The organism is Ensifer sp. CCNWLY38, assembly GCF_037120565.1.
Taxonomy (GTDB): Bacteria; Pseudomonadota; Alphaproteobacteria; order Rhizobiales; family Rhizobiaceae; genus Ensifer; species Ensifer adhaerens_H.
In genome coordinates, this window is record NZ_JBBBBO010000025.1 from 1 (window position 1) to 44,763 (window position 44,763).

A 44,763-nucleotide genomic window follows, 5' to 3' on the forward strand; every position below is an offset into this window, starting at 1 on the left:
CCATAGAGTGCAGTGCAGTGATGCGCTCGCCGCCTGCCGCTCCTCCTAGTCATGGAAGGTTCCTGGTCGAATTTGAGCTGGACAGCTAGAAGTTCCGCCGCAGGCAGGATGATGCCGTTTTCACGCCAGCGTCGTTGGCGCGGAGGTGGTGAAGTTTGTCGTTCAACACATGTTCCCGCTTTGAGCTTCTGGAATCGCATAATGTATCGAGTGGAATTGACGCCTCTCATGCCACCGCCTCGAGCGACCGAAACCCGCGACCTTAGCGCGCCAATCGCACTCCCGGACCGCCGTCCGGTCCGGGACCGCTCTCAAAGAAGATGACGCCTCGATCCTCGTAGACGCGTTTAATCGCCTCAACGGTCACAGGTTGGGGTCCTCTCGGCCCCGCCTCATCTTGCTCAACGCGGCTCACTGTATTCGCCGTGACCTTGGCCAGCTCAGCGACTTCCCGGACACCGAGCTTCAGAATAGCACGCGCAGCTCGAGCTTGGGCAGGATTCACGGAGACCTCGTATTTATTTCGATACACGGTATTGACAAATACCCAGACGCTATATAGATACACTGCATCGATATCTCCTTCAACGATTCCGCGTTGTTCGCTGGGCGTAATTCGTCCTGCGCGAACGCTTGCCCTGTTAGAATGTCGGAGCGTTAAGATGGAACTTCGCCAACTCTCGTTCTTCGTTGCGGTTGCCGAGGAGCTGCACTTCAACAGGGCAGCGGCGCGGATGTGCATCGCTCAGCCGGCGTTGAGTTCGCACATCCAGGCGCTGGAGAAGGAGCTCGGTGTTCGGCTGCTCGAGCGGTCGACGCGCCGGGTCGAGCTGACGCGGGCAGGGGAGGTGTTCTATGACCGCGCAGTCCGGATCATCGGCGATGTCGGGCTGTCGGCCGAGGTAGCACGCTCGGTTGCCGGAAAGGCAGCGCGGACGATCAGGATCGGAACCGTCTATCCGGCGACGACCGGCGTGCTGCCGGCATTTCTGGCGCGCATCGGCCGGAAGTTTCCCGATGTCGCTTTGCATGTGAGGAGCGGCTCGACCAGCGACATCATACGCTCAATCGAAAACGGCCAGATCAATCTCGGCTTCATCCGTCCGGTCGAAAACATCGGCTCGTTGCGGTTCTTCTCGATCGCGCATGAGCGCTATCTGCTGGCCGTCGAAAAGACGAGTCCTCTAGCCCTTCGAAGCGAGATCGACATCGAGGAACTACGCTCGGAAAAGATCATCGCCTTTTCCCGTCAGAACCTTTCTTACTCGGAGCGCTACTTCTCCGAGATGTTCGAGACACACGGTCTGAACGGCAACATAGCCTATAGCTGTGATGACACGTTCTCGCTGGTGTCGCTCGTTTCCGCGGGGCTTGGCGTTGGCTTTGCACCGGAATGGACGAAGGATCTGCCGAACCGCAACTTCGAGCTTCGGCCCGTGCGCGGTGTCGATCTCAAGATTGGTCTCGGCGTCGCTTGGAACAAAGAGGATCCAACGGCGTCTCGCGACGACATCATCGACATTGCCCGGTCGCTGGCGCGGCCGGGCAGGTGAGTTAAACGGCCGAGATTGCTCGTGTCGCATCAAGAGCGAAACTTGACGCCGGCGGCAGAAGTTCTGCCGCCGGCTACCCAGCCGCTCGGGAGGTGTAACGTTACCAGCGGCCAGATTGCGAGGTATGCTCATTCAGCCGACAGGTGCCTTTGGAACCATTCCGCGCTCTTGGGGATCAACACGTCGTCGACGGTTTGGGTCGCAGTGGCCGCATTCCAATCGTGGTCGGAATCGATCTCGACCAGATCCTCGACCCCTTCGTGATAGTCGAGCAGAGTTTGACCGGCGGCCGGCTGAGGCGTCACAATCGTCTCACGCTTTCCGACGATCACTCGGAGCGGACCTGGGTATTTGCCGATGGCTCCGACCGGCGTGACAGTCGGCAATTCCTTGAAGAAGGCCGCTTTCAATTTGGTCTCGCCGCCCCAGGAGAGTTTCGCCGTCACGATTGCGTCCGGCGATTGCGCGAGCGCGCTTTGAACAGTTTCGCGACCCATGATCGTGGCGTACGTCGAAAGCGGGTTCGTCACGGGAGCCCATAGCACGACACCGGAGGCCTCGGGTCGTTTCGCCGCTAAGTGGCCCCCTACAAGACCGCCCTGGCTGTAACCTAAAATGCCGATTTTACTGTTATCGACTGAGCTGAGAGCCTGCAGATAGTCGAACGCAAGAACAGCATCCTGGATCTGCCCGGACAACGTAGTCTCTTCCCACTTTCCGTCGCTTTCGCCGGAGCCGTGAAAATCGATGCGAAAGCTGGCAATGCCAACCTCGGCCAATCGCACCGCGGTGTATGCAAACAAGCCGGTTTGAGATGATGCCATCGGGAATTCGTCCTTCTGGCCAGTGAATCCGTGGAGCATCAAGACCACCGGTGGGTTTGCGGAACCATCGGGCAAATTGAGTACTCCGACTATTCCGCGTCCGCCGTTCTCGATGCGAACTTTGCTCTCCGCTGCAAGAGCGCATGTCGCCGCAAGCGTGGCGGAGACCGATGCAACCAAGGACAACCAATTCATTCCCACTGCTCCTCTCAGAGTGATGCATTGCTTCGTCGAGCACCAAACTGAAGGCGTGGCGAGACTTCGACAATTTCGCACAGGACGGCTTGGTGACGCTGATAGACGCGACTTGCGCGCACAAAAGATGCACGCCTGCGCCTGGGCAACTTGCGTCATCTTGCGCCACGTGTTTGCGGAGTGCGAAGTTGCTCCTGATTTCCCGATTGCTAGAAGATCGCCTGCCGCAAAGGCAAAAGCTCGCCGAACACCTTTCGTTGTCGAGCAACCTGGCTTTTTGTTTAACTGGAACTTCAGAATGATCAGCAGCAGTTTCTCCCCACGCGCGCTTGCGACATCGAGGCGGGTTCGCTGCGGTCTCTTCTTTTTTGCCGGCGGTATCGGCATCGGTGCCTGGGCCGCGAGCCTGCCGTTGCTTTCCGCCAAACTGAACATTGACAAGGGGGAACTCGGCGCTCTCTTGCTGTGCTTTGCTCTGGGCGCGATCGCAATGATGGTGAACATCGGGCGGGTCAGTGACCGGTTCGGCAGTAGCCATCTGCTGAGTCTCGGCGGCAGCGTAGTATTTGGCGTCTCGATCCTGACGGTCCCCTTGGTCGATGGGCTGCTGCTCGTTGGTGCTCTTATCGTGGTTGCAGGCGCGGGTTTCGGGACGCTCGATGTTTCCATGAACATCGAGGCTTCAGAAATCGAGCGCGGATCGGGTCGCCACCTGATGTCGTCGTTTCATGCGATGTTCAGCATTGGCAACATCGTCGGTGCCTCCTTGGTTGGCGTAGTCGTATCCTTCGGTGGCCAGATCCACGAGTGTTTGGGAGGGGCTGGGCTCCTTGTCGTCATGACTGCGCTCATCTCTCGTCTCATCGGCCACGAGGCGAGCGGGAAAGTGATGCCGGCGGCCACAAACACAGGCCCCGCGGGAAAGCCTTCGCTCAGCAGACAGCAAAGGGTACTGGTACTGACGTTTGGTGCCATCGGCTTTTTGGCCTTTCTTGCGGAGGGAGGTATTATCGACTGGTCCGCGGTATACATGGTGGGAACCTTGGGTGCCTCCGAAAGCGTCGGCGCGTATGCTTTTGCGGTGTTCTCGGCGTCAATGGCACTTGGCCGGCTGCTCGGGGATATCGTCACGCAGCGGGTGGGGCACGTGAGCATCCTCAGAATTGGTGGGGTTGTCTGCGGATTGTCGATTCTTGCTATGCTCATCGCTCACAATGTAGTGGTTGGCATAGTGGCGCTGGCCATTTGCGGATTTGGTGTCGCCAACATGATACCGGCCGTGTTTGCATCCGCGGGGAAAATTGGCTCGCAGGCTACCGGACGGGCGATGTCGATTGTGACCACTCTTGGATACAGTGGTCTGCTCATTGGGCCTGCCTTGCTTGGATTTATTGCTCAGATTTCCAGCCTCACCATCAGTCTTGCGCTTGTGGCTCTTTCTTTTGGTGTCATCTCCGTAGGCACGGTCTACCTCAAGCGCTTGACTGCGGAGTTTCAGCCAGAGATGAAGGGCACGAAGCACTACGCCTGATGGGGCGTTTCAATGGCATGCCGCCGATGGAGTTTGGCACCAGCCTCCTCGAGCATCCGGCTCAGCAGCGCACCAATATGGGGCTAAAAGAGCGATCCTGGCACACTCTGGGCAACCTTTGCATGACGCGTGGCACTCTCCACCCTATCGTTTTTTGCCGGGTGCGCGGGGCGACGGCGCTCGAAATTAGGCTCCGGATAGGTGTGTTGGGGATCAATCCAGGATCATTCGCTCCATCAGCGTCTTTAGGTCCCGCGCCACATTGTAGCTGTTGTCTTGATGCTGCCGATTGCAGAACAGTTCGCAGCTCCACCAGCCGCGATAGCCCGTTGCCTTCACGGCATCGACCCAACTTTGGAGGTCGAGAACTCCATTTCCCGTAGGCACGTCGCGTAGCACAGCTTCGTTTGGGAGCCCTCCAGTGTAGGGGAGGGAGTCGCAGACATGCACGCCATAAATGAGATCCTTATCCAGACGCGCAATGCGCTCTGGCGTGTCTCCGGAGGTGTACGAGTGCCAGAAATCGATGACCAAGCGGACGTTGTCCCGTCGGCAAGCCTCGATGATCCGAAGTTGGGCGTCCATTGTATTGAGCGGCGTCCAGGAGAGAGATTCCAGATAGACAATGAGCCCGTGCTCTGCCGCAATGTCAGCGACGGCGCCTAAGTTCTTCGCAGTGAGCGTGATCTGGGTATCCCTCGGCACATCGATCAGGCCACGATAGAGTGTGGGGTAGCGTTGAGCAGAGCCAGGTTCGAAGGCCCTTAGATCGAGTGGCCCAGTAATTGCTTCGATGCCCTTTGCTCCGATCGCAACCGCAAGCCTGCAGAGGTCTTCCGCCTCCCGCAGCATCTCTTCCCGACCGACTTCCTGGCGCTCAAGGTCGATGAGAAAGCCAATGCCAGGAACTTCAAGGGCTTTCAGACTTGCCTTGAGATCGTCCTGTGTGAAGCCGGATTTCAGAAATGCCGCGATTTTCGATCCCGACGTTTCGAGGCCGTCGAAGCCAACTGTTTGAGCGATATCGATATCGATCGAGAGCGTGTTGAACTTCGAAGCCATGGAGTGAAATATGAGCTTGTCTCGGCTGGCCATGACTCTGGTTCCTGTTGTTGAATTGAACGGGCTATTTGGATTGGACGGGTACGGTCCGCTGGCGCTTGTTCGAGGCTTGGATCGCCTCCGCAGCCTTCAGGGCAATGACGTTGTCATCGCCTCGACAAAGCCAGTCGGAAGAGGTTCGCGTGGAGGCGAGAAACCCCTCGATCGTGGTTGCATGTAGTTCCCTTTCCCTGACAGGCACCAGTTCGTTGCGTGCGTTTGCGCGCCGCGTCAGCGTTCCCGCCTTGCCGTTCAATGTGCCCTGAGCGATCAAGGCCCCTTGATCGCCGGCCAGCATGACCACGCTTTCGATTTCTGCGGTCGTATAGCTTTCGAACGCCTGGAACATCGCGCCTTCAGACATGCGCATTGCATATGAGATTTGCTGTTGGCTTGCGCCGTTTGGCGCCGCGGACAGTGCCGAGACTTCGACGGGCTCCTGTCCCGTCAGAAAGCGCGCCAGGTCGACGTCTTCGACAGAGACGTCGAGCAGCAACTCCCCTTGAGGTGACATTTCCTCACTCCTTCGGTTTGGCGGGGAGTGATAAGGCGCGCCGCGGACGATCAAGAGCGATTGAAGTGTCCCGATATGTCCCTCCATCATGAGGCGCCTCATCGTCTGATGGACGATTGAGGCCCGGGAAGGCTGATTTACCGCCAGCGCCACTCCTGCCTTCCTGCAGAGCTCAACCAGTCCGCCTGCAATTCGGCTGCTGTGGGAAATGGGAGCGTCGCAAAGGATGTGTTTCCGTGCTTCTGCGGCCGCCGATATGTAGTGCTTCCGACGATCTCTGGCGGCGCTCACGTAGGCGAAATCCACGAGCGGGTCGCTGAGCGCCTGGCGAGCTTCAGTCGACGTTTGCGGGATCCTCAGGTCTTCGGAGAAGAATTTGGCGTATTCCTTGTTTCGGCTGACGACCCAACGAGCTTCATGGCCGATCGATCGGATCGCGGCCACCATGTGCTCCGTGGCGATGGTGCCAGTCCCCATCACCGACCATCCTGGTTTTCTCGAAGAGGTCACCGGCGTTTCCTTCCGTTGCTGTGCAGAGATTGGCCGGAAGAGTGCTTGTTCACAACTTCGCAAGTTGTTGAAGTCCTTCGCAAGATGAAGTATATTTCGCTTCATGTTGCTTCACTCTTTGAGGATGAGTCTGGATGGAACACTTGGGGAGAGACGCAGCGGCGCTGGCAGCAAACCTCCGCACGCTGTGCGAGCGGCATGGGTCTGTGGCTGCAGTATGCCGGAAGATTAACGTCAACCGGCAGCAATTTAACAAGTATCTGTCCGGAGCTCACATTCCTTCTGCCGCAAATCTAAGGATTATCGCTAACTATTTCGGTCTCAGCGTCCCGATTTTGTTCGCAGATCCGGATGAGTTCCGCACGCTCGTTGACGGGAATTTTTTCCATGCGATGCAGACTGCGCGGCAATTGCCTGAGTTCTCGCGATTTGTTTCCAACATGATCGTTGAGAGCAAAGCGGACCACAACGATATTGTCGGTATCTACGATCGCTACCAGTATTCCTCCATTTACAAGGGCTTTGTGCTGCGATCCGCGTTCTGTATCTATCAGAACAAAGAATTCCTGCAGCACTACTATGTAGAGAGATTTCCAAGTTTCGACGATCCAAGAAAAACAGAATACGTCTTCAAATACTATGGCTTCTGCTTTCCGGTGGCCGATCGTTTATTCACGGCCGATTTCGAGGGAATTCAGTCAAACGAATTGACGTTTGGCGTCTACGCTCAGGTTAAACGCAACGCGAAGAAGTTCATGTTTGGGATTTCGAGCGGGATTGCAGCAAATGTTTTCCGCCAGCCGTATTCTACCAAGGTTGCTCTTCATTACCGCGGTCCCGGTCTGCTGCGCCGCGAACACCTGAAGAACCTCACGGTTATGGATCGCAATGATCCCGCAATTCCGCGAGAAGCGCTTCAATATCTGGGGGATGGCTCTGATATGATCCAGATGAACTGACGCTCTCAGCGCGCCAGTTCGTTCAGTCTCGATGAATGATGATCTATGGGTGAAGCTCGATCGCGAGCCACACGCTGTCGGTGTCGGCGTAGTAGCGATGCCAGGGATACGTCCATTCGTTGTGGCCGGTCACCCGGCAGAAGGGATCGTGCGAGTATCCAATCGGCATCAGGACGTCCTCATAGATGGTCGCCTGATCGCGATGCTTGAATTTCTGCATCCGGCCAATGCCATGGATCTGAGTATGGGTCTCAAGGAACGGATGCTCGTTGTGGATGAAGCAGTCCGTATCGCCCGGCGACCACCACAGATTTAGCTTCAGGGTGAAATCCTGGGATTCCCTCGAGGTGGCGCGTTCGTTAGTGAACACGCGGGGGTCCAACGAGACCTTTCCGATCTCATCCTGCGCGGAGATGTACAGCGGGGTATCGCGGGGAAAGCTGCGGATGCGATTTCCAAGCCAGTCCCAACCCCGGAACATGCAACCGCCAAGATTTGTAGGCTTAACGACCTTGATAAGGGCGGCGCGTTCGGCGGACTTGATCTTTCCGCCTTTCAGCCATGTCGATTTCCAGGCCGGCACGATCGCGGGGTGTTCATCGCCTGTGACCATGACCGACGGGCTCAGGTTGACGACCACCGCATCGTCCACGTCGTAGTCAACCGCATTCTCAACGAGCTTCGCGACGATGAACTCATCTGCGAAGGCAAGGTTTCTGGTCGCGTTCTGCACGTCGGATGTCCTTCCAAGCATTTAGATTTTTTACAGGAAGCCACATCGCATTTCGTTACATAATTGCGCGCCTTTATGAATCTGTACGCGTCTTGAAGCGAACTCCGCTTCATATTGCGAAGTGCTTGGTTCCTCCGCCAAGCGTGCGATCGGTTGACAATGCTCTCTCGCTGGGCCGGCGGCCATGCAATTCGGCGATTATCGTATGAGGTTGGCTTTCCCCCCGTTGGGAATTTGATGCACTTGGAAACCACGAGTGCGTCACCCTGCGTCGGTGATTTAACTCCTGCGAACTTGAAGCTTCAGCCGTCTGGTCGAGAATAGTGCGATCGTTGGGGCGGGTGCTTACTTCCAAAAGCCCTCCCGTTGAGAAGCATAACAATCAGAGGGTCGATCAAATGAAGCTCACAGGTGGCCAGGTAGTCGCGAAAGCGCTGAAGGAATATGGTGTTGAATATGTCGCCGGTGTGCCTGGGCATGGCATTTGGTCGCTTTTCGATGCCTTTTTGCAGGAAGGCTCTGAGATCCCGTTCATCCAGGTGATGCATGAACAGAGCGCGGTGCACATGGCTGACGGCTACTATCGCGCATCGGGCAAGCCAATGGCCTGCTCAACCTCGGTTGGACCGGGTGCCGCCAATACCATCATTGGCCTGGCAACCGCCTATTGTGACTCGACGTCGCTGTTTTACGTCTCCGGCTCGCCGCAGACCTATATGCATGGCCACGGCACCATGCAGGAACTCGAACGTCAGCAAGACAACGCCTTCCCGCGCATCACCGAACAGGTAACCAAGCGCGCTTGGCAGGCCAATTCCGTAGAGGTGCTCCCGAGCATCATGCACCGCGCTTTCAGCGAGATGCTTACTGGCCGTCCCGGACCGGTTCACGTCGAAGTCCCGATGAACGTCCAGGTCGAAGCGGCCGACGTCGCCATTCATCCCCTTCAGAAGCGCTTGCCGATCGGCGTTGCCTATCCCGATCCGAAGGCGATCGAGGCTGCTGTAAAGGTCCTGCTTTCCGCCGAGCGTCCGGTCATCGTGGCCGGCGGCGGTGCGATCACTTCAGGTGCGTCCAAGGAGTTGACGCGTCTTGCTGAAAAGCTCGGGGCGGCCGTCTCCATTACCTGGAACGGGAAGGGCGCCATTTCCGAGGACCATCAGTTGTTTGTCGGTGCGGTCGGCCAGACGGGAACGACGTGCGGCAACAAGGTGACCGCCTCTGCAGATGTCGTGGTATCGGTTGGTTGCCGGTTTACCGACTGGTCTGCATCGTCCTATGCGAAGGGTGTGTCCTTCTCGATCCCTTCAGCGAAACTGATCCACATCGACTTGGATCCGCGCGAGATTGGCAAGAACTATGAAACCGAGGTTGGCGTCGTCGCGGACGCGAGGGTCGCTCTTGAGGCTATTCTCGCGCTGATTTCCGACGCCGATAGCAAGAAGATGATTTCGCGCCGTGAAACGTTCTTGGCCGACGTCCAGAAGGCAAAGGCGGAGTGGCGCGCCCAAGTCGAGCCGCGCGAGAACAGCCGCGAAACGCCCTTCACCTCCCAGCGACCGCTTATGGCGCTCCGCAAGGTGCTCGACAGGGACGGCATCGTCGTGGTCGGCTCCGGCAACACCCAGGGCTCCGTCAAGCAGAGCTTCCCCGTCTACGAGCCCCGCACGCACCTCACTTCAGGTTCGTACTCCCCGATGGGCTGGGCAGTGCCCGCGGCGCTTGGCGCAAAGCTCGCGTGCCCCGATCGCCAGGTCGTAGCCATCGTCGGCGACGGGGATTTCATGATGTCACTGCCGGAAATGGGCACTGCTGTCATGAACGGCATCAACGCCGTCTTCCTTGTGCTCAACAACCAGGGATACATGTCGATCCGTGGCGGGCAGCGGAAGTTCATGGGTCGCCACATCGCCTCGGAATTCAATCACCACGCCGGAAACGGCGCGCCGTATTCAGCCGATATCGCAGCTTCGGCCCGCGCGTTCGGACTGGCCGCCTGGAAGGTCGAAAGGGACGAGGATCTCGAAAGCAGCCTCAAGGCAGCTCTCGAGTGCGGCGGCCCGGCGCTCGTGGAGGTCATCGTGTCTCGCGACGCAGCCGGACCGTTCGCCACCGGTTGGTGGGACTTCCCGTCGCCTGCCTACTACGAAAAGGAACAGGCTGCGTACGCAGAGATGCGTGCACGTGAGCAGCATCTGTAAGTAACTGCAAAGGGGTGCGTGCGCTGGCCCGCACCCCGCCCATTCCATCCATATCCCCTCGGATCGCGGAGCATCGTGCTTCCGCAAACGAAGAGCTATTGTCATGATACGACACTTTAAAGCCGCGCAAGCTTCGGTCACCGGCAGCACCGATAGCGCAGTCACCAAGACCGTAGAGGCCCTGCTTGCAAAGGTGGAGGCCGGTGGCGACAAGGCGGTGCGCGAACTCTCCCTGCAATTCGACAAGCTCGACCGCGAGTCCTACCGCCTGACAGAGAATGAAATTGCCAACTGCATCAACTCGCTCACAAAGCAGGAGCGCGAGGATCTCGACTTCGCGCAGGAACAGGTCCGCAAGTTCGCGGAGGCGCAGAAGGCCGCGCTGCTGGATATCGAAGTTGAGTCGCTGCCAGGCGTGATCCTTGGCCACAAGAACGTACCGATCCAGAACGTCGGTTGCTATGTTCCAGGCGGCAAGTACCCGCTGCTGGCATCTGCGCACATGACCGTTCTTACTGCCCGCGTCGCCGGGTGCGAGCGGGTGATCACCTGTGCGCCGCCATTCCAGGGGAAGCTCGCCGAGAAGATTGTCGCAGCCCAAGCGCTCGCCGGGGCCGACGAGATCTACTGCCTGGGCGGTGTCCAGGCCATTGCCGCAATGGCCTATGGGACCGAGACCATCGCACCCGTTGATATGCTTGCGGGGCCGGGAAACGCCTACGTCGCTGAAGCCAAGCGCCTGCTCTTCGGCAGGGTTGGCATCGACTTGTTCGCTGGCCCGACGGAGACGCTTGTTATTGCCGACGACAGTGTCGACGGCGAGATCGTGGCGACTGACCTTCTCGGTCAGGCCGAACACGGAGCCAACTCTCCAGCCGTTCTCATAACCAATTCGGAAAAGCTTGCCCGCGAAACGTTGTCCGAGATCGACCGCCTGCTCAAGATCCTGCCGACCGCGGCGGTCGCTGCCAAGGCCTGGGAAGACTACGGCGAGATCATTGTCTGCGACACCGTCGAAGAGATGGTCGAGGAAGGCGATCGGGTCGCCTCCGAGCATGTCCAGGTCATGACGAGGGACCCCGACTACTTCCTGAACAACATGAAGAACTACGGCGCATTCTTCCTCGGCGCACGCACGAATGTCGCATTCGGGGACAAGGTGATCGGCACCAACCACACCCTGCCGACGAACAAAGCCGCCCGCTACACAGGTGGCCTCTGGGTCGGGAAGTTCCTCAAGACTTGCACCTATCAGAAGATTCTCACCGATGAGGCGTCCGCCATGATCGGTGCATACGGCTCCAGGCTCTGCCTCATGGAAGGCTTCGCCGGACATGCCGAACAGGCAAACATCCGCGTCCGTCGCTACGGCGGAAAGAACGTTGGATACGCGATGCCTGCTGACCCCAACTAAGAACGTTCGCCGAAGAGCCTGTGAAGGGCCGGCGTTTTGAACCCAACCAGAGAGGAATGTCTAATGTCAAAGTTTTTTCCCGCCCTCATCGCTGCGACGATGCTTGTTCCGGTGGGAGCACGCGCAGAAGGGTCGATCGAAGTTCTGCATCACTGGGTCTCGCAAAGCGAAGTTGACGCTTTGAACGTGATCCGCAAGGACCTGGAAACCAAGGGCTTCCAATGGAAGGATTCCGCCGTCGGCGGCGCAAGCGGCGCGAACGCACAGCAAGCTCTGCGGGCGCGGCTTACCGCCGGCAATCCGCCGGGTGCGATGCAGTTTCTCGGTTGGGAAGGCGTGCAGTGGGCAGAGCAGGGCGTCGTCCGCGACCTGAACGACCTCGCCGCAGCAGGCGGGTGGCGCGAAGCTCTCGCTCCGCAGCTTCTGCCTTTCGTGACTTCGGGCGACGCCTTCATCGCTGCGCCGATCAACATGCACCGGCAGAACTGGGTCTGGGCCAACAAGAAGCTCTTTGACGATGCCGGAGTATCGGTTCCAAAGAATTGGGCGGAACTCATCGACGCGGGCAAGAAGCTCAAGGAAAAGGGCGTTGTCCCGATCGCAATGGGTGACGAGCCCTGGCAGATCGGCATCATCTTTGACGCCCTTCTGTCGGACATCAACGGTCCGGAGTTTTATCAGAAAGCAGCCATCGATCTGAACCCGGAGACGCTCGCCAGCCCCGAGATGGCAAAGGTGTTCGACACGTTGCGCGAAGTGCGCGGTCTCGTCGACGCCAACTTCGTTGGCCGAGACTGGGCCGTTGCGACTGGCATGGTCATCAATGGCGAGGCCGCCATGCAGTTCATGGGCGACTGGGCGAAAGGCGAGTTCCTTGCAAAGGGCCTGAAGCCGAACCAGGACTTCTACTGCTTCGCGACGCCCGGCCAAGTCACCGCTTTCCAGTACGTCATCGACAGCTTCGGCATGTTCACGGTCAAGGACGAGAACCTGCAAAAGGCCCAGGCCGCACTTGCCGAAACAATCATGGACCCCAAGGTTCAGAAGGGCTTCAACCTTATCAAGGGCTCCATTCCTGCACGTATCGATGTGTCGGTCGACGAGTTCGATGATTGCGCAAAGCTCGGCTACAGCGAGCGGACGGCAGCGATCGAGAAGGGCAGCATGCAAGGCGCCATGACCCATGGCTTCGCCGCGAAGCCGGAATTCGCCGCGGTCTTCAGCGACGTTGCCGCGCAGTTCTTCGTTGGCAACATGAGCTCCGAAGACGCGGTCAAGATGCTGGTCGAAGGCATCGACAACGCCCGCTAACCCGAACTCACCTTGAGAGCGGGCCGGGGCGTGACAACCCGGCCCGACATTGAAATTCGCCATCGGAGCAGATCCATGAGCGCCTACAAGCGCATGTCCTCACGATTGGCCAGCTGGCTTCCGCGCCTTGTCGTTGCTCCCAGCCTGCTGATCGTCGTCATAACAGTCTACCTGTTCATTCTTTGGACTGGGCTGATTTCCGTCACTTCCTCGAAGTTCGTGCCCATCTACGACTTTGTGGGCCTGGAGCAGTATGTGCGTCTTTGGGCGACGCCGCGGTGGCACACCGCAGTAGCCAATCTGTTCATCTTCTCCGCGCTGTTTCTGGCGCTATCGACGGCTCTTGGCCTTCTCCTGGCCATCCTGCTCGATCAGAACATCCGTGCTGAAGGGGCCTTGCGGGCGATCTATCTCTATCCAATGGCGCTATCGTTCATTGTGACCGGCACGGCCTGGAAGTGGATCCTGAACCCGGGTCTTGGAATTCAAAAGGTCGTCAATGACCTCGGCTGGGAGACGTTTCGCTTCGACTGGATCACTGATCCCCAGATGGCTATCTACACGGTTGTTATCGCCGGCGTCTGGCAGTCCTCCGGTTTCGCGATGGCCATCTTCCTCGCAGGACTGCGCGGGGTCGACAACTCGGTGATCAAGGCAGCGCAGATAGAAGGAGCGAGTCTTCCGCTCATCTATCGCCAGATCATCATACCGATGCTGCGTCCGGCGATGCTCAGCGTAATCGTGCTTTTGAGCTACATCGCCATCAAGAGCTTCGACCTTGTGTTGGCGCTCACAAATGCCGGGCCGGGCGCGGCCACCGAACTGCCGTCAACTTTCATGTTTGCTGCCACCTTCCGGCGCAACCAGATGGGAGTAGGTGCTGCGAGCGCGGTGATGATGCTCATGACGGTTGCGGCCATCATCGTGCCGTACCTCTATTCCGAACTTCGGGAGCGCAACAATGGCTGAAGTACTTTCTCAATCCGGAAAGGCGCGCCTGGGACGGTTGGTGGTCTACGCCTGCCTTCTCACTGTAGCGTTGCTCTACTTGATGCCCTTGTGGGTTATGGTGGTGACGTCTCTCAAGTCGCTCGACGAGATCTACGCAGGCTCCTTTATCGGCCTTCCGAAGACTGTGACCCTTGACGCCTGGCGCGCCGCCTGGTCGCAGGCCTGCATCGGAACGGAGTGCACCGGGCTTAAGCCCTACTTCGTGAACTCGCTGCTGATGGTGATCCCCTCGGTAGTCCTTTCAACGGGCATCGGCGCCATCAATGGCTACATCCTGACGAAGTGGAAGTTTCCCGGTGCAAACTTCGTGTTCGGCCTGCTCCTGTTCGGCTGCTTTCTGCCTTACCAGGCGGTCCTGATCCCGATGGCACGCACCCTCGGCCTACTTGGGCTCGCCGGAAGCATACCGGGCCTGATCTGCGTACACGTCGCCTATGGCATCTGCTTCACGACCCTGTTCTTCCGGAACTACTTCGTGTCGCTTCCGGACGAATTGACCAAAGCAGCGATGGTGGACGGCGCGGGCTTCTTCCGGATTTTCTGGAGCGTCATCCTTCCGACGTCGATCCCCATCATCGTGGTGTCTTGCATCTGGCAGTTCACCCAGATCTGGAACGACTTCCTCTTTGGTGTCTCGTTCACATCAGGGGCAAGCAGTCCGATAACGGTTGCGCTCAATAACATCGTCAACGTGACGACCGGGCGCAAGCAATACAACGTCGACATGGCAGCTGCCATGATCGCCGCGATCCCCACCCTCTTTGTCTACATCGTCGCTGGACGCTACTTCGTCCGCGGGTTGACCGCTGGCGCTGTGAAAGGCTGATACCATGTCTACTCTTGAAATCGATCGCGTTCGCAAGGCCTACGGGAGCCTCGAGGTTCTCAAGGAAGTCTCGATATCGATAGGCACCGGTGATTTTCTTGTGTTGCTCGGCCCTTCCGGCTGCGGAAAGTCGACGCTTCTCAATATGATTGCCGGACTGGAAACCATCAGTGGCGGCGACATTCGCATAGCTGGAAGGGTCGTAAACCACCTATCTCCGAAAGACCGGGATATCGCCATGGTGTTCCAGTCCTATGCGCTCTATCCCACCATGACAGTGCGCCAGAACATCGAGTTCGGCATGAAGATCCGGGGGCTGTCGCAGGCCGAACGCGATAAATCGGTTAAAACGGCCGCTGAACTGCTGCAGATCACGCACCTCCTTGACCGGAAACCGTCGCAGCTTTCCGGTGGTCAACGGCAGCGCGTGGCAATGGGGCGGGCCATCGTGCGGCAACCGAAGTTGTTTCTGTTCGATGAACCGCTGTCGAACCTCGACGCGAAGCTTCGCGTGGATATGCGGACCGAGATCAAGCGCCTGCATCAGCGTCTTGGCACGACCATCGTTTACGTGACGCATGACCAGATCGAAGCGATGACGTTGGCAACGCGCGTCGCCGTCATGAAGGACGGTGTGGTTCAGCATTTGGATGAGCCGCAATCGGTCTATGACCGCCCGGCCAATGTCTACGTGGCGCGTTTTGTTGGCTCGCCAGCCATGAACATCGTGCCCGGCGTTCTGGAGGTCCAAGGCGAGAACGTTACGGCGAAAGTCGACATCGCGGGCAAACCGCCAGGCAGGATTTCCGGGATTCCGCTGTCGGCCGCAGCGGCCCGCAAGTACGCCGGAAAGAAGGTTCTCGTCGGAATACGGCCGGAGAACTTCTCGGTCGCCAACGGGGCGGGCGCGATGCTTGCCGTCAATGTCGACGTTGTCGAGCCCACAGGGCCGGACACACTTGTCGTCTTCCACCTTGGCGGGGTCGAAGTCACGGCCCGGTTGCCGCCCAAGCAAGCCGACGCTGGCCGAGAAGCCGTCTTGTCGATCGACACGTCCAAGATTGTTCTCTTTGACGCAGACACCGAAACTCGCATCGATTGAGTACAGCAATGACACAGACCGCTGACATCGTCATCGTAGGGTCAGGTATTGGCGGCGCATCGCTTGCCTCCAGCCTGGCACCGTCCGGCCGGCGCATCGTTATCCTCGAGAGAGGTGACTTCTTGCGGGATGCCCCGCAAGCCAGAGACGACATCGAGATCTTCCAGAAGGGCTTTTATCGCAACACCGAAGAGTGGTACGCGACAGACGGACAGAGCTTCCTGCCTGGAAACTACTACTACGTGGGTGGAAACTCGAAGTTCTTCGGTGCGGTGATGTTTCGCTACCGCAAGGAGGATTTTCATCCGCGAAGCCATATGGACGGGGCTTCGCCGGGGTGGCCGATCTCTTACGACGAATTGTCACCGTGGTACGACGCGGCAGAAGCTGTCTTTCGGGTGCGCGGAAGCACCAGAGACGACCCGACGGAGCCTCCTCACGCGAAGCCCTATGGCTATCCACCGGTTCCCGACGAACCGGCAATCGCTGCGGTGCGCAAGCGGCTTGAAAGGGCGGGTATTCATCCCTCACCCCTGCCGCTTGCGATCGACATCGAAACCTGGTTGCGGCGCGCGAAAACCGGATGGGACGCGTTTCCCAACACAGGGCACGGCAAGATCGACGCAGAAGTCGGGCCGCTCTCGCAGGCATTGGCGCATGCGAACGTCAGCCTGATAACAGGCGCGAACGTATCCCGACTGGAAACGGACGGCAGCGGTAGGAGGGTCGTCGCGGCCATCTTCACGAAAGATGGCGTGGAGCATCGGATTTCGGCGGACACTTTCGCGGTGGCCGCCGGGGCGGTGCAATCCGCGGCTCTGTTACTCCGATCGGCCAACGGGGCTCACCCGACCGGCATTGGCAATAGTTCCGACCAGCTCGGCCGCAACTTCATGAACCACAATACAAGCGCAATGCTGACGATCGATCCGCTCGCGCCCAACACAAGCGTCTACCAAAAGACAATCACTTTCAATGACTTCTATAACGAAGACAATGAATTCGGTTTCCCCCTCGGCAACGTTCAACTGCTTGGGCACATCACCGGTAACATCCTGAAGGCCAATTTCCCGGTTCCGGCTCCCGCCTGGTTCACCAGGGTTCTCGCGCGCTACGCCTACGGCTGGTTCCTGACGAGCGAGGATCTGCCGAATCCGCAGAGCCGGGTGATGGTCCGTGACGACCGAATTGTCATGAATTGGGTTCGCTCGAATATGCGGGCCCACGAGGCATTGATCAAGAAGACCCGCGCTGCCATGCGAAAGGCGGGCTTTCCAATCGTGCTGACACATACGTTTGGTCGGAAAACGACGTCTCATCAATGCGGCACTGCACGCTTAGGCAACGATCCGAAAACTTCAGTCGTCAACCTGGATTGCCGCAGCCACGACGTTGAGAACCTGTACGTCACCGATGCCTCCGTCCTGCCGACGTCGGCTGCGGTAAATCCCGCGCTTACAGTAGCAGCCCTGGCCATCAAGGCCGGCTTTTCCATCGCGAGGTGACCCTGATGTCGTTTTCTGATTGGGTATCAGCGCGGTTGGGAATTTTGCCTCCCGAGCCAGACGAGCTTTTTACGTACGACTACATCGTGGTCGGAGGGGGATCGACGGGATGTGTCATTGCCGCCCGTTTGTCCGAGGATCCGAGCGTCAATGTCTTGCTGCTCGAGGAAGGCCCTAGAGACCTCAATCCTTACATCCATATTCCCGGCGCCTACTATAAGACGGCTCAGGGCTCGCTCCTGAAGCGGATCCCATGGGAGCCGATGCCCGAGCAAGGCCGCACTGCCAATCCGACCATGGTCCAGGCAAGGGTCCTCGGCGGCGGAAGTTCCGTCAACGCCATGATCTACATCAGGGGCGTACCTTCGGACTATGACCAATGGGCCCAAATGGGGGCGGATGGCTGGGCCTATTCCGACGTGCTGCCCTATTTCAAGCGTGCTGAGAACAACAATCGGTTCTGCAACGAAGCGCACGGTGTGGGCGGCCCGCTTGGCGTATCCGATGTGGACTACATCCATCCTTTGACGCGCGCATGGCTGCAAGCCTGCCAACAGGCTGGCCTGCCGTACAATTCGGACTTCAATTCCGGCGACCCGACCGGCTGCGGCCTGTACCAAATTACCGCACAGGATGGTCGCCGCAGCTCGGCGGCCATCGCCTACCTCAAGCCAGCCCGCAACCGCCGCAACTTGCGTGTTGAAACAGGCTCGACCGTCACTCGAGTAATCATCGAGAAGGGACGGGCGGTCGGCGTCGAGTGCATGAGGGGCAAGCACAAGGTCACACACAAGGCGAAGCACGAGGTGGTCCTCTCAGCCGGTGCGATCGCGACGCCAAAACTGCTTATGCTGTCGGGCATCGGGCCAGCCGAACAGATTCTGCGCCAAGGCATAGACGTTCACGCCGACCTGCCGGGCGTTGGGCAGAACCTGCAGGATCACATCGAGATATCACTCGTATACCAACTCAACGGCCCGCACAGCTACGACAAGTACAAGAAGCTGCATTGGAAAGCGGCGGCCGGATTGAACTATGCGCTGTTTCGAAACGGCCCGGCCTCCTCAAACCTCATAGAGGGAGGCGCGTTCTGGTGGGGAAACAGGAACGAAACGGTTCCCGACATTCAGTACTTCATGGTGGTCGGAGCAGGTATCGAAGAGGGCATTGACGCAGTGCCGGGCGGCAACGGCTGCACTGTAAACCTTGGGCAGATAAGGCCGAGATCCAGAGGCGAAGTAACGCTCGCCAGCTCGGACCCACTTGCAAATCCGCGCGTCGCTCCACGGTACTTCTCGGATCAATACGATCTGGAGGCGATTACTGACGGGACGATGGCCGCGATCGATATCATGTCGCAGCCAGCTATCGCGAAATACGTGGCAGCGAGGCATACTCCACAGCCGAGAATGAAGACGCGCGAGGAGATCAGGACTTTCTGCCAGCAAGATGCGCACGCAGCACTGCATCCGTCAGGAACGTGCCGGATGGGCAAGGACGAAATGGCCGTCGTCGACCCCCACCTCCGTGTACGTGGCATTGAAGGTCTCCGCGTTGCAGACGCTTCAATCATGCCAACACTTATCTCCGGGAACCCGAACTCCGTTTGCATCATGATCGGTGAACGGGCGGCAGACTTCTTGCGAGCCTAGAGGTTCTCGGCGGGCCTCGTCGGGCTCTGGCCGGGGACAGGGGCTCTGTGCGACAAGTCGGCTGCCCGTGGGCAGTCTGTCCGCTTCGCCGATGTTGGGCGACGAACTCCCGAGTTATGCCCGGGACGGGCCGCGACCGACTGGACGCGCCGTGTCCATCGCGCGGCGGAGTGATCTCTGCGAGCACCCCGCCGGCACTTGTTTCACCGCAGAGCAGGATTGTCTTTCCAAAGGGTTCCAGCGGCAAGCTCGGCGTATCCTAGATTGTAGACTGCCCGCATGTATTCGGTATTGAACGGGTCGGACATCGAATAGGGGAGTTGGACGTCGATGGACGCGAGATGGAAACGCGCCCCGGTCAACTTGGAATAATTGTAGAGGGCCATCAGCGCGCCCTGTGTCTGCGACTTCACGAAGATCGAGTACGCCCTTGCGATAACGGACAGGGTTTTGTCCGGTGTAGTGGCAAATTCCGGCATCAGCGCATTGTTGACAATTACGTAGAAGTTGACGCTCTGCCGTCTGGATGGCACGAGGCTCTTGTCGCTCGCCAAGAGAACTTGCGGAAGCATTAGGACCTGCGAAGCGGAACCCCCATCCGAATGCATCTCCTTGAATTTGCGCCCAGCCGACTCGGCCTCGATCATCACCGCAGGGTAAACGCCGGGGATACTCGCCGACGCCACCAGAACGTCCTGAAACAACTTCAACGCCTCTGGGCGACCACTGTCGGCAATGGCACCCATGTTCCAGATGACGGCCCGCTGTGTGTCAAGGTTGGTCGTTAGCACAAAAAGGCGGCGACCTTTCCGGTGTTCGACTGCAACCTGCGCCAGGATCGTGGGGGTAATGATCCGCGCGACCATCCGCGTGAGCGGCCCGGAACTCAATAGGCTGGGACCCAGCACTCCAGCTAGGCTCTTGCTTGCAGCGAGACCCTTCGCAACGCCACTCGTGTACAAATGCACCAGTGTGCCGTCATAGGCGGACCCGAGGAACGCCAGCGGTGCGATCAGGGCTCCTGTGCTCACCCCGGTGACGATGTCGAACTTAGGGCGGGTCTGCGCAGCGCTCCACGCAGAAAGAACGCCCACACTGAAGGCTCCGCCCGAGCCGCCGCCAGAGATCATGAGGACGTCGAGGCCACCCGGCTTAACCGCAGGTGCCCACTGCTCGCCATTGTTGGGAAACTCACTGAACTGGGCGTCGAGGTAGCTGCGGATCTCGCCGTAGCCGGTGATGGAGGCCTTTGCTGCCTCCTTAGCGTCAACGGCTCGGTCCAGCGTCTGCATGCAACCAGTGAGGAGGAGGGCGGCCGGAGCCACGACCATCAGCAGTCTGACCATATCGGCCGCCAAACGTGTGGCGGCCATGACCACCGCAAAAGCGGGCACCAAGCCGAAGTCACCTCGACCACGGAGAATTTCTTGCCGAGCCGTAATCATCTTTGGGCATAACCTCGGTTCGTTGCGCCGCGCTCGAAGGCGATAGGCTCGCGAACGTTGGGTGGGTCGGCTTCCGGCGCAGGGAGATCGTTTACAGGCTTTGTCAATCGTACAAGGCGTTTGACTACCTCGACTCCGTCGTCGATGAGCGTGAAGATTATCGGAATGACAATGAGGCTAAGCAGCGTCGATGCTATCACACCACCAATCACCACAATTGCCATCGGTTGCCGGAAACTTGAATCGCCACCCGTCAAACTGAGTGCGACAGGAAGCATGCCCGACGCCATGGCGATGGTGGTCATGACGATGGGACGCGCGCGCTTGTGGCAGGCGTCTATGAGAGCATCGAACCTGGACATGCCCTGACGGCGCGACATGATTGCGTACTCGACGAGGAGGATCGAGTTCTTAGTCACCACGCCCATCAGCATGAGCAAGCCGATGACAACCGACATGGAGAAGCTCGTTCCGGTTGCCACCAATGGAAGCAGTGCGCCACCGATCGAGAGCGGAAGGGCCATCAAGATGGTGAACGGCTGCAGGAAGTCATGGAAGAGCAGAACGAGTACCGCGTAGATGCAGAACACACCGATCGCCATTGCCAGGGCGAAACTCTGCATCATCTCTGAACTGCGTTGGAGTTCGCCCTGCTGCACCAGGGCCACACCCGCTGGCAGGTTCTGGAGGGCGGGAAGCCCCATCGCCTCGCGATTGACATCTCCCAGGATGCGGCCGTTCAGCTCGACCGAAAGAGTGACGTTGCGCATTCGATCAATGCGGTCGATCTGCGAAGGGCTGCCGCCGATACGGATGTCAGCGATCGATCCGAGATCGACGCTACCACTCGTTCCGACCACCCTGATATTCTTGATGTCGTCGAGAGTGGTGCGTGCCGCGGGGGCGAACCGGACGACTATGGGGACCTGCCGCTGCGGCAGATTGAGCTTTGGCAAGGCTGAAGAATAGTCGCCGCTTGTGGCCACGCGCACGGCCTCGGCGATGGAGCTCGATGTCACTCCCAGGGCCGCTGCCCGTGCGAAATCGGGCACAATCTGAACTTCTGGAGCCTGCCTCGACGCAGACGACGTCACCGCCCCGATGCCGTTCAGCGTCCGTAGCTGTTCCTCCACCACCGTGCCTACACCATCAAGTACGGTGGAATCGTCACTGGCTAGCGTGATGTCGAGCTTGGTTCCGGATGCTCCGCCACCGGTTTCGACACGGATGCCGGGGAGGACCGAGAGAGATTGGCGGATATCCTTTTCGACTTCCGACTGCTTCCGGCTCCGCTCCTCGATCGGCGTCAACGTGACAACAAGCGTGGCGGTGCCGACACTGCTCGTCGTTGTAGCATCAGGACCGCCCCCGGAGGCCGCCGAGCCGACCGACGCAAAGACATGCGTCACTTCATCGATCTTGCCGACGATGTCAGCCGCCTTGCGGGTTGTGGCTTCTGTCTGCTCGATGGTTGCGCCGGGCTGCAGAGTGAGCGTGACTTGTGTCCGAGCTTCATCGGCGGCGGGCAGGAAGCCCGACTTCAGGAATGGAATGGCAGAAAGTGACAGCGCAACGACGGCTGCCGTCAAGCACATCGAGATCTTCCTGTGTCTTAGCGCCGCCTTCGCGATGGCCATGTAGACGCGCATGATGCGGCCATCCTTCTCTTCAGTCGGATGGGCCTTCATGAAATACGCGGCCATCATCGGTGTCAGTAGCCGGGCGACGACGAGCGATGCGAGCACGGCCACTGCCGCGGTAACCCCGAATTGTCGAAAAAGAAGTCCTGGAATGCCGCTCATGAAGGCGGTTGGCAGAAAGACGGCGACGAGCGTAAAGGTGGTCGCGATCACAGCTAGCCCGATCTCGTTGGCGGCCTCGAGCGCGGCATCGAGTGGGCTCTTGCCCATCTTGAGGTGACGGGCGATGTTTTCGACCTCAACGATAGCGTCGTCAACGAGAATACCGACCACGAGCGACAGAGCCAGCAACGTCACGATGTTGAGGCTGAAGCCGGCCAGATACATCGCGAGAAACGTTGGAATGACAGACAACGGGAGCGCCACGGCCGACAAGATCGTGGCGCGCCAATCGCGAAGGAAGAGCCAGACGACGACGACCGCAAGGATTGCCCCCTCGAACAGCATGTGCATCGAGCCGCTGTAGTTGTCGAGGATGGGGCCGACTGTGCTATAGGCCTCGTCAATCCGTACGTTGGAGTGCGTTGCTGCAAACTTCCGCATCGCCGCCTCGACGTCAGCGGCAACCCCTGTATCGGAGAACCCGTTCGAGCGTTTGATCTCGACCGCAATCACGGGTTGGCCGTCGAGGTAGGCTGCGGATGACCGGTCCGCAAAGCTGTCTGCGACAGATGCGACCTCGTCCAGGCGAACTTGTTGCCCGTTGGCGAGGGGAATACGAAGTTCTTTCAGGTCGTCGACAGAAGGCACGGCACCCAGTGTCCGCAGCGTCTGACGGGTGCCGCCGATCTCTCCGAGACCTCCCGAGGTGTCCGTTTGGACCGACTTCAACTGCGCTGATACGGTGGCCGCGGTGACCCCGAGCGATGCCATGGTCGTAGGAGCGAGATCGACATGAACCTCGCGGTCGATCCCGCCAACACGGCTGACCTGTCCTACCCCCGGCACGGACAGGAGCGCCTTCGTCATGTCGTTGTCGACAAACCAGGATAGCTCCGTCTCGTTAAGATCTGCAGAGCGGATCGCGTATGTCACCAAGGCCGCGCTCTGCACGGTGACCTTGGTCACGCTCGGCGTCTCCATCTGGGCGGGCAGGTCAGCCTTGGCACTGTCCACGGCATTGCGAACCTCGTTCAGCGCCTCTTCACTGTCCTTCTCCAATTTGAAGGAAACCCGAATCGAGACTGTGCCGTCGGTGACCGTCGTCGTGATGTGGTCGAGGCGGCTCAGGGAAGAGAGATTATCCTCGATTACGCGGGCAACTTCCGTCTCGAGTTGCGTCGGCGCTGCACCGTCTAGCGAGGCGACGATACTGATTGTCGGAAGGTCCATGTCGGGGAAGTTCTGGACCGGGAGATGCTTGAATCCCAACAGCCCGCCGACGGTAAGCATCGCGAACAACAATATCGCCGGAACAGGGTTGTGAATGGACCATGAGGAGAAGTTCATCAGCGTTCTCCTGCGATGGTCACAAGGGCGTTCTCCGAGAGAAACGCCCCGCCTGCCGCCACGACTTTCGCTGACTGCTCCATGCCGGAAACGATTTCGACTTCGTCGTTCCTGCGCCGCCCCGTTTCGACACGCACCCTTCGCACGCGGTTGTCCTTGTCCGCTGCAAACACGTAAGTTATCCCGTCACGGAAAACGATTGCCGTCTCGGGTACCGTGAGGGCCGGGGTGAGCTGGAGCTCGATGCTACCAGTCACATAGAGTCCAACGCGCGACTCGAGGTCGGCGGGAAAAGCGACGTAGACGATCACGCGACCGGTGCCGGTGCTGACCAAGGGGCCAACGAGCCTCACCTTGCCTTGAATGCGCCGTCCACCAGGCCCGCGGATCTCAACGGACTGTCCCTCTGTGATGCTTGCAAAGTAGTGCGCCGACACTTCGGCCTGCCACTCCACCCGCTGTTGGCGGACCAGTCGGAATAGCTCCGTGCCGGTCGACACGACCGCACCGAGATCGGCGGTGCGCGAAGTGACAAGTCCGTCGTCGACGGCCGTGATGGTCGTCTGATCGAGCTTGATCTTCTGGCTTTCGAGGGCCGCCTTTTCTGATTCAAGGCCTGCAATTGCAGTTTGCTCGTCGGTCAGCCGCTCGGCGATCTTTTCGTCAGAAAGCGCCCCGGAAGGGCGTAACTGCCTGGCGCGATCCGCATTCGCCCTGGCTTTCGCCAAAGTCGCCTTGGCGGTTTCGACTGCGGCCTCCTGCTTGCGAATATCTGCCCGGACGGTGTCCTGTGAAAGGCGGACAAGGGTCTGCCCCTTTGTCACAACGGAGCCGACGTCGACAAGAACTTCGGTTATGCGAAGGCCGCCCGTCTCGGAGGCTATGATTGCTTCTTGCCAAGGCTTCAGCCAGCCGCTTGCAGGAATTGTCTCTGGCCATTCTCGCTGTTTGGGAATCACCAAAGAAACGGTGAGGGTGGGGGCGGCGGGCTGATCCGCCCCTGCACTGCTGCTGAACGGCAACAGGAGCGCCAAGCCAAAAATGGCGGAGACAGAGACAATCGGCTTTCTCAACGATGCTTTCCTCGTGGTTTGCCGCATCCGGAGAGCCATTTCAACTCTGCAACCGATGCCACCGCGCCACGAGTAGCGGGACGAACGTAAAGTGCGGTCAAGTTAGTGTTAAGCTAAGTAAAATTCGGCCTCAGACCTGCATTTGTGCGATATGAGTGACCGGGCTGAATGACGGGCAAAGGTAAATGAACAAGGTTCTCCTCATCGACGACGACATCGAGCTGACGACACTTCTGCAGGAGTACCTGACGGAAGAGGGGTATGATGTTGCAACGGACACGGACGGCCGCGCAGCTATTGCGGCTGCTGCTGGCAACGCGGTGGACATAATCGTTCTGGATATCATGATGCCGCGGATGAACGGGATCGAGGTGCTGCAGAGGATAAGAAAGCTGAGTCAGGTTCCCGTCCTCATGCTCACTGCCAGGGGCGACGACGTCGATCGGATATCCGGGCTGAACCTCGGAGCGGACGACTATGTGCCTAAGCCCTGTTCGCCGGGAGAACTCGCGGCGAGGTTGCGGGCAATCCTGCGCCGAGCAAGCCAGCCTTCGGTCAACGCATCTACCGACACGCTCAGAGCGGGACATCTCGCGATGCATCCAAGCAGCAGAACCGCCGAGTGGCGCGGGAAGCCTTTGGATCTCACCGGAACGGAGTTCAGCCTGCTCGAGGTTCTCGCCCGCAACGCTGGCCAGCTTGTGTCGAAGCAGGACATCTCGAGGCGGGCCTTTGGAAAGCCGCTGACCCCGTTCGATCGTCGGATCGACGTGCATATCAGCAGCGTTCGCCAGAAGCTTGGACTTAGAGACGACGGACAGCCCTGGATACAGTCGGTCCGTGGTCAAGGCTATCAACTGCTTCTGGACTGATCCATGCCCCGGCTTTTTTGGAAGTTTTTCGCGACCATTTGGCTAACGCTCGCGACAACTGTCGCGGTCATCATCCTAACGGTCTACCTCTTTCAGATCCCGCCTCCCGCGGGGGAACAGGAACACCAGGAGCGAACCGTCATCCTGAACCTTACGGCGAGCGTGCTGACAACAGATGGCGAGGATGCCGCCGAGCGCTTCGTCCGCACAAGCGAGGACACCGTGCCGGTCGGCCTCACGCTCTTGAAGAGCATGGACCCCGGTGCATGTTCGGACGAGACCACGGCAGACACGAGATCCGTCCTGAAGGACGGACGTTGCTACCACATTTCTGTTGCCGCTCACGCAAACGTCGTCTTTGACTATCTTGCACTGTCAATGCCGTGGATCGCGATATTCATCTCCAGCACGATTTCAGCCGCTGCGCTCGCCAGATATCTTATTCGCCCTGTCGTTCACCTGCGCGATGGCCTGAGCGCCCTCGCGCATGGCCGTTTCGAGGTCCGTATCGGGAACGAGATGGCTGGGCGCAGGGACGAGGTCACTGCGCTTGCGCATGATTTCGACTCCACTGCAGCCCGGCTGCAGGAGCTTCAGGATGCACAGCAGAGGCTCTTCCACGATGTGTCCCATGAGTTGCGCTCGCCGTTGTCCCGATTGCAGGCCGTCGTTGGTGTTCTTCGACAAAGCCCGGCAAAGCTCAATGTGATGCTGGATCGAATGGACCGGGAGGTCGAGCGGCTCGATGCGCTCGTCGGCGAGGTCTTGACGCTAGCGCGCCTGACAGCCAAATCTACCGCCCCTCTGAAAACGCAGACCTTGGATGTCATTGACCTCCTCAACGAAATCCTGAGCGACGCAGCATTCGAGGCACAGGCGCGAAACATTTCGATCACCAAGAGCGTGGATGGCGTCTTCCCTGCCGAGGTCGAAGGCGAACTGATATACAGAGCGATGGAAAACATCGTCCGCAATGCCGTCAAGTACACCGCTGACCAGTCGCGGATATCGGTTTCATGCGCGACGACCGCCGACATTCTCAAGATCCGCGTGGTGGATCAGGGGCCGGGCGTCATACGAGACGAACTCGAGCGCATTTTTCAGCCATTCTCCCGCGGGAACGATGCCGGGCCGAGAGGGGGATATGGTCTTGGCCTCGCGATCGCACGACAGGCAGTGGAGCGGCACGGCGGGCGAGTCTACGCCTCGCTGCCGGAGACAGGTGGTCTGGCCATCACCCTCGAACTCCCCCGCAGGCCGACCCCTCAAGGTCCGTCGGGCGATCAAAGCCCGATCCATACCAATTGAGCTGGGGGGACCCGGCGAGCCGCAGATGGTGCCTTTTAGATTTTACCCAACTTTACACTGCCTTTACGGCCATTAACGCTGGCAGCGCTAAAACCTGAGCCACGATCACGGCTCAGAGATTTGGCAAATGACGTTCGGCCTCCAGATACCCGAAATACCTCCGCGCGCAGTGCTCTGCGTGATACTTCTGTCGTCAGTTTCCTCCTGTGCAAACGTGCCATTGCAAGCAGGAGCGACGCTTGGATCCTACGCGGGGATGACAAAGTCAGGCGGCGCTCTGACGAAGGCGAATCTCCGCGTCGATGCATCGCCGCTACTCGCTGCGCAGACGGTGCGGATCGTGCCGACGGCGGCGCAAGTACGCAGCGCCGGAGCCATCGGACCCGAAGACCTCGCGCTTGTCACCAACAATATCGACCGAGCCCTCTGCACCGGTCTCAGCGAACGGTTCAAGGTCGTGGCGGCGAACCAGCCGGCAGACCTGGTCGTCCGCGCGACGGTCACAGATATCGTCAAGACGAACCGGGCGGCTGCGGCGACCTCGACGGTTGCGTCCCTCGGTGTCGGTGCGGTGTTCGCCGTTCCAGTTCCGAGGCTTCCGATTGGGCTCGGCGGTCTTTCGGTAGAGGCCGAAGCGGTTGGCCAGGACGGGTCGCAGGCGGCCGCCATGGTCTGGGCGCGCGGTGCGAACATGCTTACGACAAGGGCGCGGATATCGATGATTGGGGATGCCTATTCCCTCGCGTCCGCGTTCGGCAACGATTTCGCCCGCATGCTCGTCGCTGGCCGTGACCCGTTTCATGGATCAACGACCGGGCTGTCATTGCAGAAGATGAAGGCGTCCCTCGGCGGTGATCCCAAATACGAGGCCTGCAAGGCATTCGGATCCGCCTCCGGTCTGAAAGGGGCTGTTGCCGGCCAACTCGGTCTACCGCCAGCCTGGACCGACAAGGGTGCCGAACCCGTCCAGGCAGCACATGCGATCGGCGCGTCCGCTGCGGTCGCTGTTCCCAACGGCATGCTGGCAGCTCCATCTCAAACCAACCAATAGAACCCTGAAAGGATATCGCATGAAGACGAATCTCAGGCTCGCAGCCATGTGCGCCGCAATTCTTGCCGCTGACGTCGCTTTTGCTGCAAGCGCCCCGACGTTCCTGCAGTCCCAAGAGGTCGCGGCCGTGTTAGCCGATGGCCAGCCGTGGTCGGCGCTTACACCGGATGGCAAGACACTTAAAGTCACCCTCAAGACTGATGGTACAGGAAGCATCCGCGGACCTCTGCCCTTTACGCTTTCTGTCACCTGGGTTGTCAGCGGCGAGACCCTCTGCATCGACGGCAGGATGGGGAAGCGGTGTCTGCGGTTTAGCAAGGTCTCCGGCGGCCTGCAGGGTTGGGACGGCAACAAGCCTGATCTGAGGTTTAGCCGCTAGCGGCATGGGACCAAAAGCATTGCGTCCCATGAATTCCGAGAAAATCTATGGTGATCTCGATGAAGTGCACAACGATCTTGATGTCGCTGTCAGTTACGCTGGCAAGCCAGTCGGGTGCGGTGGCCCAGGTCCCGCCTCCCGTTCTGCTCCCGCCGCCTGTGTTGCTCCCTATTCCCGGGCCTCCCGCTCCTCCACCACTTTTAGTGCCGCCGCCACCGCCGGACTATGTCCAACGATACGATCTCGACCGGTGCGCGTATGGCCATCGCTACTCAGCCGACAACGGTAGGTACCAGCCTCAGGATGGCCCTCGAGGGCATTGCTCCTTCCCCTGAAAACGGAGCGGTGAGAGGCGATGAGGCGAAGCCGTCGGACCCCACAAGCTTTCACGGTACTCCCTCGCCGTGGAGGCGGAGGGGGTCGTGACCCGCGCTCCGGCAGGACGCCTGCACCCAAACCCGTTCATGGCCAACTGAGAAACGACGACATGAGAAACCGCCCCGCAAGGCGAATTTTGCTCTCCTTCAGGAACAAAGCGCTGAAGACCGTGCTCGGTTTCTTGGGGCTCTTGCTGATTGCGGGCTGCGTGGTTGGCCCTGACTACGAGCGACCTCAGCTTGCCGTTCCAGTTCAGTGGGGAAGTGGCAAGCCACAGAAACCAGCCAAGCAGCCTGATTTATCGAGGTGGTGGCGACAACTCGACGATCAGCTACTCGACAGTCTGATCACCGAGGCCGTCGGAGGCAATCTGGACGTCGCTGTTGCCAAGGCTAAAATCCGTGAGGCGCGTGCAACCTATCGGCAACAGCAGGGGGCACTCCTTCCTGCGGTCGAGGGGGCCGCGTCGGCAACGCGCACGCGTTCGGGGGCGTCGGTTGTCGGCTCTGAGCCGAGCGTCTACAGCCAATATCAGGCTGGCTTTGATGCGAGTTGGGAACTCGACCTCTTTGGGGGAAATCGGCGCGCCCTTGAAGCGGCACGGCATGGCGCGGAGGCTGCCGAGGAAGACCTGCGCGACACGCTGGTCACGCTCGTTGGAGATGTCGCGTCCTACTACGTTCAGGCACGGGAATACCAAGCACTCCTTGCGCTCGCCCGGCGGTCTTCCGAATCCCAGGTGCAGACCGCAAGGCTGACACGAGAGCAATTCCGGGCCGGCGAGGCAACCGGCGTTGACGATGCCAAGGCGAACGCTCAGGCTCTCTCTACCGCGGCCGACATACCAACGTATCAAATCTCCTACGCCCAGGCCGTACATCGCCTCAGCGTCCTCCTCGGTCAGCCACCTACAACGCTGGAGGCGAGGCTGAATGGTGGTGGTCCGGTCCCGTTGCCGAAGGAGCCCGTTGCGACGGGGATTCCGGCCGATGTTCTCCTGAATCGCCCGGACGTACGCTCAGCAGAGCGGAACCTCGCGCAATCCACCGCGAAGATTGGGCAAGCAGAGGCTAACCGCTACCCGTCGATCAGCTTGACGGGAAGTATCGCATCCTCGGCGTTGAGTCCGAGCGACTTGGGCAAGAAATCGACGCTCGGTTGGAGTATTGGCCCGACCCTCGTTGTGCCGATCTTCCAGGGCGGGCAGCTCAGGGCGGCCGTCGACGTCGCAAGGGCCCAGCGTGACCAATCCTACGTCGCCTACCAAGCCGCTGTACTGAAAGCTATGGAGGAGGTCGAGAACGCGATTGTCTCGCTGTCCCAGACGCGGACGCGCTATGCGAAACTCGGTTCCGCGACCGCATCGTACCGCCGGGCCACTGATCTCTCGCGTACGCTGAATGAGGCGGGTGCAGCCGATTTCTTCGATGTCCTCGATGCAGAACGCTCCCTTTATGCTGCCGAGGAAGCGATGATCCGAAGCCGCGCCGACATCGCCGCTTACTTCATCGTACTTAACAAGGCACTCGGCGGCGGCTGGGACGGCGGCATCGACGCGTCAAAGCCCGCCGTCGTCGATGTCGATGCGCGGCCCCGCCTCGCGCACTCCAGGCCGAAGGTAGGCGGCTAGACTTGCATGGACTCCACATGGCCGCGGTTGACTAACCGGGCTCTCTCGATTGACGCGCCCTGTTTGGCCACGGCGGGGTAGAAATGCACGATGGTGCATTATTGTTTGCTCAATATTGCATTAATACGCACACTCGTGCATATGTGAGCAAAGATTCATGCAGCGAGGTTACAAAAATGAGTCCAACCACTGTGGTTTTCGACATCGGCGGCGTGTTGATCGATTGGAACCCTGCCTATCTCTATCGCAAGCTCCTTCCAGACGATGCGACCGTTTCTAAATTCCTAGCCGAGGTCTGCACATCCGCTTGGAACGAGCAGTTCGACGCGGGTATGCTCTTCGCCGATGGAATTGCCGAACTCAGCGCTCGCTGTCCGGAACACGCCGAGTTGATAGAGGCGTACTGGAGCCGCTGGCACGAGATGTTAGGTGGGGAGGTGGAGGGAACGCCTCAGATTCTGGCGCGACTGAAATCGGCCGGTGTGCCTGTTCACGCAATCTCCAATTGGTCGGCTGAGACTTTTCCACGCGCGCAATCGATGTTTCCGTTTTTAAACGATTTCGATGTTCTGGTGGTTTCCGGACGGGAGCGGCTCGTCAAGCCAGACTCAGCAATCTTCGATCTGTTCTTGAAGCGTGCAGACGCGCGTGCGGAGGATTGCATTTTCATCGACGACAATCCCGCAAACATTGCTGCAGCGTCGAGACTCGGATTTCAAACCGAACATTTTCAGACCGCTGCCAAGCTAGAACTCAGATTGACAGCCCTTGGTGTTCTTGCCCCGCTCGAGGAGATCGCGGGATGAGCCCCGAAAAGGAGGAACTGGCAGCCCTTTCACCAGTTGAACGTCAGGCCATCATTCTGGAAAAGGTCAATGCCTCCGGCCGCGTAACGGCTGTCGCGCTGGCTCAGGAATTCGAGGTCTCAGAGGATTCAATCCGGCGCGACCTGCGTGAGCTCGTCGATGCAGGGCTGGTCCAGCGGTTCCACGGAGGGGCGTCGCGCCTCGTGACTCCGGCCCTCGACTTCCATCGTCGTGAAACACTCGGAACTGAGGAGAAGCTACTGATTGGCCGAGCCGCTGCCGCGGCTATACCAAACGGTGCGACGCTGCTCGTTGATTCAAGCACCACCGTGGTTCAATTCATTCGTCAATTGCCGGCGGCGCTGTCGGTACGCATCATCACGAGTTCGGTGGACGTTGCGGGAGCAGGGCTCGATCATCCGCTCGCGGAAGTCATCCTGCTTGGGGGAAGGCTAAGTAGGTTCACACGTAGCGCCACAGGAGCCAGCGCAATCGAGGCGGTGCGCGAGCTCAGAGTCGACTTCTGTGTGCTGGGAACCTGCGGCATCGACGATGACCTGATGCTTCGCGCAGACGACTTCGAGGACGCCTTCTTTAAGAGGGCAATGATCAGGGCGTCGAACAAGACCTTGGTGCTCGCATCATCTGACAAGCTCGGACAGGTGGCCACGCACGAAGTCGCGCCGATCGCCGCCGTATCCCAGCTCTTCACCACAAGCCAAGACAGTTCGATGCTAACGCGCATTCGCGAGATGGGCGTGGATGTCGAGACGGTCTGACACATTCAAAGAGGGATATTATGAGCTATTCGCCGGATCAGGACGCCAGGGCGGTGTTGTTGCCTGCATTTGACACTCTCGATTTCGCGGACGTCATGGAGCCGTTTCTCGAGCAGGGAGGATACGCGGTCCTGATCGGGGAGACGCGCGAAGAATATGTGGCGCGGACCATGTCCGAGACGAGGCTCTCAACCGAAACGGCAAGCCTCTTCCGCGGAGCGATAGAGAGGCTGCTGGCGAAGTGCCCAGACCTCATCGTCGCCGTGGACCAGGAAATGGGTGGAATCCAAAGGCTGCAGGGTCTGGTTCCGCCTCTGCCCACATTGCGTGAGGCCAGTTCGCTCACTGATCAAGCCGTGGCTGACTGCTGTTTCCGAACAGCCAGTGGCGCACGCGAGCTTGGAGTGACCATGTTCCTCGCACCGATTGCCGATGTCGCGGGCGCGCAAAATCCCTGGCTGTGCAATCGGCAGATGGGGACCGACGCCGCGACCGTAGCGAAGCTTGTCAAGGCATTCGTCACGGGCGTTCAGAAGGCCGGGGTTTCTGCCGTTACCAAGCACTTTCCAGGATTCGATCACCTGACCGGTGACCCGGCCCTCGTTGATGTTTCGTTACACACGACACTTGAACGCATACTGCAGAATGCGCTGCCGTTTAGGGCAGCCATCGAGGCAGGAACCAGAGCGATTATGACTGGGCCCGCACCAGTTGCCGCGATCGATGCGGAAAATGCCGCGAGCACGTCGCCTGCCGTCGTTGGTTGGTTACGGCAGCAATTCGGGTTCCAAGGTCTGGTCGTTAGTGATGATCTCGATGCGCCCGCCACCATGCGAGGTAGGTCGCTTTTGCAGACCGCGGTCGCATCGATCAATGCTGGGGCGGATCTACTGCTCGTTGGCGGTGGGCCGCACCTCTGCGATTTGTCTGAAGGCATCGCGGCCGCCGCACGGACCGGCGAGGTCTTGGCCGAACGTTTGTCGGACGCCGCGAGCAGGGTGAGACGGCATGCTGCGTTGACCTAACTCCCATCGGAATACGGGTGCTCTCCACAAGCGCCTAACCTCCGGTTCTACGGGTTGGATCAAGACGAAGGCACGAGAAAGGAGCGGGATACAGCGCTCCGAAACATATGCTGTGATCGCGACGCGGCAAGAATGCACACGACGCGCAATTCGCGTCATCTTGCATCACCTGTTTTGACGTAGCGAAATCGAAAGTCCTAATCCCAACGGATACCCTGCGGTTCATTGATCGATACACCGGGGGTCGGATGGGAACGCCTAAAGGCAAGCCTAGCATCCGGTGTCGTTCTGCCGCTCCTTCATTGGCTGACGACGCCGGATCGCGAGCAGTCGACAAACACACCGGCGCTCCACCCGGTTTGGAGTGGGTGCGCTCGCCTCTCACTCACCTCATCTCGCGCGTCGGCACCCGCCTTTCTCCCGAAAGCCGGAATCCATGGCCAGTTTTCGCGCTTGTCGTGCATGAATTCACCCCGAACTATGAAACCGCCCGCGCAGGTGCGTGGCTCGCCGAACGCACTTACTTCGACACGAAACTAGCATTGGCAAGTGCTTCCGCCCGGTCGGGATCCAGATCGTTCTCGACGACAAGCCGGTCAATTTCCGTGGCTGTTGCGATCCGATATGGTGCGCGTTCACCACAGCTCTCCGCCGTCGCAGTGACGACGCACGCCACGGGACACGCGGCTTACGTTCCGTCACGGTGGCACCTCAGCCGCGCCCGCAAAGCGCAACGCGCATAGAAGGATTCGCATGCCAGATACTCAGTCCCCCTCCACTTGCACGATGCGCAGCGAACGAGATTCACTTGGCGAAGTCGAAGTACCGGCGGACGCCTACTATGGCGCGCAAACCGCCCGCGCGATCGGGAATTTTCAAATCTCCGGGACCCCGATCAGTCACTACCCGCTGTTCATCCGGGCTCTTGCATTGACGAAAAAGGCGGCAGCTCTCGCCAATCACCAAATCGGCGACCTTACGTCCGAGAAGAAGCGGGCGATAGCGATGGCCTGCGACGATGTGGCAAATGGCCAGTTGCTGGACCAGTTTGCGGTCGACGTCTTCCAGGGTGGTGCCGGAACCTCAACAAACATGAACGTTAACGAGGTTATTGCAAATCGGGCACTCGAGCATCTTGGCCTCCCTCGGGGGCGCTTCGACGTCATTCATCCCAACAATGATGTGAATCTCGCGCAATCGACAAATGACGTCTATCCAACGGCAATAAGATTGGCGTTGCTCTTCAGCTACCGGGAGCTATCGACCGCGATTGAACGACTGGCCTCCGCATTCGAAGCAAAGGCTGGAGAATTCGGAGACATCGTCAAACTTGGAAGAACCCAACTCCAGGACGCTGTCCCGATGACGCTCGGACAGGAGTTCATGGCCTTTGCCGTGACCCTGCGAGAGGATGTCCTCCGACTAGAGGAGGCGGCTCGACTCCTTGAAGAGATAAATCTTGGTGGTACCGCGATTGGAACAGGTATCACGGCTGATCCCGCCTACACGACGATCGCAACACAAGAGCTCTGTAGGATTACCGGGATCGAGCTACGACCGGCATCGGACCTTGTCGAGGCCTGTTGGGATACCGGCGCCTTCGTGCACCTTTCCGGAACCTTGAAAAGGACAGCGGTAAAACTGTCCAAGATCTCGAACGATCTACGGCTGCTTTCCAGCGGCCCGCGCGGCGGCTTTGGCGAGATTAATCTCCCTCCGATGCAACCAGGCTCGTCAATCATGCCCGGAAAAGTGAACCCTGTCATTCCGGAGGTTGTGAACCAGGTTGCATTCCAGGTCATCGGAGCAGACCTTGTTGTAACGTTGGCAGCTGAAGCCGGACAGTTGCAATTGAACGCGATGGAGCCGGTGATTGTTTTCAACCTGTTGCAGTCGATGAAGCTGTTGACGAATGCGAGCGAGACGCTCACCGCCAAATGCATTGTCGGCATCACCGCCAACATCGAGCGTTGCCGGCAGAACCTTGAAGCTGGCACTGCACTGGCGACTGCACTTGTATCACTTCTCGGGTATGAGCGATCCGCGCAAATCGCGAAGGAGGTTCTGGAAACCGGCCGTACTATAAGCGAGGTACTTGAGACGACGCTGGCGCTGCCGGCGAGCGTCAAGAACGACCTGCTAAATCCTCTCCATCTCACGAAGCCGTCGAGACTTCGGACACGGAACTGCTAACGTGCGAAGGGCGACCCACGCAGGTCAGGAATGGTAAGCGTGGAGCTCGCCTTCGCAGGCTTGCACTGCGCAGAGCCGGGAAGCGCACTGGTTCAAGCACGTCGCGGGACGGGCAAGCTCTTTTAACGCGCTTTGAGTATTCGAGCTGGCCCGCCTGCCTAGAACGCGGAAACTAGGGCCACCAACGAGTCGCGTTGAACTAACGCAGCGCCCTCGCGAGCTTCGCCAGCTTTTTCCAAGAACGACCAGATAGGGCCTGACGAAAGGAAGAGAAGGCCGATCAGGACCGCAGCAACGGCGAGATGAAGATTGGCGGTTTTGGCATATCGGATAAACACCACTTTTTCCTCCAGGTTCCTCTGTAGATTTGAGTGTCATTGAAACTGCTTTTGTTGTCCCCTTCTCACTCTTCATCTAAGTGACGCAAGTTGACGCACGCTAATGGTGGGCGACGGCGGCACGTGCGCGGTTTCGACCTGCAGATCGGAATCGGTGTTGCGTGGGGTCAAGACAGACCCAACGGCGGCTTGCGTTGATTTTAGTTGCGACCAAACAACACAGCTGGCCACCTTCCCTTGAAGCGCAGAAGTCCCTCATTTCCTCGGGCGAGCCAGAGATCGGTGACAGCGATCATGTCGTCGCGAGACGTTACGACCTCTGTACACATATGTTCTAGTTTTGTGCTTTTGGGATCGCATAATGTATCGACTGGCACTTGCCCAGCTTCCCCGGGGCTGGCCGCTCTTTTTGAATAACTTAGTGTTGGCCGTTTGGCGATCAGTATGCTGGTATGGTTGGCCCGGCAGGACTAGAACCTGCATGACCGAATGGCGACGGATTTTACGAACTTAACAAACTTGACGAACTTCTCCTTCTCGACTAGATTGTAGTTGCAGGAGGCTGATGACCATGCCCAATACGAAAACTGTTGCCAACGAGCCCCGAAACGCTTCTTCCAACATTGCGCTCTCGATGAAGCTGCCCCGGAAGGCAGATTTCGAGAAGGCGTTGATCAGGCAATACGCTAAGGCGATTAAGTTGAGCCGAGAGGCCGGCCATCAGGTCAGTTTCCGTGTCGTCGTGGATCCGTTGGCCGGAGCGCAGACGATTTCAGTCGTTGAAGAAGAACCGCAGTCTCATCAGGTTGCGTTTCCGGTAGAAGAGGCACCAGAGCCGGACGACGAGCTCCAGGCAGCGTTGACTGCTGCACGGGAGCGCGGCCGGCGTCGGGTGGCGGAGATTCTCGCCGAGAATGATATGCTGAGCGCCGAAACGTTCGCGGACCTGCTCGGCGTTTCGCGCGTCACGGTCAACACAAAGCGGCAGAACGGGCAGGTTCTTGGTCTCGACGGAGCCAAGCGGGGTTTCCGGTTTCCGTCATGGCAACTCGACAGGGACGGTCGGCCCTATGGCATACTGCCCAAACTGCACGAGGTTCTCGGCGGTGCATGGGCGGTTTACCGCTTCCTTGTCACGCCGCACGGCGCTTTGGATGGCCGGAAGGCTCTCGATGCGCTGAAACGCGGTCAGGATGATGAGGTGGTTGCAGCGGCAGAGAGTGTCGCCCGTGGTGATTTTCGCTGAATGCCCGGAATCAAGCCGCCCGCGGGGTTCGAGACTTCCGTGCTCGACATCGAGACCATTCCTGCTGGTCGTCGATTTGGACGAATCTATGCTAGTGCCTTTCCCGACCCGCTAGGATATGGAAAGACGCCGAGCCGGTTCAGTGATCCCCGCCGGCGTGACGCGGCAAGGCGCTTTGGCGTCGTCTATTTGGGCGACACACTCAAGGTCTGCTTCCTAGAGGCGGTCCTGCGTGATAGGCGCGATGGTCTCGTCGGCGATCTACCGATCGAGGAAAAGGAGATTTACGCACGGCGCTATGCAGAGATTGAGACGATCGCGAATCTCCGCCTTGTTGACCTCCGCGAAGACCACGCGATCAGAATGGGAGTGCCGACGGATGTCACGAAATCTTCCCGCCAAAGCCTTGCGCGGGCGTGGTCGCTTGCCTTCCATGAGCACCAATCCGTGCCGGACGGCATAATTTATCCATCCCGCCTAAATGGACATACAAATCTCGCGATCTTTGGCCGTGCCATTTCAAAATTGTCGGCGGTACACGTGGTGCCATTGATTGGAGCACCAGGCCTTGCCACCGTGATAAACGATCTTCGCGTGAGCCTGGTCGACATCATCTGAGATCGGCATGGTGCCCCCAAGTCTTGATCCCATGTGGCTCTCGTGCCGATCACTTACGAGGTGAGCGCAAGGCTTGTTCCCATGTTGTTCTCTTTGTGGGCCAAAATAATCGCATAATGTATCGTCTGCAACTAGCGAGGTCAGCAAGCGGGCGCTTCAGGAGTGGAAGCCAAGCCGGCGCGATTGAAACGTCGCGGGTGCTGAGAAGCTGAAGCGGCCGCGAACGACGGGCAGCCGTAGCATGAGTTTAAGAAGCCCCAATTGCTTTTGTCCGAAGCTATGTGTGAATTCCACCAAGACATTGAAAGCCCGAAGCTCCGACGCTGCGCAACGGGCACCAAGGCAACATCGGACAATAGCTAGCCTTGCTTGCATCACTTTGCGCTCTCGCATTCTTCTACCCTGCCAAGCCCCCTCCGTTTTCGAAACGTAACGGTAACGGCGTCGCCCTCTGCGACCTGACCGAGCCTATATTTCACAGTTCCAATTTCAGCCGGATGTTGACTGTATCAAAATCTCTGATACAGATCAGACGCGACGTTTGGGGGAATATATGAGCACGCGATTTCTGATGATCGGTCCGCAAGACGGCCAGGATGTGTTGAGATGCCTTGCCGCTCCCGCGCGGCTATCGATGCTGGATCTCTTGCACAGCCGCGGACCGCTGAACGTCAATGAAATCGCAGAGGCACTGGAGCTGCCGCAGTCGACCACATCCACCCATCTCAATCTGCTGGAGGAGGCGGGACTGATCCGCACAGAGGTTTCCAAAGCGCGCAAGGGCAGCCAAAAGGTGTGTCATGCCGTGCACGAGGAAATCATCCTCTCCTTTGCCAGCCATGCCCAAACCGCCCAGGAATTGATCGAAGTGGCGATGCCAGTCGGCCTCTATAGCGGATACGAGGTTTACGCTCCCTGCGGCATGTGTTCTCGCGACGGCATCATCGGTTATCTCGACAGCCCCGACACATTCCTCACACCGGACCGGATGAAGGCTGGTCTGCTATGGTTTTCAACGGGATATGTCGATTATCAGTTTCCCAACAATGCCCGCATCAAGGGAGCGGAGGTCAAGGAACTTGAGGTCATCCTGGAGCTTTCCTCCGAGGTGCCGGGAACCTCAGACAATTGGCCGTCCGACATCACGCTTTCCATTAACGGCAAAAGCATCTTCGCCTGGACCTCACCTGGCGACTTTGGCGATCGTCGCGGAAAATATACGCCCGACTGGTGGAAGCTTCGGGGCAGCCAGTACGGCGTGCTTAAGTCCTTCCGCGTCACCGAAAACGGGACCTTTATCGATGGTGTGCGCTTTTCCGACACCAGACTGGCCGACCTGAACCTGCTTGAACATCGCTCGATCCGCCTGCGGATCGAAGTTCCTGAAACGGCCGAGCATCCCGGCGGGATCAATATCTTCGGCCGAGGTTTTGGCAATTACGATCAGGACATCGTGCTGCGATTGAAGATCTGATTTTGTCATTTCGGCGCGTGTCGCCGAAAGGCGGATTGACGCCTGCGTCCTCCTGTGTAAATTATCATACTAATTGATATATATCCGATATTTGGATATTCAGGGAGAAAAAGCATGCGCGCAGTCGGTACCGCTCACAGCGGTTACATCATCAGTTCTGTTGATCCACGCCTCTACGGATCTTTCGTCGAACATCTCGGCCGCGCCGTCTATTCGGGTATCTACGAACCGGATCATCCAACTGCCGACGAGAACGGTATGCGCCGGGACGTCATCGACCTCGTTCGGGAAGCTGATGTGCCGATCGTGCGCTACCCCGGCGGCAACTTCGTTTCGGCCTATAACTGGGAAGACGGCATCGGCCCGCGCGAAGAACGGCCCGTGCGCCTTGATCTCGCCTGGCACAGCTCCGAGAGCAACCACGTCGGTATCCATGAATTCGCCGATTGGGCAGAAGCCGCAAACACCGACATGATGCTCGCTGTCAATCTCGGCTCGCGGGGCCTGGATTCGGCTCGCGCCTTCCTTGAATATGTCAACCATCCGGGCGGCAGCTACTGGTCGGATCTTCGCCGCAAGAACGGTCGCGAAGAGCCGTGGAACGTCAAGTTGTGGTGCCTTGGCAACGAGATGGACGGTCCCTGGCAGATCGGCCAGAAGACGGCGGAAGAATATGGCCGCATCGCGTTCGAAACAGCAAAGGCAATGCGCGCCTTCGACAAGTCGATCGAGCTCGTAGTGTGCGGTTCGTCCTCGCCGAAGATGGCGACCTACCCGGCCTGGGAAGCCACGGTGCTCGACTACACCTACGATTCCATCGACTACATCAGCCTGCACATGTACTTTGACAATCACGCAGGCAACACGGCCGACTATCTGGCGCAGAACGCCCGTCTTGACGACTACATCGCAACCATTGCCGGCGTGATCGCCTATACCAAGGCCAAGAAGCGCTCCAAGAAGGATGTCTATATCAGCTTCGACGAGTGGAACGTCTGGTATCATTCCCGCGAGGCCGACCGGAAGATACTGCAGGGTAACGACGGCTGGCCGCATGCCCCCGCCCTTCTGGAAGACATCTACAATTTCGAGGACGTGCTGCAGGTGGGCTGCATCCTCAACACCTTCATCCGCCGTTCGGATGTGGTGAAGGTCGGCTGCCTGGCGCAACTCGTCAACGTCATCGCCCCGATCATGACCGTTCCGGGTGGCCCTGCCTGGCGGCAGACAACGTTCTTTCCCTATGCCTACGCCTCGCAGTATGGCCGCGGCAAGGCGCTGCAGTTGGCGCTTCATTGCCCCGGCTATTCAACCGACTTTGCCGAAAATGTCGCCTATCTCGACGTCTCCGCCGTCGAAACCGAGGCGGATGGCGCTCTCACCTTCTTCATCGTCAACCGCCACCAGACGGAAGCGATCGAGCTTGATCTCTCCCTCGAAGGCTTCGGCGAACGGAAGGTGATCATGGATAAGGTCATCGAAGGTCACGATCTTCGTGCCGCCAATGGACCCGGTAACCAAGCGATCGAGCCGCGCGACGGCTCGGGCGCATCGGTTGCCGGTCGCCGGCTCGTCGCCGCCATCGCTCCGCTTAGTTATCGGATGATCCGGCTCGGCGCGTAAGACGGCAATGACAGGGAGGAGGGACCATGTCAGCATCGATTGAGATCACCAACGTCACCAAGCGCTACGGCGCGCTCACCGTGCTGGACGACATCTCGCTGTCCATCAAGGCAGGCGAGTTCGTCGTCTTCCTCGGGCCTTCGGGCTGCGGCAAGTCGACGCTTCTGCGCATGATCGCAGGCCTGGAAGACGTGACGAGCGGCACGATCGCGGTGGGCGATCAGCGCGTCGATACGCTGCCGCCGGGCAAGCGGGGCGTCGCCATGGTCTTCCAGTCCTACGCGCTTTACCCGCATATGACCGTTGCCCAGAACATGTCCTTCGGTCTGGAAAACATCGGCATGCCAAAGGAGGAGATCGAGCGTCGCGTCCGCCAAGCCGCCTCGACTCTGGAAATCGCCCATCTTCTCGACCGAAAGCCGCAGAAGCTTTCCGGTGGGCAGCGCCAGCGCGTGGCGATCGGCCGCGCCATCGTCAAGGAACCGAAGGCGTTCCTGTTCGACGAACCGCTCTCGAACCTCGATGCTGCCCTTCGCGGACGTACCCGGTTGGAGCTCGCCCAGCTTCATGGCCGCCTCGGCAGCACGATGATCTTCGTAACGCATGATCAGGTGGAAGCGATGACGCTCGCTGACCGCATCGTCATCATGCAGAACCGCAAGATCGAGCAGATCGGTACGCCGATGGAAATCTATCGACGTCCTGCAACTCGGTTCGTGGCAGGTTTTGTCGGCTCGCCAGCCATGAATTTTTTGCCACTCAAGAGCGTGTCTCACGATAGCAATACACTGACCGTCGCGACGAACGGTCTTGGCGAGATCCGTACCGCCTTTCGTTTGCCGCCCAGCTTCTCGCCTGAAGGTGCGAGTCTTGGCATTCGCGCCGAGGATGTGACCGTGCTGCCAACTGGTCAGACCGGCATTGCGCTCAAGGCGGAAGTTGTCGAACGACTTGGCGATCGCACGCTGATCTACGGACAAGTGTCTGACGGCACGAAACTGACGGCCGAAACCGACGGGCGCAGCGAGGCGCGTGGCGGCGACATTTTGCAGATCGCGCTCGACACGACCGCCATTCACCTTTTCGACGCCGCCGGTATCGCCCACCATTCGGAGGGCGATTGACATGGCTGAGAGCTATCGCCGCAGCCAGTGGAGCAACGGCCTTTTCATCCTTCCTTATCTATCTGTCTTTGTCGTGCTTTTGGTCTTTCCGCTCTTCTGGGGCGCGTGGTTGAGCCTGCACAAGGTCGATCTCTTCGGGCCGGGCCGTTACGTCGGCGTTGGAAACTATGCGCGCGTCCTGGCCGATCCAGTCTTCCTGCAGGCATTGCGCAACACGGTCATCTTCGTGCTCGTGAGTGTGCCGTCGCTCGTTGTACTCGGACTTTTCCTGGCACTTGCGCTCAACAAGACGACGCGAACAACCTCGTTCCTGCGCGGCCTGTTCTTCTCCTCGTCCGTGCTCTCGGTTACGATCGTGACGCTGATCTGGCGTTTTGTCTTCATTCCCGGCGACGGGCTGTTGGCGGTTGTTTCCGAACAGCTCGCAATACAGCCGATTAACTTCCTTTCGACGAGCGGCTGGTCGCTGTTTTCGGTCTGCGTCGCTACCGTGTGGTGGTGCCTCGGCCTGCCGATGATGCTGTTTCTTGCCGCTCTGCAACAAATCCCGAACGATCTCTATGAAGCCGCGGCGCTCGACAATGCCAGCCCATGGCGCGTGCTCACCCGCGTGACGCTTCCCTCGATCGCACGCACCATAATGCTGGTCACGATTGTCCAGATCGTGATGCAGTTTCAGCTGTTTGGCCAGGCGCAGATCATGACGAATGGCGGCCCCAACGGCACGTCGCGACCGCTCGTCATGTATATCTATGAAGTCGGTTTCGTGCGCTGGGATGTCGGCAAGGCTGCTGCAGCCTCCGAGTTCCTTTTCCTCATCATTCTCGTGGCGGCGATGGCGCAGTATGTGGTCTCGACGCGCAAGTCGGAGGCCTCCGAATGAGCACGGATCAAAAAACATATCGTTCGGATGCCCTGACCGGCAATCGAACCCTGCTTACGATCGCCATTGCGCTCTCGCTCGCCATGATGGCGCCGGTCGCCTGGCTCGTCGGCCTGTCAATCAAGGACAACAAGGAACTGATGCTCGGCACGGAATCGGTATTCCGATTGCCCTACACGCTCATCAACTACGTCAACATCGTCCACTCATCGCAGGCCTTTGGCTGGTTTTTCAACAGCGTGGTGGTTGCGATCGGACAGACGGCGGGAGTGCTGATCCTGTCTTCACTTGCCGGCTATGCCTTTGCCCGCCTCGAATTTCCGTTGCGCAAGACGATATTCGTCATCGTGCTCTTCGGTCTTGCTGTGCCCGAACAGGCAGTCATCATCGCCCGTCACCAGATGTTCAATTGGTTTGGCCTTCACAACACCTATGTCGGACTGATGCTGCCTGGCATGTCGTCTGCCTTCGGGGTTTTCCTGATGACCCAGTTCTTCAAGGCTATCCCCAAGGAGATCGACGAGGCGGCACTGCTCGACAATGCCTCTCCGCTGCGCATTTTCTGGAAGGTACTCTTGCCGCTGACGCTGCCGGCCCAGGCGACGCTCGGCATCTTCACCTTCCTGCATGCCTGGAACGACTACTGGTGGCCACTGATCTCCGCCACGAGAAAGGAGATGTTCACGCTCACCATCGGCATCGCCTCGTCCCAGACCAATTTCGCACAAAGCGAAGGGCTCGGCTTTCTCAGCGCACAGGCAGTTTTTGCCAGCCTGCCGGTGCTGATCGTCTACGTGATTTTCCAGCGCCATATCGTCACCGCGGTTTCGAGCGGTGCTGTGAAGTGACTGCTGCTGCGGCCGGGAGGAAATGGCCGCAGCAGGTTTGAACCCGGGCGAGAGCCCGTCAACGGGAGAGATTTACCATGAGACCTTTTCTACTCAGTACGGCAGCATTGATCGCGCTGACCTGCGGCACGTCGGCTCACGCGCAGACGAAGATCGAGTTGCAGCGCTTCTTCGGCGCCTGCGAGGCAGACTATGGTTCCGTCACCGACGTTTCCAAGGCCGTCGGCGAGTGCGGTATCATCACCTCGCTGGTGAACAAGTTCGAGGCCGATAATCCCGATATTGACGTCAATGTGACCACCGTGGAATGGCCGGGTTATGACCAGCTCAACGCCCAACTCTCATCGGGCGCTGCGCCCGACGTCGTGTCCATGCACTACTCCGCGATCTCCGATTATCAGTCGCGCGGTCTGATCGACCCGGTCGATGAGGTTCTTTCCGCGCAGGGCATCTCGCCCAATAGCTTTACGGTTGCCGCCCGTGACGGTGTCACCAAGGAAGGCCAGATGTTCGGCCTGCCCTTCGACAACTGGACGATGCTCTTCCACGTCAACATGAACCTTATGAAGCAAGCCGGCCTCGTCAACGCAGACGGCACGCCAATCCTTCCGAAGTCGGCTGACGAACTCGTAGCTCAAGGTAAGCAGTTCAAGGAAAAGACCGGCAAGCCTTACCTCGTGCAAATCCTCGCCAATGAGACGGCCGCCTATGCGCGGGTACTCTACACACTGCTGCAGCAGCAGAACGCTGACTTCTTCGCCGACCCGACCAAGATTACGCTGAATACGCCCGAAGCCAAGAACGTCGTCGAGCTTATGAAGAAGATCAAGGACGAGGGCCTGACAACAACCGGTCTTGACTATGCGGCAGCTGTTACCGCGTTCACCAACGGCGATGGTGGCATAGCGGTCAACGGCACCTGGCTGATCGGCGATTTCGTCGCACAATCGGAGAAGGAAGGCACCCCCCTTGCGAAAGGCTACACGGTTTACCCGGTTCCACAGCTTTATCCTGGTCGCGACAGTACCTATGCCGACGGCCACAGCTGGGTCATACCGCGAAAGGATCGTTCGCCGGAACAGACTGCGGCGATCGGCAAGCTATTCAAGTTCCTGGCCGACAACGACTTCCAGTGGGCTCGCACCGGTCACCTGCCGGCGGTCAAGGCGGTCTTCGACATGCAGGAATTCAAGTCGCTGCCGCGTCGTGATAACATCGCCGAGGTCGCACAGACTGGCCGCTCGCTGCCGGGCGCCGTCCAGCGCCAGTTTGCCATCCAGGACATCATCGGCGAAGAAGTCGGTGCGGCCGTAAATGGTGACAAGACAGTCGACGAAGCCCTCGGCAGCGCCGAGAGCCGCATCAACGACCTGCTCGCCAATCTTTGATCCGGCGCCAGACGATCTCCCAGAGTGGGGCGTAGGGACTTCGGTCTCTGCGCCCCGATTGTTTTCGCGTCCCGGCCGGGCCGCGTCATATTTCCTTCGCTTCCGTGTTGGAGAGTAAGCGGTGACGTGAGGCCGTTACTTCCTGAAGTTCCAGGGCATCAATGCGTCGATATCACTCGCTGGCCAACCGG

General features: G+C 59.0%; 35 protein-coding genes. 28 read left to right on the forward strand and 7 right to left on the reverse strand.

Going from position 1 to position 44,763, the window contains the following annotated elements; translation table 11 throughout:
• The first annotated feature begins 662 nt into the window (after window positions 1-662).
• On the forward strand, window positions 663-1,553 hold the full coding sequence (locus V7S54_RS32055) for a LysR family transcriptional regulator (protein ID WP_336409873.1): 891 nt from the start codon (window positions 663-665) through the stop codon (window positions 1,551-1,553).
• A gap of 128 nt (window positions 1,554-1,681) precedes the next feature.
• Here V7S54_RS32055 and V7S54_RS32060 read toward each other — a convergent pair whose 3' ends face one another.
• Window positions 1,682-2,572 (reverse strand): alpha/beta hydrolase, encoded by an 891-nt coding sequence (locus V7S54_RS32060; protein ID WP_065375192.1) that lies wholly within the window; start codon window positions 2,570-2,572, stop codon window positions 1,682-1,684.
• A gap of 298 nt (window positions 2,573-2,870) precedes the next feature.
• Here V7S54_RS32060 and V7S54_RS32065 point away from each other — a divergent pair, with 298 nt between their 5' ends.
• On the forward strand, window positions 2,871-4,103 hold the full coding sequence (locus V7S54_RS32065) for an MFS transporter (protein ID WP_065375191.1): 1,233 nt from the start codon (window positions 2,871-2,873) through the stop codon (window positions 4,101-4,103).
• A gap of 213 nt (window positions 4,104-4,316) precedes the next feature.
• Here the strand turns inward: V7S54_RS32065 and V7S54_RS32070 are convergent, their stop codons facing one another.
• Both V7S54_RS32070 and V7S54_RS32075 read right to left on the reverse strand, forming a co-directional pair.
• Window positions 4,317-5,198, reverse strand: a complete 882-nt coding sequence (locus V7S54_RS32070; protein WP_065375190.1) for a sugar phosphate isomerase/epimerase family protein — start codon at window positions 5,196-5,198, stop codon at window positions 4,317-4,319.
• A 31-nt stretch (window positions 5,199-5,229) separates the two neighbouring features.
• Window positions 5,230-6,228 (reverse strand): Gfo/Idh/MocA family protein, encoded by a 999-nt coding sequence (locus tag V7S54_RS32075; protein WP_234793100.1) that lies wholly within the window; start codon window positions 6,226-6,228, stop codon window positions 5,230-5,232.
• Between the two features lie 134 nt (window positions 6,229-6,362).
• Here V7S54_RS32075 and V7S54_RS32080 point away from each other — a divergent pair, with 134 nt between their 5' ends.
• On the forward strand, window positions 6,363-7,187 hold the full coding sequence (locus V7S54_RS32080) for a helix-turn-helix domain-containing protein (RefSeq protein ID WP_058329013.1): 825 nt from the start codon (window positions 6,363-6,365) through the stop codon (window positions 7,185-7,187).
• Between the two features lie 43 nt (window positions 7,188-7,230).
• On the opposite strand, the gene V7S54_RS32085 is transcribed toward V7S54_RS32080, so the two are convergent.
• The gene (locus V7S54_RS32085; protein WP_141679451.1) at window positions 7,231-7,920 is read right to left on the reverse strand and encodes a hypothetical protein; all 690 of its coding nucleotides are present in this window, start codon (window positions 7,918-7,920) and stop codon (window positions 7,231-7,233) included.
• A gap of 398 nt (window positions 7,921-8,318) precedes the next feature.
• Here V7S54_RS32085 and V7S54_RS32090 point away from each other — a divergent pair, with 398 nt between their 5' ends.
• The 8 genes from V7S54_RS32090 (at window position 8,319) to V7S54_RS32125 (ending at window position 18,942) form a co-directional block, all read left to right on the forward strand.
• Window positions 8,319-10,121, forward strand: coding sequence for a thiamine pyrophosphate-binding protein (locus tag V7S54_RS32090; protein ID WP_065375187.1), 1,803 nt, complete (start codon window positions 8,319-8,321; stop codon window positions 10,119-10,121).
• Window positions 10,122-10,224: 103 nt separating this feature from the next.
• Entirely contained in the window at window positions 10,225-11,535 is a 1,311-nt protein-coding gene (hisD, locus tag V7S54_RS32095) for a histidinol dehydrogenase (RefSeq protein WP_065375186.1), read from the forward strand.
• 63 nt (window positions 11,536-11,598) lie between these two features.
• Entirely contained in the window at window positions 11,599-12,846 is a 1,248-nt protein-coding gene (locus V7S54_RS32100; RefSeq protein ID WP_065375185.1) for an ABC transporter substrate-binding protein, read from the forward strand.
• 75 nt (window positions 12,847-12,921) lie between these two features.
• On the forward strand, window positions 12,922-13,815 hold the full coding sequence (locus V7S54_RS32105) for a carbohydrate ABC transporter permease (RefSeq protein WP_442892644.1): 894 nt from the start codon (window positions 12,922-12,924) through the stop codon (window positions 13,813-13,815).
• Window positions 13,808-14,683 (forward strand): carbohydrate ABC transporter permease, encoded by an 876-nt coding sequence (locus V7S54_RS32110; RefSeq protein ID WP_065375183.1) that lies wholly within the window; start codon window positions 13,808-13,810, stop codon window positions 14,681-14,683. Before V7S54_RS32105 ends, V7S54_RS32110 begins: the two co-directional genes overlap by 8 nt.
• Before the next feature lie 4 nt (window positions 14,684-14,687).
• Entirely contained in the window at window positions 14,688-15,785 is a 1,098-nt protein-coding gene (locus tag V7S54_RS32115) for an ABC transporter ATP-binding protein (RefSeq protein WP_336409872.1), read from the forward strand.
• 8 nt (window positions 15,786-15,793) lie between these two features.
• A complete protein-coding gene (locus V7S54_RS32120; protein ID WP_065375181.1) occupies window positions 15,794-17,290 on the forward strand; it encodes a GMC oxidoreductase in 1,497 nt (498 codons plus the stop codon).
• A gap of 5 nt (window positions 17,291-17,295) precedes the next feature.
• Entirely contained in the window at window positions 17,296-18,942 is a 1,647-nt protein-coding gene (locus V7S54_RS32125) for a GMC family oxidoreductase (protein ID WP_083203704.1), read from the forward strand.
• A 203-nt stretch (window positions 18,943-19,145) separates the two neighbouring features.
• Here the strand turns inward: V7S54_RS32125 and V7S54_RS32130 are convergent, their stop codons facing one another.
• From V7S54_RS32130 to V7S54_RS32140, 3 genes are all read right to left on the reverse strand, one after another.
• Window positions 19,146-20,288 (reverse strand): patatin-like phospholipase family protein, encoded by a 1,143-nt coding sequence (locus V7S54_RS32130; protein WP_327078052.1) that lies wholly within the window; start codon window positions 20,286-20,288, stop codon window positions 19,146-19,148.
• A 95-nt stretch (window positions 20,289-20,383) separates the two neighbouring features.
• Window positions 20,384-23,536, reverse strand: a complete 3,153-nt coding sequence (locus V7S54_RS32135) for an efflux RND transporter permease subunit (protein WP_065375180.1) — start codon at window positions 23,534-23,536, stop codon at window positions 20,384-20,386.
• A complete protein-coding gene (locus V7S54_RS32140) occupies window positions 23,536-24,636 on the reverse strand; it encodes an efflux RND transporter periplasmic adaptor subunit (RefSeq protein ID WP_065375210.1) in 1,101 nt (366 codons plus the stop codon). Before V7S54_RS32140 ends, V7S54_RS32135 begins: the two co-directional genes overlap by 1 nt.
• A gap of 158 nt (window positions 24,637-24,794) precedes the next feature.
• Between V7S54_RS32140 and V7S54_RS32145 the strand changes: the two genes are divergently transcribed.
• The 17 genes from V7S54_RS32145 to V7S54_RS32225 all read left to right on the forward strand — a co-directional run bounded on the left by V7S54_RS32145 (window position 24,795) and on the right by V7S54_RS32225 (window position 44,572).
• Window positions 24,795-25,481: a response regulator gene (locus V7S54_RS32145; protein WP_058329003.1), complete on the forward strand. Its 687-nt coding sequence runs from the start codon at window positions 24,795-24,797 to the stop codon at window positions 25,479-25,481.
• 3 nt (window positions 25,482-25,484) lie between these two features.
• On the forward strand, window positions 25,485-26,789 hold the full coding sequence (locus V7S54_RS32150; protein ID WP_065375179.1) for a HAMP domain-containing sensor histidine kinase: 1,305 nt from the start codon (window positions 25,485-25,487) through the stop codon (window positions 26,787-26,789).
• Between the two features lie 127 nt (window positions 26,790-26,916).
• Complete coding sequence (locus V7S54_RS32155; protein WP_083203702.1) at window positions 26,917-27,840, forward strand: DUF3313 domain-containing protein; 924 nt, start codon at window positions 26,917-26,919, stop codon at window positions 27,838-27,840.
• Between the two features lie 19 nt (window positions 27,841-27,859).
• A complete protein-coding gene (locus V7S54_RS32160; protein ID WP_065375178.1) occupies window positions 27,860-28,219 on the forward strand; it encodes a hypothetical protein in 360 nt (119 codons plus the stop codon).
• Window positions 28,220-28,706: 487 nt separating this feature from the next.
• A complete protein-coding gene (locus V7S54_RS32165; protein WP_065375177.1) occupies window positions 28,707-30,227 on the forward strand; it encodes an efflux transporter outer membrane subunit in 1,521 nt (506 codons plus the stop codon).
• Window positions 30,228-30,310: 83 nt separating this feature from the next.
• Window positions 30,311-31,033: an HAD family hydrolase gene (locus V7S54_RS32170; RefSeq protein ID WP_234793098.1), complete on the forward strand. Its 723-nt coding sequence runs from the start codon at window positions 30,311-30,313 to the stop codon at window positions 31,031-31,033.
• On the forward strand, window positions 31,030-31,812 hold the full coding sequence (locus tag V7S54_RS32175; protein ID WP_065375175.1) for a DeoR/GlpR family DNA-binding transcription regulator: 783 nt from the start codon (window positions 31,030-31,032) through the stop codon (window positions 31,810-31,812). Before V7S54_RS32170 ends, V7S54_RS32175 begins: the two co-directional genes overlap by 4 nt.
• A gap of 20 nt (window positions 31,813-31,832) precedes the next feature.
• A complete protein-coding gene (locus V7S54_RS32180) occupies window positions 31,833-32,837 on the forward strand; it encodes a glycoside hydrolase family 3 N-terminal domain-containing protein (RefSeq protein WP_058328997.1) in 1,005 nt (334 codons plus the stop codon).
• A 753-nt stretch (window positions 32,838-33,590) separates the two neighbouring features.
• Window positions 33,591-35,030 (forward strand): aspartate ammonia-lyase, encoded by a 1,440-nt coding sequence (locus tag V7S54_RS32185; protein WP_065375173.1) that lies wholly within the window; start codon window positions 33,591-33,593, stop codon window positions 35,028-35,030.
• Between the two features lie 909 nt (window positions 35,031-35,939).
• Complete coding sequence (locus tag V7S54_RS32190) at window positions 35,940-36,614, forward strand: XRE family transcriptional regulator (RefSeq protein WP_065375209.1); 675 nt, start codon at window positions 35,940-35,942, stop codon at window positions 36,612-36,614.
• A complete protein-coding gene (locus V7S54_RS32195; RefSeq protein WP_065375172.1) occupies window positions 36,615-37,232 on the forward strand; it encodes an RES family NAD+ phosphorylase in 618 nt (205 codons plus the stop codon). It abuts the gene before it with no gap.
• A 553-nt stretch (window positions 37,233-37,785) separates the two neighbouring features.
• A complete protein-coding gene (locus V7S54_RS32200) occupies window positions 37,786-38,706 on the forward strand; it encodes an ArsR/SmtB family transcription factor (RefSeq protein ID WP_065375171.1) in 921 nt (306 codons plus the stop codon).
• Window positions 38,707-38,820: 114 nt separating this feature from the next.
• Entirely contained in the window at window positions 38,821-40,329 is a 1,509-nt protein-coding gene (gene arfA, locus V7S54_RS32205; RefSeq protein WP_065375170.1) for an arabinosylfuranosidase ArfA, read from the forward strand.
• A gap of 26 nt (window positions 40,330-40,355) precedes the next feature.
• A complete protein-coding gene (locus V7S54_RS32210; protein ID WP_336409870.1) occupies window positions 40,356-41,453 on the forward strand; it encodes an ABC transporter ATP-binding protein in 1,098 nt (365 codons plus the stop codon).
• Between the two features lies 1 nt (window position 41,454).
• Window positions 41,455-42,336 (forward strand): carbohydrate ABC transporter permease, encoded by an 882-nt coding sequence (locus tag V7S54_RS32215; RefSeq protein ID WP_336409869.1) that lies wholly within the window; start codon window positions 41,455-41,457, stop codon window positions 42,334-42,336.
• Window positions 42,333-43,184, forward strand: coding sequence for a carbohydrate ABC transporter permease (locus tag V7S54_RS32220; RefSeq protein WP_065375167.1), 852 nt, complete (start codon window positions 42,333-42,335; stop codon window positions 43,182-43,184). The genes V7S54_RS32215 and V7S54_RS32220 overlap by 4 nt, the downstream gene beginning before the upstream one ends.
• Before the next feature lie 77 nt (window positions 43,185-43,261).
• Window positions 43,262-44,572: an extracellular solute-binding protein gene (locus V7S54_RS32225; RefSeq protein ID WP_336409868.1), complete on the forward strand. Its 1,311-nt coding sequence runs from the start codon at window positions 43,262-43,264 to the stop codon at window positions 44,570-44,572.
• Window positions 44,573-44,763 lie beyond the last annotated feature (191 nt).

Bases quoted from the DNA above. Each gene is read 5' to 3' on its own strand.
- V7S54_RS32200 (WP_065375171.1), top strand. From the start codon at position 37,786: ATGAGCACGCGATTTCTGATGATCGGTCCGCAAGACGGCCAGGATGTG.
- V7S54_RS32160 (WP_065375178.1), top strand. From the start codon at position 27,860: ATGAAGACGAATCTCAGGCTCGCAGCCATGTGCGCCGCAATTCTTGCC.
- V7S54_RS32225 (WP_336409868.1), top strand. From the start codon at position 43,262: ATGAGACCTTTTCTACTCAGTACGGCAGCATTGATCGCGCTGACCTGC.
- V7S54_RS32120 (WP_065375181.1), top strand. From the start codon at position 15,794: ATGACACAGACCGCTGACATCGTCATCGTAGGGTCAGGTATTGGCGGC.
- V7S54_RS32125 (WP_083203704.1), top strand. From the start codon at position 17,296: ATGTCGTTTTCTGATTGGGTATCAGCGCGGTTGGGAATTTTGCCTCCC.
- V7S54_RS32175 (WP_065375175.1), top strand. From the start codon at position 31,030: ATGAGCCCCGAAAAGGAGGAACTGGCAGCCCTTTCACCAGTTGAACGT.
- V7S54_RS32180 (WP_058328997.1), top strand. From the start codon at position 31,833: ATGAGCTATTCGCCGGATCAGGACGCCAGGGCGGTGTTGTTGCCTGCA.
- V7S54_RS32145 (WP_058329003.1), top strand. From the start codon at position 24,795: ATGAACAAGGTTCTCCTCATCGACGACGACATCGAGCTGACGACACTT.
- V7S54_RS32140 (WP_065375210.1), bottom strand. From the start codon at position 24,636: ATGCGGCAAACCACGAGGAAAGCATCGTTGAGAAAGCCGATTGTCTCT.
- V7S54_RS32135 (WP_065375180.1), bottom strand. From the start codon at position 23,536: ATGAACTTCTCCTCATGGTCCATTCACAACCCTGTTCCGGCGATATTG.
- V7S54_RS32090 (WP_065375187.1), top strand. From the start codon at position 8,319: ATGAAGCTCACAGGTGGCCAGGTAGTCGCGAAAGCGCTGAAGGAATAT.
- V7S54_RS32170 (WP_234793098.1), top strand. From the start codon at position 30,311: ATGCACGATGGTGCATTATTGTTTGCTCAATATTGCATTAATACGCAC.
- V7S54_RS32150 (WP_065375179.1), top strand. From the start codon at position 25,485: ATGCCCCGGCTTTTTTGGAAGTTTTTCGCGACCATTTGGCTAACGCTC.
- V7S54_RS32110 (WP_065375183.1), top strand. From the start codon at position 13,808: ATGGCTGAAGTACTTTCTCAATCCGGAAAGGCGCGCCTGGGACGGTTG.
- V7S54_RS32080 (WP_058329013.1), top strand. From the start codon at position 6,363: ATGGAACACTTGGGGAGAGACGCAGCGGCGCTGGCAGCAAACCTCCGC.
- V7S54_RS32190 (WP_065375209.1), top strand. From the start codon at position 35,940: ATGCCCAATACGAAAACTGTTGCCAACGAGCCCCGAAACGCTTCTTCC.
- arfA (WP_065375170.1), top strand. From the start codon at position 38,821: ATGCGCGCAGTCGGTACCGCTCACAGCGGTTACATCATCAGTTCTGTT.
- V7S54_RS32070 (WP_065375190.1), bottom strand. From the start codon at position 5,198: ATGGCCAGCCGAGACAAGCTCATATTTCACTCCATGGCTTCGAAGTTC.
- V7S54_RS32100 (WP_065375185.1), top strand. From the start codon at position 11,599: ATGTCAAAGTTTTTTCCCGCCCTCATCGCTGCGACGATGCTTGTTCCG.
- V7S54_RS32215 (WP_336409869.1), top strand. From the start codon at position 41,455: ATGGCTGAGAGCTATCGCCGCAGCCAGTGGAGCAACGGCCTTTTCATC.
- V7S54_RS32130 (WP_327078052.1), bottom strand. From the start codon at position 20,288: ATGGTCAGACTGCTGATGGTCGTGGCTCCGGCCGCCCTCCTCCTCACT.
- V7S54_RS32105 (WP_442892644.1), top strand. From the start codon at position 12,922: ATGAGCGCCTACAAGCGCATGTCCTCACGATTGGCCAGCTGGCTTCCG.
- V7S54_RS32055 (WP_336409873.1), top strand. From the start codon at position 663: ATGGAACTTCGCCAACTCTCGTTCTTCGTTGCGGTTGCCGAGGAGCTG.
- V7S54_RS32155 (WP_083203702.1), top strand. From the start codon at position 26,917: ATGACGTTCGGCCTCCAGATACCCGAAATACCTCCGCGCGCAGTGCTC.
- V7S54_RS32065 (WP_065375191.1), top strand. From the start codon at position 2,871: ATGATCAGCAGCAGTTTCTCCCCACGCGCGCTTGCGACATCGAGGCGG.
- hisD (WP_065375186.1), top strand. From the start codon at position 10,225: ATGATACGACACTTTAAAGCCGCGCAAGCTTCGGTCACCGGCAGCACC.
- V7S54_RS32185 (WP_065375173.1), top strand. From the start codon at position 33,591: ATGCCAGATACTCAGTCCCCCTCCACTTGCACGATGCGCAGCGAACGA.
- V7S54_RS32210 (WP_336409870.1), top strand. From the start codon at position 40,356: ATGTCAGCATCGATTGAGATCACCAACGTCACCAAGCGCTACGGCGCG.
- V7S54_RS32115 (WP_336409872.1), top strand. From the start codon at position 14,688: ATGTCTACTCTTGAAATCGATCGCGTTCGCAAGGCCTACGGGAGCCTC.
- V7S54_RS32165 (WP_065375177.1), top strand. From the start codon at position 28,707: ATGAGAAACCGCCCCGCAAGGCGAATTTTGCTCTCCTTCAGGAACAAA.
- V7S54_RS32195 (WP_065375172.1), top strand. From the start codon at position 36,615: ATGCCCGGAATCAAGCCGCCCGCGGGGTTCGAGACTTCCGTGCTCGAC.
- V7S54_RS32060 (WP_065375192.1), bottom strand. From the start codon at position 2,572: ATGAATTGGTTGTCCTTGGTTGCATCGGTCTCCGCCACGCTTGCGGCG.
- V7S54_RS32220 (WP_065375167.1), top strand. From the start codon at position 42,333: ATGAGCACGGATCAAAAAACATATCGTTCGGATGCCCTGACCGGCAAT.